At 73.5% G+C, this 45,618-nt stretch carries 40 protein-coding genes; 18 read left to right on the forward strand and 22 right to left on the reverse strand.

Translation table 11 applies throughout. The annotated features are described in order from the left end of the window. Positions 1-122 precede the first annotated feature (122 nt). From ACJTNH_RS17255 to ACJTNH_RS17265, 3 genes are read left to right on the forward strand one after another with little or no spacing between them, the layout of a single operon-like run. Entirely contained in the window at positions 123-494 is a 372-nt protein-coding gene (locus ACJTNH_RS17255) for a 2-phospho-L-lactate transferase CofD family protein (protein WP_458177849.1), read from the forward strand. Further along, positions 491-1,558, forward strand: a complete 1,068-nt coding sequence (locus ACJTNH_RS17260) for a coenzyme F420-0:L-glutamate ligase (RefSeq protein WP_458177851.1) — start codon at positions 491-493, stop codon at positions 1,556-1,558. The genes ACJTNH_RS17255 and ACJTNH_RS17260 overlap by 4 nt, the downstream gene beginning before the upstream one ends. A gap of 47 nt (positions 1,559-1,605) precedes the next feature. Beyond that, on the forward strand, positions 1,606-2,208 hold the full coding sequence (locus ACJTNH_RS17265) for a dTDP-4-dehydrorhamnose 3,5-epimerase family protein (protein ID WP_458177853.1): 603 nt from the start codon (positions 1,606-1,608) through the stop codon (positions 2,206-2,208). Between the two features lie 31 nt (positions 2,209-2,239). On the opposite strand, the gene rfbD is transcribed toward ACJTNH_RS17265, so the two are convergent. Further along, the gene (gene rfbD / locus ACJTNH_RS17270) at positions 2,240-3,133 is read right to left on the reverse strand and encodes a dTDP-4-dehydrorhamnose reductase (RefSeq protein ID WP_458177855.1); all 894 of its coding nucleotides are present in this window, start codon (positions 3,131-3,133) and stop codon (positions 2,240-2,242) included. Beyond that, positions 3,130-4,125 carry a dTDP-glucose 4,6-dehydratase gene (rfbB, locus tag ACJTNH_RS17275; protein ID WP_458177857.1) on the reverse strand — a complete coding sequence of 332 codons (996 nt, stop codon included), beginning with the start codon at positions 4,123-4,125 and terminating at the stop codon, positions 3,130-3,132. Before rfbB ends, rfbD begins: the two co-directional genes overlap by 4 nt. A 109-nt stretch (positions 4,126-4,234) precedes the next feature. Between rfbB and rfbA the strand changes: the two genes are divergently transcribed. After that, the gene (rfbA, locus tag ACJTNH_RS17280; RefSeq protein WP_458177859.1) at positions 4,235-5,104 is read left to right on the forward strand and encodes a glucose-1-phosphate thymidylyltransferase RfbA; all 870 of its coding nucleotides are present in this window, start codon (positions 4,235-4,237) and stop codon (positions 5,102-5,104) included. On the opposite strand, the gene ACJTNH_RS17285 is transcribed toward rfbA, so the two are convergent. From ACJTNH_RS17285 to ACJTNH_RS17320, 8 genes are all read right to left on the reverse strand, one after another. Continuing rightward, positions 5,101-6,036: a DNA-3-methyladenine glycosylase family protein gene (locus tag ACJTNH_RS17285; protein ID WP_458177861.1), complete on the reverse strand. Its 936-nt coding sequence runs from the start codon at positions 6,034-6,036 to the stop codon at positions 5,101-5,103. The two genes, rfbA and ACJTNH_RS17285, sit on opposite strands and share 4 nt — an antisense overlap. Positions 6,037-6,077: 41 nt before the next feature. Further along, positions 6,078-6,848, reverse strand: coding sequence for an SDR family NAD(P)-dependent oxidoreductase (locus ACJTNH_RS17290; RefSeq protein ID WP_458177863.1), 771 nt, complete (start codon positions 6,846-6,848; stop codon positions 6,078-6,080). Positions 6,849-6,919: 71 nt separating this feature from the next. Beyond that, the gene (locus tag ACJTNH_RS17295) at positions 6,920-8,020 is read right to left on the reverse strand and encodes a mannose-1-phosphate guanylyltransferase (protein WP_458177865.1); all 1,101 of its coding nucleotides are present in this window, start codon (positions 8,018-8,020) and stop codon (positions 6,920-6,922) included. A 38-nt stretch (positions 8,021-8,058) separates the two neighbouring features. Next, positions 8,059-8,991 carry a glycosyltransferase family 2 protein gene (locus ACJTNH_RS17300; protein WP_458177867.1) on the reverse strand — a complete coding sequence of 311 codons (933 nt, stop codon included), beginning with the start codon at positions 8,989-8,991 and terminating at the stop codon, positions 8,059-8,061. Between the two features lie 75 nt (positions 8,992-9,066). Then, the gene (locus ACJTNH_RS17305) at positions 9,067-10,212 is read right to left on the reverse strand and encodes a glycosyltransferase family 4 protein (protein WP_458177869.1); all 1,146 of its coding nucleotides are present in this window, start codon (positions 10,210-10,212) and stop codon (positions 9,067-9,069) included. A gap of 87 nt (positions 10,213-10,299) precedes the next feature. Beyond that, positions 10,300-12,405, reverse strand: a complete 2,106-nt coding sequence (locus ACJTNH_RS17310; protein ID WP_458177871.1) for an FkbM family methyltransferase — start codon at positions 12,403-12,405, stop codon at positions 10,300-10,302. Next, entirely contained in the window at positions 12,402-12,896 is a 495-nt protein-coding gene (locus ACJTNH_RS17315) for a hypothetical protein (protein WP_458177873.1), read from the reverse strand. The genes ACJTNH_RS17310 and ACJTNH_RS17315 overlap by 4 nt, the downstream gene beginning before the upstream one ends. Before the next feature lie 7 nt (positions 12,897-12,903). Next, positions 12,904-14,832, reverse strand: a complete 1,929-nt coding sequence (locus ACJTNH_RS17320; RefSeq protein ID WP_458177875.1) for a glycosyltransferase — start codon at positions 14,830-14,832, stop codon at positions 12,904-12,906. A 234-nt stretch (positions 14,833-15,066) separates the two neighbouring features. On the opposite strand from ACJTNH_RS17320, the gene ACJTNH_RS17325 reads away from it, so the two are divergent. Continuing rightward, positions 15,067-16,164 carry a glycosyltransferase family 4 protein gene (locus tag ACJTNH_RS17325; RefSeq protein ID WP_458177877.1) on the forward strand — a complete coding sequence of 366 codons (1,098 nt, stop codon included), beginning with the start codon at positions 15,067-15,069 and terminating at the stop codon, positions 16,162-16,164. A gap of 26 nt (positions 16,165-16,190) precedes the next feature. On the opposite strand, the gene ACJTNH_RS17330 is transcribed toward ACJTNH_RS17325, so the two are convergent. Both ACJTNH_RS17330 and gmd read right to left on the reverse strand, forming a co-directional pair. Continuing rightward, positions 16,191-17,165, reverse strand: a complete 975-nt coding sequence (locus tag ACJTNH_RS17330; RefSeq protein ID WP_458177879.1) for a GDP-mannose 4,6-dehydratase — start codon at positions 17,163-17,165, stop codon at positions 16,191-16,193. Continuing rightward, complete coding sequence (gene gmd / locus ACJTNH_RS17335) at positions 17,162-18,148, reverse strand: GDP-mannose 4,6-dehydratase (protein ID WP_458177881.1); 987 nt, start codon at positions 18,146-18,148, stop codon at positions 17,162-17,164. Before gmd ends, ACJTNH_RS17330 begins: the two co-directional genes overlap by 4 nt. A 200-nt stretch (positions 18,149-18,348) precedes the next feature. Here gmd and ACJTNH_RS17340 point away from each other — a divergent pair, with 200 nt between their 5' ends. The 6 genes from ACJTNH_RS17340 to ACJTNH_RS17365 all read left to right on the forward strand — a co-directional run bounded on the left by ACJTNH_RS17340 (position 18,349) and on the right by ACJTNH_RS17365 (position 25,822). Continuing rightward, positions 18,349-19,554 carry a glycosyltransferase family 4 protein gene (locus ACJTNH_RS17340; protein WP_458177883.1) on the forward strand — a complete coding sequence of 402 codons (1,206 nt, stop codon included), beginning with the start codon at positions 18,349-18,351 and terminating at the stop codon, positions 19,552-19,554. A 9-nt stretch (positions 19,555-19,563) separates the two neighbouring features. Next, complete coding sequence (locus tag ACJTNH_RS17345) at positions 19,564-20,592, forward strand: FkbM family methyltransferase (RefSeq protein ID WP_458177885.1); 1,029 nt, start codon at positions 19,564-19,566, stop codon at positions 20,590-20,592. After that, positions 20,583-22,100, forward strand: coding sequence for a glycosyltransferase family 4 protein (locus ACJTNH_RS17350; protein ID WP_458177887.1), 1,518 nt, complete (start codon positions 20,583-20,585; stop codon positions 22,098-22,100). The genes ACJTNH_RS17345 and ACJTNH_RS17350 overlap by 10 nt, the downstream gene beginning before the upstream one ends. Beyond that, a complete protein-coding gene (locus ACJTNH_RS17355) occupies positions 22,097-23,611 on the forward strand; it encodes a glycosyltransferase (RefSeq protein WP_458177889.1) in 1,515 nt (504 codons plus the stop codon). The genes ACJTNH_RS17350 and ACJTNH_RS17355 overlap by 4 nt, the downstream gene beginning before the upstream one ends. Positions 23,612-23,702: 91 nt before the next feature. Continuing rightward, positions 23,703-24,611, forward strand: a complete 909-nt coding sequence (locus ACJTNH_RS17360) for an ABC transporter permease (RefSeq protein WP_458177891.1) — start codon at positions 23,703-23,705, stop codon at positions 24,609-24,611. Between the two features lie 2 nt (positions 24,612-24,613). Then, complete coding sequence (locus ACJTNH_RS17365) at positions 24,614-25,822, forward strand: ABC transporter ATP-binding protein (protein WP_458177893.1); 1,209 nt, start codon at positions 24,614-24,616, stop codon at positions 25,820-25,822. A gap of 40 nt (positions 25,823-25,862) precedes the next feature. On the opposite strand, the gene ACJTNH_RS17370 is transcribed toward ACJTNH_RS17365, so the two are convergent. Further along, a complete protein-coding gene (locus tag ACJTNH_RS17370) occupies positions 25,863-27,491 on the reverse strand; it encodes a hypothetical protein (RefSeq protein WP_458177895.1) in 1,629 nt (542 codons plus the stop codon). Positions 27,492-27,887: 396 nt separating this feature from the next. Here ACJTNH_RS17370 and ACJTNH_RS17375 point away from each other — a divergent pair, with 396 nt between their 5' ends. Next, positions 27,888-29,300, forward strand: coding sequence for an LCP family protein (locus ACJTNH_RS17375; RefSeq protein ID WP_458177897.1), 1,413 nt, complete (start codon positions 27,888-27,890; stop codon positions 29,298-29,300). A 720-nt stretch (positions 29,301-30,020) separates the two neighbouring features. Here ACJTNH_RS17375 and ACJTNH_RS17380 read toward each other — a convergent pair. The 5 genes from ACJTNH_RS17380 to ACJTNH_RS17400 all read right to left on the reverse strand — a co-directional run bounded on the left by ACJTNH_RS17380 (position 30,021) and on the right by ACJTNH_RS17400 (position 36,674). Beyond that, entirely contained in the window at positions 30,021-32,867 is a 2,847-nt protein-coding gene (locus ACJTNH_RS17380; RefSeq protein ID WP_458177899.1) for an N-acetylmuramoyl-L-alanine amidase, read from the reverse strand. A gap of 124 nt (positions 32,868-32,991) precedes the next feature. Then, positions 32,992-33,747 (reverse strand): decaprenylphospho-beta-D-erythro-pentofuranosid-2-ulose 2-reductase, encoded by a 756-nt coding sequence (locus tag ACJTNH_RS17385; protein WP_458177901.1) that lies wholly within the window; start codon positions 33,745-33,747, stop codon positions 32,992-32,994. Continuing rightward, positions 33,744-35,081 (reverse strand): FAD-binding protein, encoded by a 1,338-nt coding sequence (locus tag ACJTNH_RS17390; RefSeq protein ID WP_458177903.1) that lies wholly within the window; start codon positions 35,079-35,081, stop codon positions 33,744-33,746. Before ACJTNH_RS17390 ends, ACJTNH_RS17385 begins: the two co-directional genes overlap by 4 nt. Positions 35,082-35,139: 58 nt before the next feature. Next, the gene (locus ACJTNH_RS17395; protein ID WP_458177905.1) at positions 35,140-36,135 is read right to left on the reverse strand and encodes a decaprenyl-phosphate phosphoribosyltransferase; all 996 of its coding nucleotides are present in this window, start codon (positions 36,133-36,135) and stop codon (positions 35,140-35,142) included. A 2-nt stretch (positions 36,136-36,137) separates the two neighbouring features. Next, positions 36,138-36,674: a phosphatase PAP2 family protein gene (locus tag ACJTNH_RS17400; protein ID WP_458177906.1), complete on the reverse strand. Its 537-nt coding sequence runs from the start codon at positions 36,672-36,674 to the stop codon at positions 36,138-36,140. An 82-nt stretch (positions 36,675-36,756) separates the two neighbouring features. On the opposite strand from ACJTNH_RS17400, the gene ACJTNH_RS17405 reads away from it, so the two are divergent. From ACJTNH_RS17405 to ACJTNH_RS17420, 4 genes are read left to right on the forward strand one after another with little or no spacing between them, the layout of a single operon-like run. Next, on the forward strand, positions 36,757-37,560 hold the full coding sequence (locus ACJTNH_RS17405) for a TIGR03089 family protein (RefSeq protein ID WP_458177908.1): 804 nt from the start codon (positions 36,757-36,759) through the stop codon (positions 37,558-37,560). 41 nt (positions 37,561-37,601) lie between these two features. After that, complete coding sequence (locus tag ACJTNH_RS17410) at positions 37,602-38,399, forward strand: CoA transferase subunit A (RefSeq protein ID WP_458177910.1); 798 nt, start codon at positions 37,602-37,604, stop codon at positions 38,397-38,399. Between the two features lies 1 nt (position 38,400). Further along, positions 38,401-39,069 (forward strand): CoA transferase subunit B, encoded by a 669-nt coding sequence (locus ACJTNH_RS17415; RefSeq protein ID WP_458177912.1) that lies wholly within the window; start codon positions 38,401-38,403, stop codon positions 39,067-39,069. Between the two features lie 31 nt (positions 39,070-39,100). Continuing rightward, a complete protein-coding gene (locus tag ACJTNH_RS17420; protein WP_458177914.1) occupies positions 39,101-39,922 on the forward strand; it encodes a DUF1028 domain-containing protein in 822 nt (273 codons plus the stop codon). 4 nt (positions 39,923-39,926) lie between these two features. Here the strand turns inward: ACJTNH_RS17420 and ACJTNH_RS17425 are convergent, their stop codons facing one another. The 4 genes from ACJTNH_RS17425 to ACJTNH_RS17440 form a co-directional block, all read right to left on the reverse strand. Then, positions 39,927-40,598 carry an SGNH/GDSL hydrolase family protein gene (locus tag ACJTNH_RS17425; protein WP_458177916.1) on the reverse strand — a complete coding sequence of 224 codons (672 nt, stop codon included), beginning with the start codon at positions 40,596-40,598 and terminating at the stop codon, positions 39,927-39,929. A 77-nt stretch (positions 40,599-40,675) separates the two neighbouring features. Then, positions 40,676-41,830: an acyl-CoA dehydrogenase family protein gene (locus ACJTNH_RS17430; RefSeq protein ID WP_458177918.1), complete on the reverse strand. Its 1,155-nt coding sequence runs from the start codon at positions 41,828-41,830 to the stop codon at positions 40,676-40,678. Between the two features lie 64 nt (positions 41,831-41,894). After that, positions 41,895-42,401: a 5-(carboxyamino)imidazole ribonucleotide mutase gene (gene purE / locus ACJTNH_RS17435; RefSeq protein WP_458177920.1), complete on the reverse strand. Its 507-nt coding sequence runs from the start codon at positions 42,399-42,401 to the stop codon at positions 41,895-41,897. Between the two features lie 10 nt (positions 42,402-42,411). Continuing rightward, the gene (locus tag ACJTNH_RS17440) at positions 42,412-43,617 is read right to left on the reverse strand and encodes a 5-(carboxyamino)imidazole ribonucleotide synthase (RefSeq protein ID WP_458177922.1); all 1,206 of its coding nucleotides are present in this window, start codon (positions 43,615-43,617) and stop codon (positions 42,412-42,414) included. A gap of 547 nt (positions 43,618-44,164) precedes the next feature. Here ACJTNH_RS17440 and ACJTNH_RS17445 point away from each other — a divergent pair. Together ACJTNH_RS17445 and ACJTNH_RS17450 are read left to right on the forward strand one after the other, a co-directional pair. After that, complete coding sequence (locus ACJTNH_RS17445) at positions 44,165-44,452, forward strand: hypothetical protein (RefSeq protein WP_458177924.1); 288 nt, start codon at positions 44,165-44,167, stop codon at positions 44,450-44,452. Next, a partial coding sequence (locus ACJTNH_RS17450; RefSeq protein ID WP_458177926.1) for an LGFP repeat-containing protein occupies positions 44,449-45,618 on the forward strand: 1,170 nt, incomplete at its 3' end. The genes ACJTNH_RS17445 and ACJTNH_RS17450, both read left to right, overlap by 4 nt.

Genomic DNA, 45,618 nt, shown 5'->3' on the forward strand with positions numbered 1-45,618 from the left:
TTTGGGTGGGGGCGGGCGCGACGAGCCGCCCCGCTCCAGCGGCCGGGGGCTGCCGCCCGCCCCCCCCCCCCCCCCCCCCCCCCCCCCCCCCCCCCCCCCCCCCCCCCCCCCCCCCCGACGCCGTGCTGTTCGCCCCCTCCAACCCGGTGGTGTCGATCGGCACCGTGCTCGGGGTGCCGGGGATCCGCGAGGCCGTGCGGGCGGCCGCCGGGCGGGTGGTCGGGGTCTCCCCCATCGTCGACGGTGCCGCGCTGCGCGGCATGGCCGACCGCTGCCTCCCGGTCGTCGGGGTCGAGGTGAGCGCGCAGGGCGTCGGCCGGCACTACGGCGCCCGCGCCGACGGCGGCCTGCTGGACGCCTGGCTGGTGCACACCGGCGACGAGGCCACCGTGCCCGGCGTCGACGTCCGGGCCGTCCCGCTGCTGATGAGCTCGCCCGCGGCGACCCGGGACCTGGCCCGAGCGGCGCTGGACGCCGCCGGCACCGCTCCGTGACCGACGCCGGGCCCCCGCCGGGCATCTCGGTGCACCCGGTGCCCGGGCTGCCGGAGTTCGCACCGGGCGACGACCTGGCCGCCGCGATCGCCGGCGGAGCACCGTGGCTGGCCGACGGGGACGTCGTGGTCGTCACCTCCAAGGCCGTCTCCAAGGTGGAGGGCAACCTGGTCCGGGTCGAGCCCGGCACCGACCGGGAGGCGGCGCGCCAGCGGGCCATCGACGCCGAGACGGTCCGGGTGGTCGCCCGCCGCGGTCCGCTCAGGATCGTCGAGACCCGGCACGGCTGGGTGGTCGCCGCCGCCGGCATCGACGCCTCGAACGTCGCGGCCGATGCCCTCGTGCTGCTGCCGGCCGACGCCGACGAGTCAGCGCGACGGCTCCGCGGCCGGCTGCGGGAGCTGCTCGGCGTGGACGTCGCCGTCGTGGTGAGCGACACGTTCGGGCGCCCCTGGCGGGACGGCGTCACCGACGTGGCCATCGGGTCGGCGGGGCTGCCGGCCCTGGTCGACCACCGCGGCGCGGTCGACCCGCACGGCAACCGGCTGGAGACGACCCAGGTGGCGGTGGTCGACGAGCTCGCCGCCGCCGGCGACCTGGTGAAGGGCAAGCTGACCGGCGTCCCGGTGGCCGTCGTCCGCGGGCTGCGGTTCGCTGCAACCGACCCCGATGTCGGCACCCGCCCGCTGGTGCGCCTCGGCGCCGGCGACCTGTTCGCCACCGGCACCCGCGACCTGGTCGCCAGCCGGAACCCCGCGGCCGCGCTCACCCACCGGGACGGCGCCCTGGCCGCGGTCACCGAGGCGTTCCGCACCGCCGTGGCCGCCCTGCCCGAGTTCCCGGTCGTCTTCCGCTACGGCAGCGACTCCGACGGCGGCGACGTCGTCGACGTCCACCTGGCCGACCCGATCACGCCGGTCACCTCCCTGGCCCTCGGCGCCGTCGTGGGCGCGGCGCTGGTCCAGCTGCAGGCCGAGGGCTGGGCCACCCGGTGGGAGCCCGCGACGACCTTCGGCGGCGCCTCGCTGGCCGGCCGGCTGCACCTGGGCGACACCCCCACCTGAGGGGGATCCCGGGTGGCGGCGCCCCTCCGGGTCGTTAGCGTCGAGGGGTGCAGATCCGTGAGCTCGCCGTCCCCGACAGCTACGTGCTGGACCTCGTCCCGCACGGGGACAGCCGGGGCCGGTTCACCGAGTGGTACCGCGCCGACGTGCTCGCCGAGGCCACCGGGTTCGGGCTCACGCTCGCCCAGGCCAACCACAGCGTCTCGGCCCGCGGCGCGCTGCGCGGCGTGCACTTCGCCCTCGTGCCGCCCGGCCAGGCCAAGTACGTCTACTGCCCGGCAGGACGGGTGCTCGACGTCATCGTCGACGTCCGGGTCGGCTCACCCACCTTCGGTGTGCACGACACCGTCCTGCTGGACAGCGAGCAGCCCCGCGCCGTCTACCTCGCCGAGGGCCTGGGCCACGCCTTCGTGTCGCTGGCCGACCGGAGTTCGGTGACGTACCTGGTGTCCACGGGCTACTCCCCGGGCCGCGAGTTCGGCGTCCATCCCATGGACCCGGACCTGGACCTGCCATGGCCGGCCGACGTGGAGTTCGAGCTGTCCGCCAAGGACACCGCAGCACCCACCCTGGCCGAAGCCCGCGACCGGGGGCAGCTGCCCACCATGGCAGAGTGCGCCGCTCGCTACGCGGAGCTCCGCGGCGCCTGACCTCATCGCGGCCGACACGGCCGAGGATGGGTCAGGCGCGCAGGGCGCCGAGCTCACGCAAGCAGTTCCGGAGTGCGGTAGGCCAGGCCGGGAGCGGCGTCAAGCCGGCGGTGCGCCAGCGGGTCGGGTCCAGCACGCCGAACGCCGGCCGCGGCGCCGGGCGGGGGAACGCCTCGGTGGTGGTGGGGAGCACCCGGTCCGGGTCGGCGCCGGCCAACTCGAAGACTGCACGGGCCAGGCCGAACCAGGTCGTCGTGCCGCCGTTGGTGGCGTGCAGGACGCCACCAACGGGCGAGCAGGCCACCTCGACCAGGCCACGGGCGAGGTCGGCGGACCAGGTGGGGCTGCCCAGCTGGTCGTCGACGACGGAGACGGTCGGCCGCTCCCCCTCCAGACGCAGCATCGTGCGCACGAAGTTCGTCCCGTGCGCGGCGTACACCCAGGCCGTGCGCACGACGACGCCGTCGCCGCCCGCTGCCTGGACCGCCCGCTCACCGGCCAGCTTGGTCCGCCCGTAGACGCTGCGCGGAGCGGGCTCGTCGTCGACCCGGTACGGCTCGGTGCCAGCCCCGTCGAACACGTAGTCGGTGGAGACGTGCACCAGGCGCCCGCGACCGGCCAGCTCCTCGGCCAGCCAGCCCGGCGCCTGCCCGTTCACGCGCAGGGCGGTCGCCTCGTCGGTCTCGGCGGCGTCCACGGCAGTGTAGGCGGCCGCGTTGACCACCACAGCTCGGTGTCCGGCCGAGCCGTCCAGCCACGACCGCACCGCCGCGCGGACCCCCGGCTCGTCGGTCAGGTCCACCTGGTCGCGGCTCCACGCGGTCACGGTGTCACCGGCTCGGTGGGCGAGCACCGCCTGGAGGTCGGTGCCCAGTTGCCCGCGTGCGCCCGTGACCAGCCAGGCCGTTCCCCCGGGCGCGGTCACGAGCGGGCCGTGGCCGCCGCGGCCTTGAGCGGCTCCCACCACGCGCGGTTGTCCCGGTACCACTGGACCGTCAGCGCGAGCCCGTCCTCGAAGGACATCCGCGGCCGGTAACCGAGCGCGGCCGTCTTCGAGTGGTCGACCGAGTAGCGCAGGTCGTGTCCCCCGCCGCGCGGGTCGACGATGTGGTCGACGTAGCTCCAGTCACGGCCGGTGGCCTCCAGCAGCTTCTCGGTGAGCTCCTTGTTCGACAGCTCGCGGCCGCCACCGATGTTGTAGAACTCGCCTGGGCGGCCCTTCTCCAGCACCAGCTGGATGCCGCGGCAGTGGTCGTCGACGAACAGCCAGTCGCGCACGTTCGCGCCCTCGCCGTACAGCGGCACCTTCTGCCCGTCGAGCAGGTTGGTGACGAACAGCGGGATGACCTTCTCCGGGAAGTGGTAAGGCCCGTAGTTGTTGCTGCACCGGGTGATCGAGATGTCCATCCCGTACGTCTTCGCGTAGGCCCGGGCGATCAGGTCGCTCCCGGCCTTGGACGCCGAGTACGGGGAGTTCGGCTCCAGCAGGTGGTCCTCGGTCCAGGACCCCTCGTCGATCGAGCCGTAGACCTCGTCGGTGGAGACGTGCACGACCCGGCCGACCCCGGCGCGCAGCGCGGACTCGAACACCTGCTGGGAGCCCAGCACGTTGGTCAGCACGAACCCGGCAGCCCCGGTGATCGAACGGTCGACGTGCGACTCGGCGGCGAAGTGGACCACCGCATCGTGCCCGGGGAGCACGGCGTCGAGGTCCTCGGCCGAGCAGATGTCGCCCCGCACGAAGCGGTAGCGCGGGTCGTCGGCGACCGGGGCGAGGTTGGCCAGGTTGCCGGCATAGGTCAGCTTGTCGAAGACGGTCACCTCGGCGTCCTCGAACCCGGGATAACCACCGGTGAGCATCGTCCGTACGTAGTGGGAGCCGATGAAACCCGCACCGCCGGTGACCAGGACACGCATGCCTTAGACGCTAGGCGACGTCGGCGCACGGTGGCGAGTGCCACGTCGGAGCTCCCACCGGGAGGAGTCCCGCTCACACTCCCGGACGCCGACCGCCTAAGGTCGCCGGGTGCGCGGGATCATCCTCGCCGGGGGAACCGGCAGCCGACTGTGGCCCATCACCCTGGGCGTCAGCAAACAGCTCATGCCGGTCTACGACAAGCCGATGATCTACTACCCGCTGTCGACGCTGATGATGGCCGGCATCCGCGAGGTGCTCGTCATCACCACCCCGGACGACCGGGACGCCTTCGCCCGCCTGCTCGGCGACGGCAGCCAGCTGGGCATGCGGATCGAGTACGCGGTGCAGCCGCGGCCGGAAGGCCTGGCCCAGGCGTTCCTCATCGGCGCCGACTTCCTCGACGGACAGGCCGCCGCGCTGGTCCTGGGCGACAACATCTTCTACGGCGCCGGGCTGGGTACGGCGCTGTCCCGACTGCCCGAGCCCGACGGCGGGCACGTCTTCGCCCATCACGTGGCACAGCCCGAGGCCTACGGCGTCGTCGAGTTCGACGGCACCGGCCGGGTGCTCTCCATCGAGGAGAAGCCCCTGGTGGCCCGGAGCAGCTACGCCGTCCCGGGGTTGTACTTCTACGGGCCGGACATCGTGGACGTCGCGGCCGGGATCACGCCGAGCGCCCGGGGCGAGTTGGAGATCACCGCGGTCAACGACCACTACCTGCGCCGAGGCCGGTTGACCGTCACCGTGCTGGACCGCGGCACCGCCTGGCTGGACACCGGCACCTTCGCGTCGCTGCGACAGGCCACCGAGTTCGTCTCCGTGGTCGAGGAGCGACAGGGGCTGAAGATCGGCTGTATCGAGGAGGTCGCCTGGCGCAACGGCTGGCTGGACGATGACGGCCTCGCCCAGGCGGCCTCGACACTGGCCAAGAGCGGCTACGGCGGCTACCTGCTCGGGCTGCTCGCCGACGGGCGCTAGATCCCTCGGTACTCGGTGGGAGCCATCCGTGGGCCCCGCTTGGGCGGCATGGACCCGCCGACCTCCAGCAGCCGGACGACGCGCTGGCGGTGGCCACGCCAGGGCTCCAGCAGCTCGAGCATCCCGGCGTCGTCGGTCTTCCGGCCGGCCAACGACCAGCCCACCAGGTTCTTCAGGTGGTAGTCGCCCACACTGACCGAGTCCGGGCAGCCGACGGCCCGCTGGGTCACCTCCGCCGCCGTCCACACGCCGATGCCTGGCACCGACTGCAGTCGGCGACGCAGGTCCGCACAGTCGTCGTGGACGCTCGCCTCCAGTCGGGAGGCGACCGAGGCCACCGCCCGCAGCGCCCGACGCCGGGCGCCGTCCAGCCCACAGCCGTGCCACTGCCAGTCGGTGACCGCGAGCACGCGATCGGCCGAGGGCACCACCCGCATCCCCGCCGGCGCCGGACCGGGGGCGGGGTCGCCCGCCAGCCGCAGCAGCTCACGGAAGGTGCGGTGCGCCTCGATGCCGGTCACCTTCTGCTCCAGGACGGCGGGCACCAGCGCGTCCCACACCCGGCCGGTGCAGCCCAGGCGGAGCCACGGTGCCCCGCGGTGCAGCCGGGCGACGAGCGGGTGCGGGGCCGGGTCGAAGTCGTCCGGCCGGTCCTCGGCGCCGAGCCAGCGGGGCGCGGCCGGCCCGGCCCAGCCGGCTCCCGGGCCCCAGGCCTGCACCCGGATCGCGGCAGCCCCGCCGGACAGCCGCACGGTGGCCGGGCCGTCGGGGGTGGTCGTCGTCCGCCAGACGCCGTCCTCGGCATAGCGCAGCGTCGGGTCACCGGTGCCCCGGCGGTCCCGGGACAGCGTCCGGCGCACGTCCACCGGCCAGTCCGGCGTCCAGACCTGCTCGTACGCCGGCGCCTGGACCGCCAGCAGCTGTTCCCCCACGATGCCTCCCCCGGTGTGCGCGTCCCCGGCCTGCGCTGCCGTCAGCGCGGTGCCATCCGCAGCGCGCCGTCCATCCGGACCACCTCACCGTTCAGGTAGCCGTGCCGGACGATGTCCAGCGCCAGCTCGGCGAAGTCCTCCGGGCGGCCCAGCCGCTTGGGGAACGGAATGCCGGCGGCCAGCGCCGTGCGGGCGTCGGCGGGCAGCGAGGCGAGCAGCGGGGTGTCGACCAGCCCGGGGGCGATGGTGCACACCCGCACCCCCACCGAGGAGAGGTCGCGCGCCGCCGGCAGGGTCAGCCCGACGATGCCCCCCTTGGAGGCGGCGTAGGCGGTCTGCCCGATCTGGCCGTCGTACGCGGCGATCGAGGCGGTATTGACGACCACCCCCCGCTCGCCGTCCACGTCGGGCTCGGTGCGGGCCATCGCGGCGGCGGCCAGCCGCAACACGTTGAAGGTGCCGATCAGGTTGACCGTCACGGTGCGGGTGAACGGTGCCAGGTCGTGCGGGGCGCCGTCGCGGCCGAGCACCCGCTGGGCCCAGCCGATTCCGGCACAGTTGACCGCGATCCGCAGCGGCCGGTCCTTCCCGGTCGCGTCCTCGATCGCCGCCTGCACCGACGCCTCGTCGGTGACGTCAGTGCGCACGAAGGTCGTCGAGCCCCCCAGCTCGGCGGCCAGCTCCCGACCCCGGTCCTCCTGCAGGTCCAGGACGGTGACCGCCACGCCCGCGGCGGTCAGCGCCCGGGTGGTGGCCTCACCGAGGCCGGAGGCCCCTCCGGTAACGACAGCGGCGACGTCGAGGTTCTTCATGCCCGCCAACGTATCCGGCGCGACGGGCCCCCTGCAGGACCCCGGCCACGCCCCCGGGGGCGGTCCACTCCTCAGCCGAACCGGGGACCGAACCGCTCCTGGGCAGCACCGAGCAGCGCCTTGACGCGTTCGGCGTCGGAGACGGGGCAGACCATGGTGACGTCCGCGGTGTGCACCACGACGCTGTCGCGCACCCCGACCAGGGCGACGAGGTGCTCGGGGTCGTCGCTCAGCACGACGTTGCCCGAGCTGTCCAGCAGCAGGGTCAGACCGCGGGTCGCGTTGTCCGCGTCGTCGACGGCGAGCGTGTTGGCCAGCGCCGGCCACGAGCCGACGTCCAGCCAGTCGACGTCCAGGTCGACCACGGCCACCCGGCCCGGCTCCGCGGCCGCCGGCTCCAGCACGGCGTAGTCCACGCTGATCTTGGGAAGGGTCGGGAAGACCTCGGCGAGCACCGCGTCCCGCTCCGGGCCGGCCGGCGCAGCGACGATGCGCTCCAGGCCGGCGGCCGACTCCGGCAGGTGGTCGGCGAGCGCGTCCAGGACGGTCTGCGCCCGCCAGACGAACATCCCCGAGTTCCAGACGTACTCACCACTGGCCAGGTACTGCTCGGCGGTGACCAGGTCCGGCTTCTCCCGGAACGACGCCGCCTCGCTCGCACCTGGCACCTCGGTCGGCGCCCCCTTCTGGACGTAGCCGAAGCCGGTGGCCGGCGACGTCGGGGTGACGCCCAGCGTCACGAGCGCCCGCGGCCGGACGGCGAGCAGGTCGTAGGCGGTTCGCAGCGCGTCGGCGAACCGCTCGACCGGTCGGATCACGTGGTCGGCGCTGACCACGGCCAGCTCGGCGTCGGGGTCGACATCGGCGACCAGTGCGGCGGCCAGCCCGACCGCGTTCGCGGTGTCCCGGGCGATCGGCTCGAGCACCAGCCGGTCGGCCCGCAGCTCGGGCAGGGCAGCCCGCACCTGGTCGCCGTACCGGGCCGCGGTGCACACCCAGATCTGCTCCGTGGGCAGCACCGCCTGCAGCCGGGTGAACGCCTCTGCCAGCAGGCTGTGGGTGGAGCCGTCCTCGGCGGCCACCACGTCGAGCAGCTGCTTCGGGCGCTCGACCCGGGACAGCGGCCAGAGCCGGGTGCCCGATCCGCCCGCCATGATCACCGCGTGTCGCATGGTCGTCCGTCCTTCGGTCGTGAGGGGGATGGGCTGGGTCAGCGGGCGCGACGGCGGCGACGGCCGCGCTGGGCCGGCAGTTCGTCGACCGTCTGCTGCGGCTGAGCACCGGCGTCCACCCGGCTGCTGACGTAGGAGACCAGCATCCGGGCGCCCAGTCCGGCCCGGAGCACGCCGCGCAGTGGGGCGTACCGGCGCCGTGGGTAGTCGGCCGACAGGTACCGCAGCGCGCTGCTGTGGTGCACCCGTTGCATCCGGTGCTTCGAGCGCTTGGTGGCGTGCCCGCCCTCGTGGGTGACCACCGCGGAGGGAACGTAGACGTGCAGGTACCCGCGCTGCCCGAGTCGGCGGGCCAGATCGACGTCCTCGAAGTACATGAAGTAGCCGGGATCGAAGCCGCCGACGGACGCGAAGGCCGCGAGGTCCACCAGGAAGCAGCTGCCGGAGAGCCAGCCCGCCGGACGCTCGGTGATCTCCTCCCGCTCCCGGCGGTACCGGGCCGTCCACGGATTGGCCGGCCAGGCCCAGCCGAGCAGTGCGTGCCCCACGCCGGTCGACAGCGAGGGGAGCTCGCGGGCGGAGGGGTAGACCGTCCCCTCCGGCGTCCGGATCGCCGGGCCGAGGGTCGCCGCGCGCGGCCACCGGGCGGCGGCGACGAGGAGCTCGTCGACCGACCCGGGTTCGAAGCGGACGTCGGGGTTCGCGACCAGGGCGTACCCCGCGGTCAGGTCGGCGAGGCCGGCGTTGGCCGCGGCGCCGTACCCGACGTTGCCACCGGTCCGCAGCAGCCGGACCGTGGGCCGCTCCTGGGCCGCACGCTCGGGCGTCCCGTCGGTCGACCCGTTGTCGGCGAGCACGACGTCCAGCGGGCGACCGGTCGCCGTGGCCAGCGAGTCCAGGAACTCGGTGAGCGACTCCCCCGGGGAGTAGGTCACCGCGACGACACGCAGAGTCGCCGAAGGATCACCCACGGAGCGAGCCTAGACGGCCCGGCGGACCGACGAGCACCGGCACCGGGCGCCACGACGGCCGACGGTGGGCCGACCTCACGACCGCCACCAGGGCCCGGCCCCGGCAGCGGCCTCGTAGGCCTGCACGTGGACGTCGGCAGCCCGGCCCCAGGTGAACGTCGCGGCACGCTCCCGAGCCAGGACGGCCAGCCGGGCCCGTTCGGCAGGGTTCCCCAGCAGGCGGCGCAGCGCCGCGGCGATCGACGCCGGGTCGACCTCGCAGTAGGCGACCGCCGCACCACCCACCTCCGGCAGGGCCAGCCGGTCGGTGGTGAGCACCGTGGCACCACAGGCCATCGCCTCCAGGACCGGCAGACCGAAGCCCTCACCGAGGCTGGGGTAGGCGACCACCTCCGCGTCGCCGAGGAGGCTCGGCAGGTCCGGCAGCGGCAGGTAGCCCGGGCGCAGCACGGTCAGGTGCGGTGGCACCGCGGCGACCGCGGCATCGATCCGGTCGTCCCAGCCCTTGCCGCCGGCGAGCACCAGCACGGGCGGGTCGTCGGTGTCCCGTACCGCCTGCACCCAGCCCTCGATGAGCGCCGGCACGTTCTTGCGCGGCTCGATGGTGCCCAGGAAGGCGATGTACCTGCGCCCGCCCAGCCCGAGCGTCGCCGCGACCCGCTCCCGGTCCTCGGCCGCGGGCGGCCGGAAGACCTGGTCGTCGACGCCGTGCCAGGCCACGTGCACCTTGGCCGGGTCGACGTGCGCCTCACGGGCGACCTCTGCCCGGGTGGCCTCCGACGGGGCGATCAACCGGGCCGCACACCGGCCGGCCAGCCGCGTGGCAGCCCGGAAGAAGCGGCTCTTCACCGGCGAGTGGACGCCCGGGTCGGTGAAGAACGTGGCGTCATGGACGGTGACGACGACAGGGCACGGCGCTGCGACCGGCATCGTGTAGTGCGGGCTGTGCAGGACGTCGGCACCCCAGCGACGGGCCAGCAGCGCCAGACCGCTCTGCTCCCAGGCCAACCGGACCGGCCGGCGCCCCGCCGCGTCCGGGGCGGCGAGGACGTCGGCCGAGGGGACGCTCGCGGCGAAGGAGGCGACGTCGTGGGGCTGGGCCACGATGCCCAGCCGCAGGTCACGCTGACCCAGCTCGGGGAGCACCCCGTCCAGGTAGCGACCGACACCACCGCGGTCCTGCGGGATCGCGGTGACGTCGACCAGGACGCGCACGCTCATGCCCGGCTCCCGGCGGCGCGCCCCCGGGCGCCTCGCGTGCCACCGGCGCCGACCCGACGCCCCGTCCACCCCGGCCTGCGCCCGGGACTACTCGCCATCGCCCGGTGGCAGCGCATAGCCGAGCTCCTCGAAGACGTCGCGGTGCACGACGGCCAGCCGGTGGGCGACAGCCGGGGCCAGCAGCTCCTGGTGCGCACCGGCGGACGCACGCCACACGTGGACGCCACCGGACAGCTCGCTCAGCCGCGCAGGCGTGTTGGCGCGCACGCTGGCCTCCAGGGCGTCGGTGACCGGCAGGCCCGCCCGGGCGATGAGATCGGTGTAGGCGGCCAGCGGGTCCCCCGCCGTCAGGTCCTCGTACCGCGCTCGCACGGTCTCGGGAGCGCGCCACCACTCCGGCGTCACCGCGAGCAGCGCCTTGGCCCGCGGGCTCGTGGCGTAGTCGAGGAAGGCCTGGTCGGTGGCGCTCCGGCCCACGAGTGAGCTCTCGTCGCCCCCCTGCCCGTCGAGCCAGTTGCGCGTCCCCGACTCCTTGTTCGCGAAGACGAGGACGGACAGCAGCACGTCCAGGGGGTGGCGGGCCGGGCTGATGACGGTGACGCCGTGCTGGTCGAGCAGCTCGCAGAGCTCTGGGGTGCGCGACCAGTGCAGCTGCAGCGCCACGCGGTGCGGCAGCCCAGACCAGTCGACGTCCTGCGGACTGTGCACGGGCATCTCTGCCAGGCCCAGGGCGTCCGCGAGCACCCGGCGGATCCAGGTGTTGCCCACCCGGGGCGTGCCCACGACGGCGATGCGCAGGGTCGCCTCCGCGGCGGAGCTCGTCCCCGATGCCTCGGGGTCGGCCGGTGCTCGCCGCTTCGTTCCGCGCTGCGATCCACGGAGCCGATCCGGCTCGTCGCGGACCGGAGGGGCGGCGACTGCCTCGTCGACCCCGAGCTGCTCGAGCAGCCGGTCGACGCTCCCGGACAGGTCCGACGCGAGCTGGTCCTCGGGCACGGTGAGCGTGCCCGGTCGGGTCGCCCACTCGGCACCGCGACGCCCGACCCCGCTGGCTGCGTCCTGCACCGCGGACTCGATCACGGCCACCACGTCGATGCGGTGCTCGACCAGGAGGCGGGTCAGCAGCTGGCTGGGCGGCCAGTCCAGGTGGAGGACGAACTCACCGGGGAGCTCGTCGAAGTCCACGTTGCCGGGGTGGTCGGCGGCCATGGCGGGGACACCCGTCCGCTCGGCCATGCCCGTGACGAGCGACTGCCGTGCCGCGGCCGAGGCCGAGACCACGACGACCCGGACCGGCCGCGGGGGCTCGGACTGCTCGACGACCTCCCCGTCCTCGCCGTCCGGCTGCTTCAGCTGCCCCTCCAGGTGCCGGGCGTACTCGGTCAGTTCCACGGCCGCCACCTCGTGCCGCTGGAGCTCGTCCTCGACGGTGGCCAGGTAGGTGCCGTGCCGTCCCAGGTCCTCCTCCAGCGAGCGGATGTAGGACCGCAGCCTGGTCAGCTCTTCCTCCAGCAGTGCCACGGACGCCGGCAGGTAGTCGTCCAGCACCGACGCGGGGGGCACGCTGCCGATCTCGGCCTTGAGCTGCTCGGTCACGAAGAAGAGGTTGAGCCCGTCGAAGAGCACCTCCGAGTACCCCTGGGCCTCCACGGCCGAGTACCAGTCGTCGTCCACGCGCTCGGACGACCACGGACGCACGGCTTCGACCACGAGCACGGTCGGACGCCACCGGCTCAGGTCGAACCCGGCGAGCACGTCCCCCTCGGCGCCCTCGACGTCGATCTTGACGAAGTCGACGGAGGAGGGGGCCAGCTCCTCGAGGACGGAGTCCAGCGTGCGGACCTCCACGCTCGTCGGGGCCAGCCGGCGTCCCTCGGCCCGGAGGCTCTGGACGTTGTCGTCGGAGGTGGTCGAGAGGTCCCGGTCGTCCTCGACGAGGAACAGGGTCTGGCTCCCGGCCCGCGCCCCGGCCGCGAGGGCGAGGTTGACGTCCCGGGGACGCCGCTCCCGCAGCCGGCCGACCGCGTCCTCGCGCGGATCGATGTTGACCCCGCTCCAACCACGGTCGTAGAAGTGACGCGTGACCGAGGCGACGTCGGGATCGGCCGCCCCGACGTCCACGTAGAAGCCGGTGCTCGACGTGAGGAGCCGTGCGAGCACGACGTCCTCGGCGTTCTGGGCGTGCGAGATCATGCCCGCGGACTGGGGTGCAACCGCTTGGCCACGCGCCGCGCGATCCGGAAGAGGATCCGTCGACGGTTCAGCCGGTCCACCCAGTACTGGACCGCACGGCTCGAGGCCCGGCCGCGTTCCGCGGCCAGCTCCGCGACCAGGCCGGCGACCTGGCTCTCGGCGTGCTCGGCGCGGGCGATCGCCGCCGGCAGGTCGACCTGGGCGATCCGGTCGAGGTGGTCGATGTGGTTGCGGGCCCAGTCGAGGTGCTCCTGCCGCTCGGTCAGGGAGCGCTCGAGCATGACGTTGTAGGCCGACTTGACCTCCATGTCACGACGTGCAGCCACCAGCTCGAGCTCCCGCAGGCGGTCTGCCTCGATCCGGGCGCGCAGCTCCGACCGCACCATCTCGAGTTCCTCCCGGACCTCGAAGGCGATCCGGGCCTCGTGCTTCTCGTCGGCTGTTCGCGGAGCCGCAGCCCCGTTGACGACGGCGCGCTGATCACTGGTCATCGTCACTTCAACTTCCCTTGTGTCGAGGATCGACCTGCCGGACGACCTTGGGCCACATCCGGATGTCGGAGTTGCCCTGCCGGCCCGCGGAGACCAGCTCCAACCCACGGTTGCGGCGCCGCTCCCAGGTCCGCCGGTCGCGGACCAGGGCGATGACCGCATCGGCGAACGCCCGGGGGTCGTCGGCCACGGAGACGGCTTCGTGCCACTCGTCCGACAGCCCGGCAGCGCCTTCGCTGGTGGCGACCACCGGGACGCCGTACTGGACCGCCTCGACGGTCTTGAGCTTGACACCCGCCCCGACCAGCGTCGGGGAGATCGCGACCCGGATGTGGTCGTAGAAGGACCGCAGCTCCGGGAGCATCCCGATGAAGCGGACGTCCGGTCCGTCCATCCACCGCACGTCGTCCGGCGGGGAGGCGCCGGTGACCAGCAGGCGACACGACGGCAGCTCCGACTGCACCAGGGGCAGGACCTCACGGGCGAACCAGAGGAGGGCTCCGCTGTTGGGGGCTCCCGGGCCTGCCAGCCAGCCGGCGATGAACCCGATGTCGTGCCGGTCGATGAACGGTGCCGTGGTCACCTCCGGCGCGCTGAGCAGCGCCTCGATCACCACCACGGGGGCCTGGGTGTGCGGCCGGACGTGGGCGGCCTCCTGCTCGGAGATGCACACCACGAGATCCGCCTCCGCGGCCAGCGACTCCTCGAGGGTCCGCATGGCGTCGGCCTGCGCCTGCAGCGCGTCCCGCTGCGGCCCCTCGGGCGCCCGCAGGACCTCCTGCTCGACCCGCCGGTGGTAGAGCGCCTCGGCATCGTAGATCCGCTTGGCGTGCGGCAGCTTCTCGTTGAGCAGATCGCGGAAGATCTCGCCGTTGTGCGGCCGGGACACCACCACGACGTCGTAGTCCACGCCGGGGGTGTCCAGGTGACTGGCGAGGTCCTGGACGATCCGGACGCCGTGGCTGGTGAGCGCGGACGTGCCCCGGCCGACCCCGTTGCGCGGGTGGAAGGCCACGTGCAGGTCCGGGGCGGCGGACAGTTCGATCAGCATGTCGCGGGCCCGGCCAAAGCCGGAACCCATCGACTCCGTTGGGACCAGGTCGTCGATCACCAGGACGCGCCGGTCCCGGCGCATCGCCTTCCAGGCCGCGGCCTCGACGTTGCCGGGCTCCTCCCGCTCGGCGAGGACGTGCGCCCAGCGTTCGGTGAAGCGCGCGTGGTTGACCTCGTCGAGGAAGGCGCGGAACCAGTTGGAGGTGCTGCCGCCGCGCACGTGCCGGACCCGCGATGCGGGCTGGTACCAGGTCTGCCAGCCGGCCTCGTCCAGACGGAGACAGAGGTCGACGTCCTCGTAGTAGGCCGGGTAGTACCGGTCGTCCACGCCACCCAGGGCGCGCCAGGCGGCCAGCCGGACCAGCAGGGACCCACCGGAGCAGTAGTCGACGCGGCGCTCGAAGTCCCACTGCGCGACGTTGCCGCCGGTCCCCACGGCCCAGGTCCGGGCGGTGGACCACAGCACGGACCCGGCCTCCTGGAGGCTGCCGTCCACGTTGAGGAACGTGCTCCCGACCGCGCCCACGTCCGGGCGACGGCGAGCAGTGTCCATCAACGCTTCCAGCCAGCCGGGCTCGACCAGGCTGTCGTCGTTCAGCAGGACGAGGAACTCCCGTTCGGCACGGGAGGCCGCGAAGTTCACCGCACCACCGAAACCGAGGTTGAACCGGAAGGTCCACACCCGGATGTCGGGGAAACGCGAGCGGATCTCGGGCGCCAGGCCCGGCGCGGGCTCGTTGAGGACGACCAGCACGTCTGCGTTCTCGGCGGGCACGGACGACAGGACCGACTCCACACAAGCCGTCAGGTACGGAGCGTCCCGCCACCCGACGATCACGATGCTGGCGCCGGGGCGCAGCTCTTCCACCGGCTCCCCGTTCACAGGATGAGGCTAACCGACCACGGGCCGCCAGGAGCCGTTCCCGGCGACTCGGATCCAGTTACGGGACCCATCCGTCACACCGGCACCAGTGGCTGCCCCACGGGAGCTGCCGCCGGACGTCCGCCCCTGCCGCGATAGCGTCGCCGGGGAGCGGCATCACCGTCCCGGTCGCCGCCGGGGCACCCGCGTGCCCGCGGCGCTCCCCGCCCCGACCCACACCTGAGGAGCACCAGCATGCTCGACGTCGCGATGACCGTGGAGCAGTGCTGGCAGCCGCAACCGGGCGGGTCGGGCAGGTACGTCCAGGAGCTGGCGGCCGAGCTGGTCCGCCACCCCGGGCTGGCGGTGACCGGACTGGCCGCCCGGCACCCGGCCGCCAGCAGCCCGGCCGACGGCACACTCCCCTTCCCGGTCCACCACTCCCGGCTCCCACGGCCGGTCCTATACCGGGCGTGGCAGCAGTGGCGGCGCCCGCGCGTCGGCCGCGGGACGGACGTGGTGCACGCGACGACATGGGCGATCCCCGGTCGTCGCTGCCCGCTGGTCGTGACCGTGCACGACCTGGCCTTCCGCGCCGATCCGACGCACTTCACGCGGCACGGCGCCGCCTTCTTCGAGCGCGGGCTGGACCTGGTCCGTCGTGAGGCCGCCGAGGTGATCGTCCCCTCCCAGGTGACCTTCGCGGAGTGCGTGGCCGCCGGCCTCTCCCCCGACCGGCTGACCGTCGTCCCGCACGGGGTGCGCCCGGCCGTGACGACCGCCGACGAGGTCCGCGCGTTCCGGGCGGCACACCGGCTCGAGCGGCCCTATGTGCTGTGGACCGGCACCCGGGAGCCACGCAAGAACCTGCCGGTGCTGCTCCGGGCGTTCGACCGGCTGCAGCGCGCCGGCGCAGACCTGGAGCTGGTCCTGGTGGGTCCCGAGGGCTGGGGGTCGGCCGACGCCCGGCTGACCGGTCCGGTCAGCGACCACGTCCGTGTACTGGGGCGGCTCCCGCGCGCCGAGCTGCAGGCCGCCTACGCCGGGGCGGACGTGTTCTGCTTCCCGTCCCTCCGCGAGGGCTACGGCATGCCGGTGACCGAGGCGATGGCCCACGGCGTTCCCGTGGTCACCTCCCGGGGGACCGCCACGGAGGAGGCCGCCGGCGGCGCAGCCGTCCTGGTCGACCCACGTGACGAGCAGGACGTCGCCGCCGGCCTCGCCGCCGCCCTGGACCCGGCACGACGGGCGGAGCTCCGCGCCGCCTCGTCGCGGCGTGCCGCCGAGCTCAGCTGGTCGCGGGCTGCGGAGCAGACGGCGGCGGTGCTGGTCCGGGCGGCCGGCACCGGCTGACCGGCGGCCGACCGGCCGGGGGCGGACTACGCCTGCGGGTCCAGCAGCGCCAGGTCGTGGGCGACCATGCGGCCGACGACCTCCTCGAACCGCACCGTGGGGACCCACCCCAGCAGATCCCGCGCCCGGCTGGGGTCGCCGACCAGCTCAGGCGCGTCCGAGGGGCGGGCGAACCGCGGGTCCAGCGTCACCAGGTGCTCCCACTCGGTGATGCCGGCCCCGGCGAAGGCGGCCGCCACGAAGTCGCGCACGCTGTGCGACTCGCCGGTGGCGATGACGTAGTCGCGCGCCAGCTCGGCTCGCGCCGCCAGGACCATCGCGGCGACGTAGTCCGGCGCCCATCCCCAGTCGCGGCGAGCGTCGAGGTTGCCCATCGCCAGCTCCTGCTGGAGGCCGCGGGCGATCCGGGCCACCCCAGCCGTGATCTTCCGGGTGACGAAGGCCTCGGGGCGCCGGGGGGACTCGTGGTTGTACAGGATGCAGCTGCTGGCGTGCAGCCCCCGCGCACGGTAGACCCCAACCAGGTGGTGGGCGTAGGCCTTCGCCGCGCCGTAGGGGGTGAGCGGCCGTACCGGCGTCGTCTCGTCCTGCGGCACCTGCGCGGTCCGGCCGAAGATCTCCGCACTGGAGGCCTGCACGAAGCGCACCGGTCGCCCGGCGCGCTCCTGCAGCTCGTGCGAGGCCTTCAGCAGATGCCCGACGGCCACCCCGCTGACCTGGGCGGTGAGCCCGGGTTCCTCCCACGAGCGGGCGACCGAGCTGAGCCCGCCCAGGTTGTAGACCTCAGCCGGCTCCACCTCCGCCACCAGGCGCTCCAGCCCCTCGCCGACGGTCAGGTCGCCGACGTGCCGCTGGACCTGCGGCGGCAGGGCAGGGGACGCCTCGGGCTCCCCTGCCCTGACGAGCGCGTGCACCTCGGACCCCTCCTCGAGGAGCCGCTCGACGAGGTAGCTGCCGTCCTGCCCGGTGGCACCCGTCACGAGGACACGGACCGCCGTCACCGGCGCGCGAGCTCCTTCTGCTCCGCGACGTCCGAGTCGACCATCATGCGGACGAGCTCGTCGAAGCCCACCTTGGGCTGCCAGCCCAGCTGCTCGCGCGCCTTGGTCGGGTCACCGATGAGCAGGTCGACCTCTGCCGGGCGGAAGAAGCGCGGGTCCTGGTGGACCTTCCCCGCCCAGTCGTCGATCCCGACATGGGTGAACGCGACGTCCAGCAGCTCGCGGATCGAGTGCGTCTCCCCGGTGGCCACGACGTAGTCGTCGGCCTGGTCCTGCTGCAGCATCAGCCACATCGCCTCGACGTAGTCGCCGGCGAACCCCCAGTCCCGCTGCGCGTCCAGGTTGCCCAGCGAGATCGACTCCTGCAGGCCGAGCGAGATCCGGGCCACCGCCTGGGTGACCTTGCGGGTGACGAACTCCGGCCCGCGACGCGGCGACTCGTGGTTGAACAGGATGCCCGAGGACGCGTGCATGCCGTAGGACTCGCGGTAGTTGATGGTCATGTAGTGGCCGTACACCTTGGCCACGCCGTACGGGGACCGCGGCCACAGCAGCGTCGTCTCCCGCTGGGGGACGTCCTGCACCTTGCCGAACATCTCCGAGCTGGACGCCTGGTAGAAGCGGACCTTCGACATGTCCTTGCCCGAGTACAGGCGGGTCGCCTCCAGGACGTTGAGCACCCCGAGGCCGGTGACGTCGGAGGTCAGCTTCGCGTTCTCCCACGAGTACGCGACGAAGGAGATCGCCCCGAGGTTGTAGACCTCGTCGGGCTGAGCCTCGCCGAAGGCCCGGATCAGGCTGGAGAGGTCGGTGATGTCACCGGTGAGGAGCGTGACCCCTGGAACCGTGCGACGGACCAGGTCGGCCTTGGGGTTGTTCTGCCCACGAATGAGGCCGTAGACGTCGTAGCCCTTGGAGAGCAGGAGCTCCGCGAGATAGAGGCCGTCCTGACCGGTGATCCCGGTGATCAACGCGCGCGTCATGTGTCCTTCGTCCCTCGGGTGGCCAGATCGCGCCCAGCCTAACGGGGCACCCGGGGCCGGCTCGACCGCAGCGGTGCCCCACGGGGGCCACGGGACGGGTGTGCCGGGTGCGACGAGCTCTCCCGTCCTCGGGTCCGGACCGCCGCCCCGGGGCGGACCGGCGGCACCGGTGCGTGCCCGCCGCCGGCACCGTGGCTAACGTGGACCGGGCGCATCCGGGCGACCGCGCCCGGCGGCCGGAGGCCCGAGACGGGCACCTGCCGGCCGGCGACGACGGGGAGGTCCCCTTGCGAGCAGCCCTGGACGCCACCCCCCTGCTGGGGCAGCGCAGCGGCGTCGGGCGCTACGTGCGGGGCCTGGTCGACGGCCTCGCTGCCCTGCCGGACGGCCCGGACGTGCTGCTCACCCTCTTCAGCATCCGGGGCGCCGTCCCGGGCCCGCTGCCCGCCCGCACCCGCCCGGCGCCGCGCCGGGCGCCGGCCCGGCTGCTGCGTCGGGCGTGGCGACGGACCGACTGGCCGCCCGCCGAGCTGCTGACCGGACGGGTGGACCTGTTCCACGGCACGAACTTCGTCGTCCCCCCGTTGGCCCGGGCCGGGGGCGTGGTCACCGTGCACGACCTCGCCTACCTCCGGTACCGGGAGACCGTCACCGGCGACGCCGCCGAGTACGCCGACCTCGTTCCCCGGGCACTGGCGCGGGGGGCGTACGTGGTGACTCCGAGCGAGGCCGTCGCCGAGGAGGTCGCTGCCGAGTACGGCCTGGCTGCCGACCGGGTCGGCGCGGCCCACCACGGCGTGGACCCGGAGTGGGCGCAGGCGCGCCCGGCGTCGCCGGCGGACCTCCGGCGCCTCGGGCTCCCCGACCGCTACCTGGTGTTCCTGGGCAACCTCGAACCGCGGAAGAACCTCGGGATGCTGGTCCGGGCGCACGGCGCCGCCCGGCGCGCCGACCCGGACGTGCCCCCGTTGGTCCTGGTGGGGCCCGCCGGCTGGGGCGACCGGTGGCAGGGGTCGCCGCCGGACCCGCGCGACGTGGTCACCGCCGGCTACCTGTCCGACACCGACCTCCACGCGGTGGTCGCCGGCGCGGCGGCCGTCTGCATGCCCTCGCACTACGAGGGGTTCGGCCTCCCGGTGCTGGAGGCGCTGGCCGCCGGCCGGCCCGTGCTCGCCAGCGACATCCCGGCCCACCGGGAGGTGGCCGCGGGGCAGGCGACCTTCCTGCCCACCGACGACGCCGACGCCTGGTCGGCCGCGTTCTCGGCCCTCGATGACGACACGGCCGCGGCACGGGCGCGACGAGCCCACGCTGCCGCCTTCACCTGGGAGAAGAGCGCTCGGGCGCACGTGAGGGTGTACGAACGGGCGGCCCACGCCGCGAGAGCAGCCCGTCGCTCCCCGTAGGATGTCCGAGTGCCTCTGGACCGCCAATTCATCTCCTTCGCCCAGAACGCCGAGGACGTCGTGTTGTGGCGGGCTCTCGGTCACGTCCACAAGGGGCGCTACGTCGAGGTGGGGGCCAACGACCCCGTGGAGTCCTCCATCACCCGGGCCTTCTACGCCCGCGGGTGGACCGGTGTCGAGATCGAGCCGGTCACCGAGTTCGCTGACGCCTACCGGCGGGAGCGCCCGAACGACATCGTGGTCCAGGCCGCCGTGGCGGACACCGACGAGGAGTCGGTGACACTGCACGTCGTCGACGGCACCGGCCTGTCGACGCTGGACCCGGACATCGCCGACCGACACCGCCGCACCGGCTGGACGACGCGCGAGGAGCAGGTGCCGGCCCGCCGGCTGGACGACGTCCTGGCCGAGCACCTCACGCCGGAGGACGACGTCCACTTCATGGTGGTGGACGTCGAGGGCGCTGAGGCCTCCGTCCTCGCCAGCGTCGACCTCACCCGCTGGCGCCCCTGGGTGCTGGTCGTCGAGGCCACCGCCCCGAACACCAGCCGGCCCACCCACGAGGAGTGGGAGGGGCGGCTGCTCGACGCGGGCTACGTCTTCTGCCTCTTCGACGGGCTCTCCCGCTTCTACGTCGCGCAGGAGCACGCCGCGGAGCTGCAGGCAGCGCTCAGCGCGCCCAGCAGCCCCCTCGACGAGTACACGCCGCACGCCGAGTACCGGCTCCAGGAGGAGCTGGCCAGCACGCGCGCGCTGCTGGACGCCGCCCAGCAGGAGGCCTCCGCCGCGCGGGACGAGGCCTCCCTGACCCGCCGGGCGCACGACGAGCTGCTCGACGAGCTGATCCGCTGGCGCGGGTCGGTGCTCGACCGCTGGACCCAGGCCGCCGGCGGGGGGAGCGCCGCCGTCGAGGGAAAGCCCGGCCACGAGGTGGTCCGACTGCGCCGCGAGCTCGCCGCCACCCAGGCGACCGTCTCCTGGAGGGTCACCGCCCCGCTGCGCGCCGTCCAGTCGCGTCGTCTGCGGGGATGGCGGTGAGCCAGGCCGCCACCGACGTCGTGCCCGAGCCCGTCCGGATCACGGCCCTGCACCAGCGGCTCGCCGCCGCCGGACAGGTCCTGGGCATCACCGTGGAGGCGGACGACCCGACCACCGGCGCGTCCCTGCTGTACGGCCGGCTCGTGGAGCACGTGCACGCCGACGAGGGCACCGACGGGCTGTGGCTGCTGCTCACCGCCCTGTCCGCGGCGATGCCCGACGGCGACGAGCTGGTGGCCGCCCGGCGCGCCCGCGACCTGCACCGCAGTGGGGACTTCGGCATCTGGCTGCTCGAGGCCACCGCCGCGGCCGCGGTCAGCCGGGGAGCGCTCGACGCGGAGATGGACGTGGTCAGCGACGCGGTCGTGGTCGACGTCGACTTCAGCGCGCGCCACCGGCTGCACACCGGCATCCAGCGGGTGGTGCGGGAGACCGTGCCGCGGTGGGCCGCGGAGCACGAGCTGACGCTGGTGGCGTGGACCGACCAGAGCGGCGCGACCCGGCACCTGCTCGACGACGAGGCCGACCGGGTGCTCCGCTGGCACGACCTGGAGGACCCGGGCGAGGACGACGGGCTGCAGGAGCGGCAGCACCGCCTCGTCGTGCCGTGGCGGAGCAACGTGCTGCTCCCGGAGAACCCCCCGCCGGAGCACTGCGCCGTCCTCGCGGCGATGGCCGTGTACTCCGGCAACGAGGTCGGTCTGATCGGCCACGACTGCATCCCCGTGATCAGCCCCGAGCTGATCCACGCCGGGCTCCCCGACCGCTTCACCCGCTACCTGGAGACCGTGAAGCACGCACACCGGGTCGTCGGCGTGAGCGCCTCGGCGGCGCGGGAGTTCCGTGGCTTCACGCAGATGCTCGGCGCACAGGGCCTCACCGGGCCCGAGATCGCGGTGTGCCCGCTCCCGGTCGAGACGCCGCCCGGCCAGGCGGTTCCCCGGCAGAGCCCCCCACTGGTCGTCAGCATCGGGAGCTTCGAGCCCCGGAAGAACCAGCTGGCGGTCCTGCACGCCGCAGAGCACCTGTGGCGCGAGGGGCTCGAGTTCTCGCTCATGTTCATCGGCGGCGGCGGCTGGGTGACCGAGGCCGACTCGTTCTTCAGCCGGCTGAAGAACGCCGGCCGCCGGGTCGAGCGGGCCACCGCGATCAGCGACAGCGAGCTCTGGCGCGCACTGCGCTCGGCACGCTTCTCGATGTTCACCTCCCTGCACGAGGGCTTCGGGCTCCCGGTCGCGGAGTCCCTCGCCTGCGGCACCCCGGTGCTGACCTCTGCCTACGGCTCGATGGCCGAGACCGCCGCAGCGGGCGGGGCCGTGACGGTCGACCCCACCGACGACCTGGCCATCGCCGCGGAGATGCGCCGGCTGCTCACCGACGACGCCCTGATCGACGAGCTGCGCCGCGCCGCCGCGGCCAGGCCGCCCCGAACCTGGGACGACTACGCCCGGCAGTCCTGGGACGCCCTGGTGCCCTCGCCGCAGACGACCGCGGAGGTCCAGGCATGACCCGTCAGCTGACCGCACGCATGACCCAGCCGCTGAGCTGGGGCAGCCGGCTCGCGGCCGCAGCACCGGCCGAGCGCCGGCGGCTGCTGTCCCGGGTGGAGCTGGTCGTCTCCACGCTCTCCGGTGCACCGGCGCCCCGGCGCCGGGACGAGCTGCTCGCGCGGTTCGACGCCCTGCTGGCCCCGGCGGACCCCTCCGCCGTCTGGCTCGCGCTCTCCGTGCTGGAGGGTGAGCTCGCCACCACCCCCGAGGTGCGCCGCGCCGTGCGCTCCATCCGGCTGGACGGCGTGGGCGCCGCGCTCGGCGCCAGCTTCACGCGCACCGCGCAGACCTGGGTGCCGGCCCGCCGCGACCAGCCCGAGGTCCGAGTGGTCACCGGCACGGTGCTGGTCGACCTCGACCACACCGCCCGCACCGGCCTGGCCACCGGGATCCAGCGGGTGGCCCGCGAGACGGTCCGCCGCTGGTCCCGCGACCACGAGGTGGTCCTGGTGGGCTGGGGCGCGGAGTACCGGCAGCTGCGGCTGCTCACCCCGGACGAGTGCACGATGGCCCTGACCGGTGAGGGCGAGCCCGACCCCGCGGACACCGGTGACGTGGTCATCCCCTGGGAGGCCACCTACCTCCTCCCGGAGCTGTCGCTGGAGGACGCCCGGAACAGCCGGATCAGCGCACTGGCCCAGTTCTCCCGCAGCCGCACCGGGGTGATCGGCTTCGACTGCGTGCCGATCAGCACCGCGGAGACGACCGCACTGGGGGTCAGCGAGGCCTTCGCCAACAACCTCGCCGCCGTCCGGCACATGGACCGGGTGTCCGCGATCTCCCAGGCCTCGGCCAACGAGTACGGCGGGTGGCGGACCATGCTGGGCTCGGTCGGGTCGACCGGCCCGGCGATCTCGGCCGACCTGCTGCCCACCGAGGCCGCCGAGACCACACCCGCGGGTCTCGCGGCCGCCCGGGCGGAGCTCACTCTCCCCGGTGTGCCGATGGTGCTGTGCGTCGGCACCCACGAGCCGCGCAAGAACCACCTCGCGCTGCTGCACGCTGCCGAACTGCTGTGGCGGGAGGGAATCCGGTTCAACCTGGTGCTGCTGGGCGGACGCTCCTGGAACGACACGCGGTTCCGGCAGGCGCTGGAGGATGCCAGGTCCCGCAACCGCCCCGTCGACACGCCCCGCGCCATGTCCGACGACATGCTGTGGGCTGCCTACCGCCTGGCCCGGGTGATGGTCTTCCCCTCGCTGAACGAGGGCTACGGGCTCCCCGTCGCCGAGGCGCTGGCCTGCGGCGCCCCCGTCATCACCTCGGGGTACGGCTCCATGGCGGAGATCGCCGCGGACGGTGGCGCCCTGCTGGTCGACCCGCGGGACGACCACGACCTCGCAGCCGCCCTGCGGACGGTGCTGACCGACGACGACAAGCACGCCCGGCTGGCCGCGGCCGCGGCCGCCCGCCCGCGCCGCACGTGGGACGAGTACGCAAGGGACGTGTGGGACAGCCTGGTCGACTGACTGGACCCGTTGCCGCAGATCCCCCCCGGCCGCGCCTACCCTGGTCGAGCCGGGGTCGATCCCAGGCCACCGGCTGACACGATGGAGACCCATGAGCACACTCGAGTCCGAGGCGCGCAGCGCGCGCCTCGCCACCGAGCCCTGGCAGTCGAGCGCACCGACCGGGAGCCTCTTCCGCGGCAGCCGCCAGTCCCTGCGGGACATCCTCGGCCAGCGCGAACTGCTCGGTCTGCTCGTCCGCCGTGAGCTCAAGGCCCGGTACAAGGACAGCACCCTCGGCTTCCTCTGGAGCCTGCTCCGGCCGCTGACCGTGCTGCTGGTGTACTACATCGCCATCGGGAAGTTCCTCGGCGCCGCCCGGGCGATCCCGGAGTTCGCGGTGTACATCTTCACCGGCCTGATCGCCTGGCAGCTGTTCCTGGAGATCGTGACCACGAGCACGGCCTCGATCGTGGCGAACGCCGGACTGGTCAAGAAGGTGTACCTCCCGCGCGAGGTCTTCCCGCTGAGCGCCGTGGGCGGCGCCATCTTCACCTACCTGACCCAGGCGTTGATCCTCACTGCCGCGGTGCTCGTCACCGGCCAGGTGCCCACCGGCAGCCGGCTGCTCTACATCCCCCTCTCGCTGGCCGTCCTCCTGGTGTTCGCCACCGCGATCGGTCTCACCCTGGCCGCGGTCAACGTCTACCTGCGAGACGTGCAGTACCTCGTGGAGATCTCCGCGACGATCTTCTTTTGGGCCTCCCCCATCGTGTACTCGTGGCGGCTGGTCTCCGACGCCATGAACGGGTCCTGGATGGAGACCGTCTACCTGTGCAACCCGGTGACCCTGGCGGTCCTGGGCATGCAACGGGCCATCTGGGTCGCCGGCAGTGGCGAACCCGTCCCCGATGCGCTGGGCACCCGCCTGGTCATCGCCCTCGGCGTCGGCCTCGTGCTGCTCTGGCTCAGCCAGCGGCTCTTCGCCCGCCTCGAGGGGAACTTCGCACAGGAGCTGTGAGCATGAGCGACACCCCTGCCGTCATCCAGGTGGAGAACCTTTCCAAGCGCTTCGTCATCCGCAAGGACAAGTCGATCAAGGAGCGACTGGTCAACGCGACGGTCTCCCGGCAGCACCGGGAGGAGTTCTGGGCGTTGCGGGACGTCGACCTCACGGTCAACTCCGGGACGACGGTTGGGCTGATCGGGCCCAACGGGTCGGGGAAGAGCACCCTGCTCAAGGCCATCGGCGGGATCATCCAGCCGACCTCCGGCAGCGTGCGCCGACGCGGTCGCCTCGCCGCCCTGCTGGAACTCGGTGCGGGCTTCCACCCCGACCTGACCGGACGGGACAACGTCTACCTCAACGCCGCCATCCTCGGTCTCAGCCGTCGGCAGACCGACCAGTACTTCGACGCCATCGTCGACTTCTCCGGCATCGAGCGGTTCATCGACACCCAGGTGAAGTTCTACAGCTCCGGGATGTACGTCCGTCTCGCCTTCGCCGTCGCGGTGCACGTCGACCCCGACCTGCTGCTGGTCGACGAGGTGCTGGCGGTCGGCGACGAGCCGTTCCAGCGCAAGTGCATGGACCGGATCAAGAGTTTCCAGCGGGAGGGCCGCACCATCGTGCTGGTCACCCACGCCCTCGACCAGGTCGCGGAGATCTGCGACCGCGCCGTCGTGCTCGAGAACGGGCGGGTGGCCGTCGACGGCGATGCACGTGAGGCCATCCGGACCCTGCGCGCGGACTTCGACGAGCAGACCAGCACCGAGCGGGAGTCGCACCAGACCGTCGAGCGCGCCCGGGTCGTCGCGGTCCAGGCGCTCGACCCCGCCGGGCGCCCGACCCGCGTGCACGCCCCCGGGCAGGACCTCCTCATCCGGGTGACCGTCGAGGCCGACGAGCCCCTGACGGACTGGGTCCTCGGCATCGGCATCGACAGCCACACCGGCCAGGGCGTCTTCGGCACCAACACCCAGTTGCTGGACACCCCGCTCGCCCCGCTCGTGGGGCGGGGCACGTACGATATCCGGCTGTCCGGCCTGTCGCTCGGCGAGGGCGACTACCACCTGCACGGGGCGTTGGCGCTGTGGAACGGCGCCACGTTCCAGCGGCTCTCCGAGGCGGCCAGCCTCTCGGTGGAGGGTGCGGGCCGCAGCATCGGCCCGGTGGGCGTGATCGGCATCGACGCCACGGTCCGTGAGGCGCTGGCCACCGAGGCCAGCTGACCCCGGTTCCCCGACCCGGGCGCGAGCGGCGTGTGCCCGCTCAGCCGGCCGGCGCACGCTCGAGCAGGACGGCGGTCGGCCCGTTGATGGCGGCGACGACGCCCAGCTGCCCGGGGAGCGCAGGCTGCCCCTCGGTGATCGGCACCAGCGTCGCGATCCACTCCTCGTCGCCGTCGGACCGGCGGTCCTGACCGAACGAGTACACCCAGGTCTCCTCCACCGACACCCGGTGACCCGCCAGCTCGAGGTCGAGGGCGACCGAGGTGGCGGTCGTCCACGCGCCCACGTCGGCGATGTCCAGCAAGACCGTGCTGTCCTCGTCCGGCAGCGCGTCCAGCAGCAGGTGGCCGGCTTCCTCGGCAGCGGGCTGACTGCCCAGCTGGGTGTCGGCGCTGCGCTCCAGGGAGAGGCCGACGCCGACGGCCAGGACCACGGCCGCCACCGTCCCGATCGCAGCCACCCGCAGGACGGACGTCCCCGCCCCCGCGGGCCAGCGGTGCAGCACGAGGGATGCCCCGGCGACGAGGAGCGCCGGCGGGAGGACGGTGACCCAGAGCAGCAGGTAGTTCTGCAGCTCACCGGTGACCGTGCGCCCGGCGACCAGCCCGGCGACGACGGCGACGGCGGTCAGCACAGCCAGCCAGCCGGTGCGGGTCGCGCCCGCCCGGAAGGCCAGCACCGCGACGGCCACGCCACCACCGAGCTGGACGAGGACGGCGCAGACCACCGCTGCGGTGAGGATCGTGGTGTCGACGGGGCCGGGGGTGGCCGGCCAGCCGAACACCGACGCACCGAGCAGCTGACCGACGCTCGAGAACGCCTCGGCCCAGGTGTGGGTCTGCGCGGCGGGATCCCCTCCCGAGGTGAAGTAGTCGGCGAGCATGCCGAGGTTGCCCTGCCCCGACGACGCGGTGCTGAGCTGCTGCCACAGCGGCGGCACCCAGATCAGCACCACGCCGCCCACCGCGAGGCCCACCCGGGTCCAGCCGGCCCGGTCGGGCCGGTCGACCTGGCCGCGGACCAGCCGGAGCCCGGTCGCGACGACCACGACCAGACCGACCAGGCCGACCAGCGGCACCGTCCCGACGTGGGTCTGCAGCAGGAAGGAGGCGACCAGCACGACCGTCGCGAAGGAGGCGAGGCTGCCGGCACAGGCACGGGCTGCCACCAGGCACAGCAGGAACGTGGGCAGCAGCAGGGCGAAGGGGTTCCAGACGTTGACGAAGACGATGGCCGGCATCCGGAGGACGTACAGGAGCACCACCGCAGCCACCAGCGGTCGCTGCCACGGGCGCTCGCCTCCTGCGGCCACCACGACCAGGACCGCGAAGAGCGCGTGCACCGCCAACGACGCCGCGACGAGCGCCTGGCCGGTGGAACCGAGGACCCACCACAGCGGGGCGAGGAGGTAGGTCCACGCCGGCCCGGGGTGCGCCCAGCCCATCCGGGAGTAGGAGCCCACTCCCTGGTCGAGGTGCCGCGCGTCCAGCGCGTCGAGTCCGATGAGTGCCTGGTCGCCACCCAGCACGAGCGTGCCGGAGGCGAGCTGGACGACGGCGACGACGACGACGGGAACGGCGACAGCGATCCCGGAGAGGACTCCCAGCCGAGCGGACGAGCGACCCTGCGGTCGACTCTCCTGCGACTGGACCTCGACAACAGTGGACATCGGTGACTTCCCCCCGGCGACGGCGCGGACGAGTCTGCCACGGGCTCCTGCCCGGTCCGCGCGCCGCGAGGAACGTGGTGCCGATGGTGAGGGACAGGTCGCTGGGGCAGCCTGCGGGCCATGTGACGGGATGGGCGGATGGTGCCGACCACGTCGGCGTACCGGCTGGTCGTGGCCGGTCATGGACAGGTCGCCGACGTATCGTCGGGGCACTTCGCCGCGGGGCCGACGCTCCCGAGCACTCCGCCGATCCGGCCCCGTCCAACGTGAGGAACGACCGTGAGCGACAGCGCCGACCCACACGGGGACTCCCGTCCCCTCCCGCCCCGCCTCGACCCGCGCGCCGGCCGGGCACCCCGGGCAACCGGAGGTAGCGGCACCCGCCGGCTGGCCGGCGTGACCCGTACCGTCGCCGGCCTGCTGTCCGTGGTGGTGCTGACCGGCTCGGGCTGGGGGTGGTACCTGGGCCAGGTCGCCGACGCGAGCGTCAACCGCACCGACGCCATCCCGACCTCGGGCAACGAGGAGACGGTGGACACCGGCGAGGCGATGAACCTGCTGCTGGTCGGCAACGACAGCCGGGCCAGCGCCTCGGAGGAAGAGCTGGCGCAGCTCAACACCGAGGCCAACGCCGGCACGAACACCGATACGATGATCCTGGTGCACGTGCCCGCCGACGGGTCCGCGGCCTCGTTCGTCTCCTTCCCCCGCGACTCCTACGTGGAGATCCCGGGCTACGGCATGGACAAGCTGAACGCCGCCTACGCCTACGGCAGCCAGGAGGCACCGGACGGCGCCTCCGACGACGCCGTCCAGGCCGCCGGCGCACAGCTGCTGATCCAGACCCTCAGCTCGCTGACCGGGCTGCGCATCGACCACTACGCCGAGGTGGACCTCCTGGGCTTCTTCAAGTTGTCCGAGGTGGTCGGCGGTGTCGAGGTCAACCTCTGCGCGGCGGTGCAGGACGACTACTCCGGCGTCGACCTGCCGGCCGGCGTGCAGACGATCAGCGGCGAGCAGGCGCTGGCCTTCGTCCGCCAGCGGCACGGCCTGCTGCGCGGCGACTTCGACCGGATCATCCGCCAGCAGACCTTCATCGCCGGGATGATTCGCAAGATACTGTCGGACAACGTCCTGCTCGACCTGGGCAAGCAGCGGGAGCTGGTGCAGGCCGCGTCCGAGGCACTGACCGTCGACCAGTCGCTGGACCTGTTCAGCCTGGCCTCGCAGATGCAGACGGTGACGCCGGGGAGCATCGAGTTCCAGACCGTGCCCTACATCGGCACCGACACCGATGACCAGGGCCGCTCCATCATCACGCTGGAGGACGAGGACACGCTGCACAGCTTCTTCGCGCAGCTGTCCGCTGAGCCGGCGGCCGCGGAGGCGGAGGCGGAGGCGGAGGCCAGCACCGAGGCGCCGGCGTCGGCCGCGGCGACCGTCGCACCGTCCGACGTGACCGTGCAGGTCTACAACGGCTCGGGCACCTCCGGGCTCGCCGGCAGCGCGGCCACCGCGCTGGAGGGTGCCGGGTTCGTGGTCGCCGGCACCGGCAACGCCGACTCGCAGGAGTACACGGTCACCGAGATCCGCTACGCCGCCGGCGACGAGGCGCTGGCCAACGTCCTGCTCGCCCAGGTGCCGGGCGCCACGCTGAAGGCCGTCGACGACGCCACCAGCGGCACGGTGCAGCTGGTGCTCGGCTCGGACTTCAACGGGATCGGCCAGGCGGTGACCGCGCCCGTGGCCGCGCCGACGACCGCCGGCGAGGACCAGTTCACCGCCGCGAACACCGACTGCATCAACTGAGCTGAGCCGCCCGTGCGCCCCCGCGACCACCCAGGTCGCGGGGGCGCACGCGTGTGGGGTGAGACCGTGCAGCCGCCGGAGCCCGGTCCCGTCCACGGCCCGCCTCACGAGCTCCGCCCATCGAGAGCCGTGACCGGGCAGCTGCGGGGTCCCGGGGGCACGAGGCCCCCCCCACCGCGTCGTCGCCGACCGGCGGGGACCTCGATCGTCAGCCCCCGCGGACGGACACCCGGCTGCTGCTGCCAGCCGACCGCCCGGCGGGAACGGACGCAGCCCGGGCCGATGCGGTCGGTCGAGGCGCCGCGACCAGGGCCGCCGCACCGGTCAGGATCGCGGTCGCCCGGCGCAGCTCACGGTTCTCCCGCCCCGAGTCCGTCCGCCGGACCTCGTGGGCCCGCACCCTCGTCGAGTCCGTCCGCCGGCCCTCGTGGGCGCGCACCCCTCGTCGTCACGTGGCTCGACAGCCTCCGTACCCCGGCGGCGTGCGTCGCCGTCCGGGTGCGGTCCTGCGGCTGCTGCGCACCGGGCTGCACCGACCGGGCGGTCGCCCTGCTCAGCTCGTTCCCCGCGTCCTCACTGCCCCAGGCCGACGGCGACAGACCGCCTGGCGGCAGCCGGCCGGTGGGCGCTTCTCCGACACCGACTCTGGCCGGTGCACGGTTCTCCGCACCCCCGAGACGGTGCCCGGCAGCCGGGTGCGCAGGCTGCCGGGCACCGGGCTCAGTCGGCCCGGACCGTGATCGCGCCGGTGGCGGCGGTCCAGGTGATCGACCCGTGCTCGAAGTCCGTCCGCCGGCCACCGGACACCGCACGCTCGTCCCGGACGGGGAGCCCCAGGGCTGACTGCGGCCCGCCGAGGCCGAGATAGGCCTGCGCGATCGAGCCGTACACCGAGCGCGTCCCCAGCGTGGAGCTGCGGTAGACGGCGCCGCCCGTGAAGAGCGTCGCCCTGGTTCGGCCGTCGGCCAGCAGGACCTCGTCGGTGGTCGGGTAGCCCAACGGCCCCTGCTCCCACCCGAGCGAGGCCCACAGCTCCCGGCTCGAGCCCACCACGGCATGCGCGCCGGTGGCCGGCGACCAGTAGATCGACGCCCCGCCGGCGAAGTGGTTGTACCGGCCCAGACCATCCGGCGTGGCCAGCTCGTCCGTCGTCGGCAGGCCGTAGGTCCAGCCCACCCCGCTCAGCCCACCCAGCCGCTGCCAGGCGTCCTCGATCGCGCCCTGCACCGCGTGCGCACCACCGGCCGGCGACCAGGTGATCAGCCCGTTCTGGAACGTCGTCCAGCGCATCGCGCCGTCGGCGGAGACCTGCTCGTCCGAGGTCGGGTAGCCCAGCGCACTGGACTCCCAGCCCAGTGCGGCCCACTTCTCCTGGATCGAGCCCACCACCGCATGCGCGCCGGTGGCCGGCGACCAGTAGATCGACGCCCCGCCGGCGAAGTGGTTGTACCGGCCGACCCCGTCCGGCGTGGCCAGCTCGTCCGTCGTCGGCAGGCCGTAGGTCCAGCCCACCCCGCTCAGCCCACCCAGCCGCTGCCAGGCGTCCTCGATCGCGCCCTGCACCGCGTGCGCACCACCGGCCGGCGACCAGGTGATCAGCCCGTTCTGGAACGTCGTCCAGCGCATCGCGCCGTCGGCGGAGACCTGCTCGTCCGAGGTCGGGTAGCCCAGCGCACTGGACTCCCAGCCCAGCGCGCCCCACAGCTCCCGGATCGACCCCACCACCGCATGCGCGCCGGTGGCCGGCGACCAGTAGATCGACCCACCGCCGGCGAAGTGGTTGTACCGGCCCAGACCATCCGGCGTGGCCAGCTCGTCCGTCGTCGGCAGGCCGTAGGTCCAGCCCACCCCGCTCAGCCCACCCAGCCGCTGCCAGGCGTCCTCGATCGCGCCCTGCACCGCGTGCGCACCACCGGCCGGCGACCAGGTGATCAGCCCGTTCTGGAACGTCGACCAGCTCATCGCGCCGTCGGCCGAGCCGCGCTCGTCCGAGACCGGGTAGCCCAGCGCGCTGGTCTCCCAGCCCAGGGCGGCCCACCTGTCCCGGATGGCGCTCATCACCGCGTGCGAGCCGGTCGTCGGCGACCAGTAGATGGAGTGACCGCCGGTGAAGTGGTTGTACCGCCCGACCCCGTCCGGCGTCGCCAGCTCGTCGGTCGAGGGCGCGCCGAACACGTCCGGGCCGCCGAGGGCCAGGTAGGTGACCAGGTTGCTGCCGCTGAGCGCGTGCACGCCACCCTTCGCCGACGAGTACAGCCGCCCCCGCTCGTAGGCCTGCCAGGTGACGCCCGCGGCGGACTGCTGCCCGCCCAGGGGCGCACCGAGTGCAGCCCTGAGGCCGGCGTCGGCGGCGTACCGGGAGGAGATCGTTTCCGTCGCGGCCCCGACCATGGCGGCGGCGACCTTGTCCCGGATCTCGCCGAGCCGGTCGTACCCGTACCGCCCCGGGCACGCGGTGCTCCCGACGTCCCGGTGGCCGAAGATGGTCGGCAGCGTCACCCTCGTGCCGGCCGCGTACCGGGCCGTCCCGCCTCCGCCCGAGGTGAGCGGGGTGGTTCCGCGGGGGTCGATGCCGTAGAGCGAGAACTTCCAGGCGATGATCGCCGCGACCGCGTCCACGGTCACCTGGGGCACGGGCACGACGTCGTAGTTGCCCAGCATCGAGACGCCGAAGGTCGAGGTGTTGAAGCCACCGGCGTGCGCACCGATCACCGTGCTGGCGAGTCCGCCGTAGCGGCCCTCCCAGAGCCGGCCGAACTTGTCGACGATCACGTTGTAGCCGATGTCGCCCCAGCCCAGGCTGACCGCGTGGTAGCGATAGATCGACCGCATCATGGCCGGGACCTGGTCGGCGCTGTAGTTGTTGGTGTCCGCGGTGTGGTGCAGGGTGGCGGCCTTCAGGGAAGCGGCGTTCTGCGGGTCCCACGTGCGGATCGACTCGTCCGCGCCCCACTGACCACGGGAGTACACCTGGGGCATCGTCGTCGCGGCGTGCGCGGTGTCGGTGATGTCCGGCGAGGTCAGCGCGGTGTCCGCCGCGCTCTCTCCCGGGTCGACCAGGTCGACCCGGACGTCGGTGGGCTGCGCACCCGCGCGGGTCACCAGTTCCACCTCGACGCCGGTGCTCGGCCCGGTCCACAGCGGGCTGGTGCCCCCGCGGAGCTCGGCCCCGGTCCGGCTCTCCGACGCGCCCTGGTCGGCGGTCTCGGCCGTGACCTCGGTCCACGCACCCCACCCGCCGGTGGCGTCCTGGACCCGCACCTGCACCAGGGTGTCGGTCACCTCGGCGTCGTACGCCCAGGTGACGCCGACCAACGAGAACTCCGCGACGTCGGTCCGACTCACGGTGAGCGTCGGCGCCGAGTCCGGGACACCGCTCACCGGGTCGGTCGTCCCCTCCTGGACCTCCGCGGCGGGCGCCGGGGCCTCGACCGAGCCCATCTCGACCGCGTCGGTGGAGGTGGTGACGGGTTCGGCCGCGGGGCCTGGGGCCGCGTAGACGGGCAGGATGAGGAACGTCCCGGTCAACGCCAGGAAGGCGGTGAGTGCAACGAGGATGCGGCGCACGAGCAGGTCCTTCCGATGAGCGGTGGCCCCTCGGCACCGGAGGCTGAGGGGTCCGCTTCACTACTTCGGAAGGAGCAGGCCTGTTCTTGAGCTGGACCGTCCCGGCCGGTGCGACCGGGACCGATCAGATCGGCAGGCGGCGGAACACCGCGCGCGGCGTGTGCCGCAGGCCGCTCATCACCCAGCGCATGGCGCCGGGCACCCAGACCGTGTGCCGGCCCTTGCGGACGCCGGTGACGATCGCCTCGGCGACCGCCTCGGGGGTGGTGGCCAGCGGGGCGTCGTCCAGGCCCTCGGTCATCTTGGAACGCACGAACCCGGGCCGGACGACGAGGACGGAGACCCCGGTGCCCACCAGCGAGTCGGCCAGACCGGAGTAGAAGGCGTCCAGGCCGGCCTTGGTGGAGCCGTAGACGAAGTTCGACGCCCTCGGACGCTCCCCGGCGACCGACGACAGCGCGACGATCACCCCGTGGCCCTGCCGGCGCATCTGGTTGGCCAGCTCGGTGCCGACCACGGTCGGCGCGACGTAGTTGACCTGGGCCAGCTCGGCCACCGCCGTGCCGTCACTGCGCAGCTGGTCGGCGTCCCCGAGGAGGCCGAAGGCGACCACCGCCACGTCGATGTCACCCTCGGCCGTCGCTGCGGCGACCATCGCCGCGGGCGAGGCCGGGTCGGTGGCGTCGAAGTCGACCACCTGCACCTGGGCGCCGGCGGCCTCGAGCTCACCGGCCACGATCGCCCGGCGCGGGGTGTCCCGCGCCGCGAGGACGACCCGCAACGGCCGCTCGGTCAGGTACCGCCGGGCCGTGGCCACCGCGATGTCCGAGGTGCCGCCGACGAGCAGCAGCGAGCTGGGCGATCCGAGCGCGTCGATCACAGTGCGAGCCTCCGGGCCAGGTCTGACATGAAGACGCCGTCCGGGTCGACCTGCTTGCGCAGGGCCCGGAAGTCGTCGAGGCGGTCGTACATCTTCTCGAAGGTCTCCGGGCGCACCCGCGAGTCCTTGGCCAGGTAGGTGCGCCCCGCTGCTGCGACGACCACCTCGTCGAGGGAGTCCAGCAGGCCGGCCAGCCCCTTCATCACCGGGATGTCCAACGCCAGCGTCCACCCGGGCGAGGGGTAGGACAGCATCCCCGGGTTGCCCGGACCGAACCGCTTGAGCACGGCGAGGAAGGACGCCGTCCCGAAGGAGCTGAGCCGGTCGAGCACCTCGCGCATGGCCTCCTCCTGCCCGAAGGGCACGGTGACCTGGTACTGCACGAAGCCGCGCGGGCCGTAGATGCGGTTCCAACCGCCCACCGCGTCGAGCGGGTGGAAGAAGGTCGGGATGCTCTGCAGCTGGTCGCGCTTGACCTTGGGCGCCTTGCGGTACCAGACCTCGTTGAAGGCGGCGACCGTGGCCAGGTTGAGCAGGCCGGGCGGGAAGACGTCGGGCACGGAGGCCTTCACCGAGCCGTGGTACTTCAGCGGGTCGGTGCGGCGCTTGGCCGGCAGCTCGTCCAGCTTCGCGAAGCGCCCGCGGGTCACCACCGAGCGGCCCATCCGCTTGCCCTTGGCCAGGGTGTCGATCCAGGCGACCGAGTACTCGTAGAGGTGGTCGGTCTCGGCCAGCAGCGTCATCAGCTGGTCGAGGTCCTCGGTGCGGTCGGTGTCGACCAGGCAGCGGGAGGACTCGATCGCCTTCATCTGCACCTGCGCCCGCAGGATGACGCCGGTCAGGCCCATGCCGCCGACGGTCGCCCAGAACAGGTCGGCGTCGGACTCAGGGCTGATCCGGCGGACCTGCCCGTCGGCGGTGAGCAGGTCGATCCACCGGACGTGCTGGCCGAAGCTCCCGGCGACGTGGTGGTTCTTGCCGTGGATGTCGGCGGCGATGGCCCCGCCGACGGTCACCAGCCGGGTGCCCGGCGTCACCGGGACGAAGAAGCCCTGCGGCACGAACTGGTTCATCAGCTCGTCGAGCGAGATGCCGGCCTCGACGTCGACCAGTCCGGTCTCCAGGTCGGCGTGCAGCACCCGGTTCGCGGTGGTCATGTCCAGCACGGTGCCGCCGGCGTTCTGCGCGGCGTCGCCGTAGCTGCGGGCCAGGCCGCGGGCCACGACACCGCGGCCGGAGGCGGCCAGCACGGCGGCGCGGACGTCGTCATCGTCGTGCACCGGGGTGAGCAGGGCCCGGGTCGGGGCGGTGCGCCCCCAGCCGACCAGCGGCACGGCTCCCTGCAGGGGCCCGCCGCTAGCCTGCGCGTGGTGGGGGGCAGGGAGTGTTCTCTCAGGCACTGAAGACCCCCACGCCGACGGTCAGGATCCACAGGGCACCGAGGACCAGCAGGACACGGTCGTGCATCACGATCTCCTCCGGGGCGCCGGCGGCACCCTTGTCGACGTCCCGCGCGTAACGCAGGATCGCCAGGACGAACGGCGCGATCGAGATGGTCGCCCACGGCACGCCGTCCTGGGTCTCGGCCATCTCGAACGCCCACAGGCTGTACGCGGTGCAGGCCACCCCGGCCGACAGGCTCCACACGAAGCGCAGGTAGCTGGCCGAGTACTCCCGCAGCGTCCGGCGGGTGGCTGCCTCGTCGCCCACCAGGATCAGCTCCGAGTACCGCTTGCCGGCCACCATGAACAGCGATCCGAACGCCGCGACCAGCAGGAACCACTGCGACAGCAGCAGGCCGGCGGCGACACCGCCGGCGATGCCGCGCAGCAGGAAGCCTGAGGCCACCACGGCCAGGTCGATGACCGGCTGGTTCTTCAGGATCAGGCAGTACGCCAGCTGGATGACGACGTAGGCGCCCAGCACCCCGGCCAGCGCCGGGCGGGTCACCAGCGCCGCGGTGGTCAGGGCGGCGGCGAACAGCACCAGCGCAAGGCCCACCGCGAACGGCCGGGGCACCAGCCCGGCCGCGATCGGGCGATAGCGCTTCTTCGGGTGGCGGCGGTCCTCCTCGACGTCGATCGAGTCGTTGACCAGGTAGACGCCCGAGGCGCACACGCAGAAGAGCAGGAATGCCACCGCCGTCGGACCGAGGACGTCGGGGTTGAACACCTCACCGGCGGCCAGCGGGGCGGCGAGCACGAGGACGTTCTTGACCCACTGCCGAGGTCGCAGGGCGCGCACGACGCCCCACCCGCGAGACCCACGGAACCCGGGGGTGCGGGGCGGCGGGGCCACCCGGGGCGGAGCGGTGTCCACCGCGGTCAGCGGGGCCGGGCTCGCGGCCACCGGGTCGGTCACCGGGATCGGCTCGGGCTGCACGCTCACGTTCACGCCTTCCTGCCGGCGGTCGGGGTCATACGACGTCGGACGACGGTGGCCACGCCGGCGCCCAGCGCCGCACCGGAGAGGACGTCCGAGGGGTAGTGCACGCCCAGGAGCACCCGGGAGACCAGCATCGCGCCGGTCACCGTGGCCATCACCGGCCGGCCCACCATCGGGCCGAAGCCGACCGCCGCAGCGGCGGTGGAGCAGCTGTGCGCACTCGGGAAGGAGAGCCGGCTGGGGGTGGCGACCAGTGGGGGCACGTCTTCCAGGGCGGGGCGCACCCGGCGTACCACCCGCTTCACCACGACACCGGCGGCGTGCGCCGCGACGACACCGGTCACACCCGCGACCCAGTCCGCCCGATCGCGCCCGCGCAGCCAGCCGGCGGCGCCGAGGGCGATCCAGCCGAGCGCGTGCTCACCGAAGTGGGAGAGCCCCTGGGCCACGGGGACGGCGGGGGTGTCACCCAGCGCGCGCCGGGTCGAACGGAGCAGCGTGTGGTCGAACCGGGTCAGCACCGTGCCGGGGGTTGCGCTCATCGAGGACCGACTCTAACTGCGGCAGCGCCACGGGGCCTGGATGTGAGGGAGAGGTTCGTCGCGGACCTGTCACTCTGGTCCCGTGCCCCCCACTGGACCTCTCACGCCCGCGGGCCTGCTCACCGCTGCCCTCCGCCGCGAGCCCGCGGCGCCGCTGGTCACCTTCTACGACGACGTGTCCGGCGAGCGGACCGAGCTGTCGGCCACCACTCTCGCGAACTGGGTGGCCAAGACGGCCAACCTGCTCCAGGAGGAGTTCGACGTCGGCCCCGGCAGCACGGTCGGCCTGGCGCTCCCGGTGCACTGGCAGACCGCCGCGGTGCTCCTGGGCGTGTGGAGCTGCGGAGCCGTAGTGTGGGAGACCGCCGCCGAGGACGACGACCGCCTGGTCGACGCCGATCTGGTGCTGGCCGCCGCCGACCGGCTCCCCCCGCTGGAAGAGCTCGGTCTGGAGGAGCTGCTGGGGTTGTCGCTGCACCCCCTCGGCATGGGCATGACCGGCTACACCGGACCGGCGCGCGACTTCGCCCTGGAGGTCCGCGCCCACGGTGACGTCTTCACCCCCTGGCAGCCGGTCGACCCCGCAGCGCCGGGGCTGCGGGCCGGTGCGCTGGAGCTGACCCTCGGCGGCCTCGTCGACGCCGCCGCCGAGCTGGCCGCCCGGCTGGGCATCTCCGCCGGCGACCGGGTGCTGGTCGACGAGCGGACGGCGGTGGAGGCCGGGCCCGTGGCCTGGCTGCTGGCCTTGCTGTCGGCCGGCGCCTCGCTGGTGCTGTGCAGGTCCGCGGCGCCCGCCGGCCTGGCGCACCGCGCGGCCACCGAACGGGTGACCGCTACGCTCGGACTGAAGCTCGATGGGATCCGCGAGCTGGGCCGCCCCGCCTGACGCACCTCCCGCCCAGCCCTCGATGGACGGTGGTCAGCTGTATGGACAAGGTCGTCTCCAGCACCCGGGAAGCCGTGGCCGACGTGCCCGACGGCGCGACGCTCGCCGTCGGGGGCTTCGGCCTCTGCGGCGTCCCGGTGGCCCTGATCGATGCCCTGCTCGAGCAGGGGGCCACGGGCCTCACGACGATCTCCAACAACTGTGGGGTCGACGACCAGGCGCTGGGCGTGCTGCTCTACGCCGGCCGGATCGCCAAGACGATCAGCTCGTTCGTCGGCGGCAACAAGGAGCTCGCCCGGCTCTACCTCACCGGTGAGCTGGAGGTCGAGCTGACCCCGCAGGGGTCGCTGGCCGAGCGGCTGCGCGCCGGCGGCACCGGCATCCCGGCGTTCTACACCCCCACCGGGGTGGGCACGCTGGTCGCCGACGGCGGCATCCCGGTGCGCTACGACGCCGAGGGCACCGTGGTGGCCACCAGCGGGCCGAAGGAGGTCCGCCGCTTCGGCGACCAGGAGTTCGTGCTGGAGACGGCGCTGACCGCCGACTACGGCCTGGTCCGTGCGGCGGTCGGCGACCGGCACGGCAACCTGGTCTTCCACGAATCGGCGCGGAACTTCAACCCGCTGGCCGGCATGGCCGCACGGGTCACCATCGCTGAGGTCGAGGAGCTCGTCGAGCCCGGCGAGATCCTGCCCGAGGCGGTGCACCTGCCCGGGGTGTTCGTCCAGCGGGTGGTCGTCGTCGGCACCGAGGGCAAGAAAATCGAGAAGCGCACCACCCGGCCGCGCACCGCAGCCGCCGCTCCCGCAGCCGCCGGCACCGAGACCACGGAGGCCTGAGATGGCACTGTCCCGCGACCAGCTCGCCGCCCGGGTGGCCCTCGACCTCCTCGACGGGCAGTACGTGAACCTCGGCATCGGGATGCCCACCCTGGTGCCCAACCACATCCCCGACGGGGTGCACGTGGTGCTGCAGAGCGAGAACGGCGTGCTCGGCGTCGGCCCCTACCCCTTCGAGGGCGAGGAGGACGCCGACCTGATCAACGCCGGCAAGGAGACGATCACCATCCTGCCCGGCGCCAGCTTCTTCGACTCCTCGCTGTCCTTCGGCATGATCCGCGGCCACCACATCGACGTCGCCGTCCTCGGGGCCATGCAGGTCAACGTCCGCGGCGACCTGGCCAACTGGCTCATCCCCGGCAAGATGGTCAACGGCATGGGTGGCGCGATGGACCTCGTGCACGGCGCCCGCGAGGTGATCGTGATGATGGAGCACGTCGCCCGCGACGGCTCGCCGAAGATCGTCGAGGAGTGCTCCCTGCCGCTCACCGGCAAGGCCTGCGTCGACCGGATCATCACCGACCTCGCCGTCATCGACGTCACCGACACCGGCCTGGTGCTCCGCGAGATCGCCCCCGGCGTCACCGTCGAGGAGGTCGTGGCCGCGACCGGCGCCCCGCTGCAGGTCGGCGCCGACGTGCCCACCATGCCGCTCCCGGCCGGCGTGTGAGGCCCGGCCGCCCGCCCGCACCTGCACACCCGTGACGTTCTCCGTCCTCGCCCGCGACCCGGCGACCGGCGACCTGGGCATCGCGGTCTCGTCCTGCATTCTCGCCGTCGGCCGTGCCGTGCCGACCGTCCGCCCCGGCGTCGGGGTGGTGGTCGTGCAGGCGCGCAGCCGGCGCGGGCTGGGCATCACGCTGATGGCCGGGCTCGCCGAGGGCACGTCGCCGCAGGACCTGGTGCGGCGCGCCTCGCACGCCGCGGAGGACGTCGACCGGCAGATCGCCGTGCTGGACGCCGCCGGGCAGGTCGCTGCCGACACCGGGCGCGGATCGCTGCCGGCCAGCGGTCACCTGCTGGGCGAGGGCTTCAGCGTGCAGGGCAACATGCTCGCCTCCCCCGACGTCCTGCCCGCCATGTCACAGGCCTACGCGGCCACCGGCGGTGGACTGGCCGACCGCCTGCTCGCCGCGCTGACCGCCGGGCAGGACGCCGGGGGCGACCTGCGCGGCCGGCAGTCCGCGGCGCTGCAGGTGGTCAGCGGCACCCCCGCCAGCGAGGACGACGACGGCGTCCGGGTGGACCTGCGGGTCGACGACTCCGGCGACCCCGTCGCCCAGCTGCGGATGCTGCGCAACCTGCAGCGCGCCTATGACGAGCGCGACTACGAGACGCTGGCGGTGTTCGCCCCCGAGGGCGCCCGCGACCTGTACGCGGCGCTGGCCGCCTCGCGGCGCGGTGACCGGGTGGCGGCGCGCAGCGCGCTGGAGGCGGTGCGCACCCGCCCCGGCTGGTCGACCTGGCTGGCCTCGATGGCCGGAGACGCGCGGCTGTCCGCGGTGTCCCGCCTGCTGGGTTGAGCGGTCAGAGACCCTCGGCCCGAAGCGCCGTCACCAGCTGCGCGGCCATCACCCGGTATCCCTCCTCGTTGGGGTGCACCGGATCGGCGAACAGCCCGTCGGAGGGCACCAGCCACCCCTCGGCCACGGGGTCGATGAAGGTCAGGCCGCTGGCGTCGACGACCTGCGCCAGGACGTCCCGGACGGCGGCCACGCCACCCGGGTCGACCCCCGGGGGAGACAGTGGGCCCAGCACGACGACCCGGGCCGCGGGCAACCGGGCCGCGAGCGCGGCGTACAGCTGGGTGGCGGCCTCCCCCAGCTCGGCCGACGACCAGCCCACGTCGTTGGTGCTGCCCTGCACCAGCACGAGGTCCGGCTGGGCCGCGACGACGGCGTCGAGCCGCTCGCCGTAGGGCGAGGGGTCGGTGGTCCGGCCGGGAGCGAGGTAGCCGGTCCCGTCACCCGCCTCCAGCACCGGCGCCCAGCCCATCGCCTCGGCCACCGGTGGCACGTACCCGGCGCCCTCGGCGGAGTCCACCGTGTAGGAGTCGCCGAGGACGACGACGGGGAGCTCTGCCGCGGCGGTGACCGACGGGGTGGACCCCGCGTCCACGACGGCCGCCGAGGTGCTGCAGCCGGCGCAGCCGATCACGGCCACGAAGCAGGACAGCACGAGGACGACCGGACGACGCACGGCGCCGAGGATAGGAGCCGCCGCAGCGCGCGCCGGCACCCGCCCGGCGCGCCGCTCGCCGCCCGGTGACCGGCGGCTCAGCGGAGCAGGTTGCGCGCGATGACCATGCGCTGCACCTGGTTGGTGCCCTCGTAGATCTGGGTGATCTTGGCGTCGCGCATCATCCGCTCGACCGGGAAGTCCTGGGTGTAGCCGGCCCCACCGAACAGCTGGACGGCGTCCGTGGTCACCTGCATCGCCACGTCGGAGGCGAAGGCCTTCGCCGACGCCGACACCATGGTCAGGTCCGGGCCACCCTGCTCCCCACGGGCCGCCGCCACATAGACCAGGTGCCGGGCGGCCTCGATCTTCATGGCCATGTCGGCGAGCATGAACTGCACGCCCTGGAAGTCCGACACCGCCGAGCCGAACTGACGGCGGTCCTTGGTGTAGGCGATCGCCGCGTCCAGCGCGCCCTGCGCCACCCCGACCGCCTGGGCGCCGATGGTGGGCCGGGTGAAGTCCAGCGTGCGCAGCGCGGTCTTGAAGCCGGTGCCCGGTGCGCCGACGATCCGGTCGGCGGGGATGGTGCAGTCGGTGAACCAGAGCTCGCAGGTCGGCGAGCCCTTGATCCCCATCTTCTTCTCCTTCGGCCCGACGGCGAAGCCCGGGTCGTCACGGTGCACGACGAAGGCGGAGATGCCGCCCGAGCCCTTCTCCGGGTCGGTCACTGCCATCACCGTGTACCACTCGGAGACCCCGGCGTTGGTGATCCAGGCCTTGGTGCCGTTGAGCACCCAGCTGTCGCCGTCCCGCCGGGCGCGGGTCCGCATCGCGGCGGCGTCGGAGCCTGCCTCCCGCTCGGACAGCCCGTAGCTGAACATCGCCTCGCCGGTGGCGAGGGAGGGCAGCACCTGCTGCTTGAGCTCCTCGGAGGCGGACAGGATGACCGGCATCGAGCCGAGCTTGTTCACCGCGGGGATCAGCGAGGCGCTCACGTCGACGCGGGCGACCTCTTCGATGACGATGCAGGTCGCCACCGCGTCGGCACCCTCGCCGCCGTAGGCCTCGGGCACGTGGGTGGCGTGGAAGCCCGCCGCGGTGAGCGCCTTGCGTGCCTCGGCGGGGAAGCGCGCGTCGGCGTCCACCTCCCCGGCGAAGGGGGCGATCTCGCGTTCGGCGATCTCGCGGACCGCCTCCCGGATCGCCTGGTGCTCCTCGGTCAGCGCATACAGCCCAGCGTTGTTACCCACGAGTAGATGTTAAGTCCGGCAGCCCACCGGCCGGAAGCGACTCACCCGCGGGCAGGAGGTCGGGTCAGCGCGCGATCTGCTGCTGCAGCGCGTCGTCCCGGGCGACGACGGACGCCGCCAGGTCGGCCTGGAACCGCTCGACGGCGGCCCGCAGCACGTCGTCGCCGGCCGCCAGAATGCGCACGGCCAGCAGGCCGGCGTTGCGACCCCCGCCGATGGACACCGTCGCCACCGGCACGCCGGCCGGCATCTGCACGATCGAGAGCAGGCTGTCCAGCCCGTCGAGCCGGTCCAGGGGGCGCGGGACGCCGATCACCGGCAGCGGCGTGGCGGCCGCGACCATGCCCGGCAGGTGCGCCGCTCCCCCGGCCCCGGCGATCACCACGCGCAGGCCGCGGCCGGCCGCGGCCTCGGCGTAGTCGAGCATCCGCCGCGGCGTGCGGTGCGCCGAGACGACGTGCGCCTCCCACGGGACGTCGAACTCACCCAGTGCCGAGGCGGCGGGTTCCATCATCGGCCAGTCGGAGTCGCTACCCATGACGATGCCGACGATCGGCTTCCGCTCGCTCACGGCGGGCTCCTCAGTGCTCGGTCTCGAAGGCGAACGCGGGGTCGACGACCCCGTCGGCCAGGTAGCGGGCGGCGGCGACCGCGCGGGCGCGCACCTCGGCGACGTCCTCGCCCAGGGCGGTGACGTGACCGAGCTTGCGGCCGCGCCGCTGGCCCTTGCCGTACCAGTGCAGTTTCACGTCGGGCCAGTGCGCCATCAGGTGGTGCACCCGCTCGTCGAGCGGCGGGCCCGACCAGCCGTCGTCGGCGGTGTCGCCGCCGAGCACGTTGGCCATCACCACGACCGGCGCGGTCATCGCCGTCGAGCCCAGCGGGTAGTCCAGGACGGCGCGCAGGTGCTGCTCGAACTGGCTGGTGCGGGCGCCCTCGATGGTCCAGTGCCCGGAGTTGTGCGGTCGCATCGCCAACTCGTTGACCAGCACCCCGTCGGCGGTCTGGAACAGCTCGACGGCGAGCATGCCCACCACGCCGAGCCGGTCGGCGATCCGGACGGCGAGCTCCTGGGCGGCGGCGGCCAGCTCCTCCGACAGCCCCGGGGCGGGGGCCAGCACCTCGTTGCAGACGCCATCGCGCTGCACGGTCTCCACCACCGGCCAGACCGCGACCTGCCCGAAGGGCGAGCGGGCGACCTGGGCGGAGAGCTCACGCACCATGGCGACCCGCTCCTCGGCCAGCAGGGTGCCGTGCCGCTCCAGCAGGTCGGCCACCTCGTCCGGGCCGTGGACGACGAAGACGCCCTTGCCGTCGTAGCCACCGCGCGGGGTCTTCAGCACCACCGGCCAGCCGACCTCGTCGGCGAACGTGGTGGCGTCGTGGACCGTGCGCACCTCGGCCCACGCGGGCTGGGGCTCGCCCGCGTCGGCGAGCGCCCGCCGCAGCACCAGCTTGTCCTGGGCGTGCACGAGCGCCGCCGGTCCGGGCGCCACCCGCGTGCCCTCGGCCTCCAACGCGCGCAGGTGCTCGATGGGCACGTGCTCGTGGTCGAAGGTGACCACGGTCGCCCCCTCGGCCAGACGGCGCAGGTCGGCCAGCTCACGGTGGTCGCCGAGCACGACGTCGGCGACCACGAGCGCGGCGGACTCGGCCGCGTCCGCCGCCAGGACCCGCAGCGACTGCCCCAGTCCGATGGCGGCCTGGTGCGTCATCCGGGACAGCTGCCCCCCGCCCACCATCGCGACCACGGGCAGCTGCGTACGGGGGTCCAGAGAAGAGGCCATGGTGGTACGGAGGCTAGATCGCCCGACCACCCCGCCCCAGCTCCGGGGTCACCCCCCGGCAGGGCGACCGGGCACGGGCAGTGGTCCTGCTCACCCAGCGGCACCAAGAATCCGCTCCCGTCGCACCAGCCACACGCACGGGCTCACCGTCCCCGGCGACACTGCGTCACCATGCCAGCCTGTTCAGTGACCGGACTCGGCCGAGGCGTCGGCCCAGGGACGACAGACCCACGGAGCCGGCGTCGGTCGTCGGGCATCGAGCGAACAAGGGACGTACATGCGACAGGGATGGCGAGTAGCCGGGCTGGGCGCCGCGTGCGCGACAGTGCTGCTGACGACGGCATGCGGTCAGTCGGAGCCGACCGAGGCCGAGGTGGCCGCGGCCGCATCTGCGTCCGAGGCCGCCGCTGCCTCCGCCGGGGCCACGGCGGCGCCGGGCACCTACGGCCAGCCGGTCGACCCCTCCCTGCCCAATCCCACAGGCGTCGCCACCGACACGCCCGCGCCCTCTGCGCCCTCTGCCCCCAGCGGCACGACGCCGGTCGTCGTGACGTTCTCCGGGTGGACCGACTCCACCGAGGCGGTGGAGTTCGGCGCCTATGTCCCGAGCGTGGCCGAGTCCGACGGCACCTGCACCCTGACACTGACCGCCGAGTCCGGGGCGGGGTCCGCGACCACCACGGTCCCGGGCGAGCCCGACTCGTCCTCGACGTCCTGCCCGATGCTGGCCATCGCCGGCTCCGAACTGTCCTCGGGCACGTGGTCCGCGGTCGTCAGCTACGCGTCGCCGAGCACCTCGGGCGAGTCCAACGCGGTCGAGGTGATCGTGCCGTGACCCGCGCCATCGTCCGACTCGCCACCGTCGTCGCGCTGATCGCCTCGGTCCTGCTGCTGCCCACGGCCGGCAGCACGCCGACCGCTCCCGCGCAGGCAGCGGACCTCGGCTACTTCGACCCGGCCAACATCATCTCCGACGCGATCTTCTTCGACGCGTTGGCGACGGACCCGGGCACGGTCCAGACGTTCCTCAACACCAAGGGTGCCAACTGTGTGGCGGGTGAGATGCCCTGCCTCAAGGACTACTCCCAGACGACCGCGACGCAGGCCGGCGACGCCTACTGCGCGACCTACCCCGGCGGTACGAACGAGAGCGCGGCGACGATCCTGGTCAAGATCGGCCAGGCCTGCGGCATCAACCCCCGCGTGCTGCTCGTGCTCCTGCAGAAGGAGCAGGGGCTGATCACCGGCACGAAGCCGACCACGACGAAGTACACCAAGGCAACCGGGTTCGCGTGTCCGGACACCGCCGCCTGCAATCCGGCGTTCTCCGGGTTCGTCAGCCAGGTCTACTACGCCGCGCGCCAGTTCCAGCGCTACGCCGCCGGCGTCGCCGGCAGCTACCGGGCGGGCAAGAACAACACGGTCTACTACCACCCCGACCTGGCTCGGTGCGGGTCCTCGCAGGTCTACATCCAGAACAAGGCGACCGCTGGGCTGTACAGCTACACCCCCTACCAGCCGAACGCCGCGGCGTTGGGTGCCGGCTACGGCACCGGCGACAGCTGCTCCTCGTACGGCAACCGGAACTTCTGGAACTACTTCACCGACTGGTTCGGCTCGACCCAGTCCGCCGGCGCCGGCGCCATCTACCTCAAGTACGCGGAGATGGGGGGTGCGGCGGGTTCGCTGGGCGCGGTGACGTCGGGGTACATCTGCGGTCTGCGGGACGGCGGGTGCCTGCAGTCCTACCAGCGCGGGTCGATCTACTGGTCACCGGCAACCGGGGCGCACAGCATGACCGGCGAGCTGCAGGCGGCCTGGAGCGTCCGCGGCCTCGAGAACGGCGCACTGGGCTACCCGGTGAGCGAACCCGCCTGTGGGCTGGTGGGTGGTGGGTGTTTCCAGGAGTTCGCCGGTGGCAGCCTGTACTGGACCGCCGCCACCGGCGCCCACTTCACCCGCGGCAGCATCCGCGCCCTGTGGGGTGCGGTGGGCTGGGAG

This window comes from Modestobacter lacusdianchii (assembly GCF_054177765.1).

What these genes read in the sequence shown, in the direction of transcription:
- ACJTNH_RS17365 (WP_458177893.1), top strand. Translation starts at nt 24,614, where the DNA reads ATGAGCGACACCCCTGCCGTCATCCAGGTGGAGAACCTTTCCAAGCGC.
- ACJTNH_RS17325 (WP_458177877.1), top strand. Translation starts at nt 15,067, where the DNA reads ATGCTCGACGTCGCGATGACCGTGGAGCAGTGCTGGCAGCCGCAACCG.
- ACJTNH_RS17295 (WP_458177865.1), bottom strand. Translation starts at nt 8,020, where the DNA reads ATGCGACACGCGGTGATCATGGCGGGCGGATCGGGCACCCGGCTCTGG.
- ACJTNH_RS17415 (WP_458177912.1), top strand. Translation starts at nt 38,401, where the DNA reads ATGGCACTGTCCCGCGACCAGCTCGCCGCCCGGGTGGCCCTCGACCTC.
- rfbB (WP_458177857.1), bottom strand. Translation starts at nt 4,125, where the DNA reads ATGCGTGTCCTGGTCACCGGCGGTGCGGGTTTCATCGGCTCCCACTAC.
- ACJTNH_RS17310 (WP_458177871.1), bottom strand. Translation starts at nt 12,405, where the DNA reads ATGATCTCGCACGCCCAGAACGCCGAGGACGTCGTGCTCGCACGGCTC.
- ACJTNH_RS17360 (WP_458177891.1), top strand. Translation starts at nt 23,703, where the DNA reads ATGAGCACACTCGAGTCCGAGGCGCGCAGCGCGCGCCTCGCCACCGAG.
- ACJTNH_RS17315 (WP_458177873.1), bottom strand. Translation starts at nt 12,896, where the DNA reads ATGACCAGTGATCAGCGCGCCGTCGTCAACGGGGCTGCGGCTCCGCGA.
- ACJTNH_RS17305 (WP_458177869.1), bottom strand. Translation starts at nt 10,212, where the DNA reads ATGAGCGTGCGCGTCCTGGTCGACGTCACCGCGATCCCGCAGGACCGC.
- ACJTNH_RS17355 (WP_458177889.1), top strand. Translation starts at nt 22,097, where the DNA reads ATGACCCGTCAGCTGACCGCACGCATGACCCAGCCGCTGAGCTGGGGC.
- ACJTNH_RS17410 (WP_458177910.1), top strand. Translation starts at nt 37,602, where the DNA reads ATGGACAAGGTCGTCTCCAGCACCCGGGAAGCCGTGGCCGACGTGCCC.
- ACJTNH_RS17370 (WP_458177895.1), bottom strand. Translation starts at nt 27,491, where the DNA reads ATGTCCACTGTTGTCGAGGTCCAGTCGCAGGAGAGTCGACCGCAGGGT.
- ACJTNH_RS17400 (WP_458177906.1), bottom strand. Translation starts at nt 36,674, where the DNA reads ATGAGCGCAACCCCCGGCACGGTGCTGACCCGGTTCGACCACACGCTG.
- ACJTNH_RS17290 (WP_458177863.1), bottom strand. Translation starts at nt 6,848, where the DNA reads ATGAAGAACCTCGACGTCGCCGCTGTCGTTACCGGAGGGGCCTCCGGC.
- ACJTNH_RS17350 (WP_458177887.1), top strand. Translation starts at nt 20,583, where the DNA reads ATGGCGGTGAGCCAGGCCGCCACCGACGTCGTGCCCGAGCCCGTCCGG.
- ACJTNH_RS17440 (WP_458177922.1), bottom strand. Translation starts at nt 43,617, where the DNA reads ATGGCCTCTTCTCTGGACCCCCGTACGCAGCTGCCCGTGGTCGCGATG.
- gmd (WP_458177881.1), bottom strand. Translation starts at nt 18,148, where the DNA reads ATGACGCGCGCGTTGATCACCGGGATCACCGGTCAGGACGGCCTCTAT.